The organism is Nostoc sp., from assembly GCF_036917135.1.
Taxonomy (GTDB): Bacteria; Cyanobacteriota; Cyanobacteriia; order Cyanobacteriales; family Nostocaceae; genus Nostoc.
On record NZ_JBALEA010000057.1, the window covers coordinates 115,344 to 173,014 of the forward strand.

The following is a 57,671-nucleotide window of genomic DNA, read 5'->3' on the forward strand; positions in this document are numbered from 1 at the left end:
ACGCCACAGTATGATTTGTCAAGGGTGTTTGCTCCCTTTGTATCCGCAAAAGAGTTGTACGCCGTTTTGCAAATTCTCAAGGGTATTGGTCAGTTGATTTCTGTTGCGTCTTAGAGGATGTTTGAAAAGTATCAACTTGTATAAAGATCCCCCCTAACCCCCCTTAAAAAAGGGGGGAACCGGAATCAAAGTCCCCCTTTTTAAGGGGGATTTAGGGGGATCTCCTGGGCAAAATATCACTAAGGGACTTCCAGATAAATAAATATCCCATCGCTTTTAAGGCAGGGGAGCAGGGGGCAGGGAGCAGGGGGAGAAAAAGCCGTTTTGAAGGAGTGAAATTGGATAATTTATTTCTTGGAGTTCCCTAACCGAAACGTATTGGGGATATTTCGAGTTCAGAGGTTCAACTGTGGAGTTAAAAGCCTCAACTGTGGAGTTAAAAGCCTCAACTGCCGAGTTACAGCAGTTTTCATGTATTTAGACCACAATTATAAGACCTAACCCCCAGCCCCTTCCCTACAAGGGAAGGGGAGAAAATCAAAGCCTCTCTCCTCGTAGGAGAGAGGTTTGGAGAGAGGTCTATTTGTGGTTCATTTACCTGAAAATCGCTGTAAAAGCCTCAACTGCCGAGTTAAAAGCCTCAACTGCCGAGTTCAATAGAGCAGGTGCGCTACGAATTCACTGAACCTTTCTACCTAGTTTGGGAAGTCAGAAACCTTAGTAGCGCTAAAGTTGTAATCAACTCCCCCAGCTGCACCATTTGGTAAGTTCCAAACGTTGAATTGTCCCCCTAGCCCTAAACCGTTATTTGAGATCCATCCTGAATAAAACTGAATTGGAATTCCATTAGCAAAGCGTACAAATACTAAACGGCGTGAGGAAGGAATATAGTACCCTTGCAAGGGAATTCCAAGGAAATTGCCGGAGATAGAACCGTTTGCAGATTGTGTAATGTTAAGACTGCCAGTACTGTTGTTTGCTACTGCATTCCACCGACCTGTAATGTTGTTTGGGTTAGCAGATTGTGAAAGGGCTACACCCGGCGATAACATCGTCATACCACCTAACATTATGCCTGCTGCCAAAGCTGCTCGCGTTCTAAGATTCGCTGACATCAACTTTCACTCCTGTATTTTATTTCCAGTTGCATTGGTCTTACACAATGAACCCACAAACCTATTTAGAGATTCAGATCAGTAGATATACTGTTTATCCGTATCCTACCGTTTATCTTCAACCCAACTGTTCCTGTTTAGATTTCTTTATAATATTTAATTAATGCATTCTTCCTTGCAATTGCAACAATATAGCCTCAAGGCTTTGTAACGCTGCATTGGTAGTTTGCACAGTGTCAATTTAGAGCCAGCCAGGGCGAATGGAATTCGCGGCTACACAAACGAAGTCCACCTCCGTGGACTAAGAAAAAATCAAAAGTTTTTAACCCAGGTCGGTGGGTAAAGCCTCGTGTAAACGCGGTTTATAACCGCCCTTTCACTGCATTCTATCGATTGTGCGATACTGGATCGCTTCGGCTACATGATTGGTTTTTAGCTGATCTTCTCCGGCTAAATCTGCAATAGTTCGTGCTACTTTGAGAACGCGATCGCTAGCTCTTGCCGATAAACCTAGTTTTCTAATTGCTGCTTCTAATAAATTCCGACTAGCATCATCTAATTTACACCATTTCTGAAGATGACGACTTTGCAGATGGGCATTACAACGCAGATTTGGTTCTTCTTGGAAACGGGTAATTGCGCGATCGCTTGCTTGTTGTACTCGTTCGCGTACTGATGTTGATGCTTCTCCGGTAGGTTGTTGAGTAATTTCTTCTGGTTTCAAGCGATTCACTGCAACTTGTAAATCAATTCGATCCATCAACGGCCCAGAAAGCTTTGCCCAATATTGCTCGCGTTGGCGGGGAGAACAAGTACATTGTTGGATGGTATCGCCATAGTAACCGCATGGACAGGGATTGGTACTCGCCACCAAAGTAAACTGTGCGGGAAACGTTACTGAGAGTTTAGTACGCGAAATTGTCACATAGCCATCTTCTAAAGGTTGACGCAGAAATTCTAATACATCTCGTTTAAATTCTGTCAACTCATCGAGAAAAAGTACACCGCGATGTGATAATGATATTTCTCCAGGACGAGGGAAGCTACCACCACCAACCAAAGAAGGCCCTGATGCCGAGTGGTGGGGACTACGAAAAGGGCGATCGCGTACCAATGAACCACGATTTTTCAATAAACCAGCTACCGAATGAATGCGAGTCACTTCTAAAGATTCGGCAAAGCTCAAGGGCGGTAAAATTCCCGGTAAACGCCTTGCTAACATGGTCTTGCCACTACCAGGCGGCCCGACAAAAATTAAATTATGTCCGCCAGCCGCCGCAATTTCTAAAGCACGACGCCCATGAGCCTGTCCTTTGACATCATGCAAATCTGCGCCAGGGTAGGATGGTTTTGCCGTTTCCACTGCACTATCTATCTGTACCGGTTTGTAACGCCCCGGATTATTTAAAAAATCCACTACCTCAGAGATATGTTTGCAGCCGTAAACAGCCAAACCTTCAACCACTACTGCTTCTTGGGCATTATCAGCAGGGAGAACTAAACCAGCAATTCCCATCTTTTGGGCTGCTGCGGCGATGGGTAATACACCAGCCACCGGACGCAAACTGCCATCCAAAGAGACTTCACCTAAAAATAGATAATCTCCCAACAAATCAGCGCTAACTTGCTCAGAAGCCGCCAAAATTCCCACACTAATAGGCAAATCGAAACAGGGGCCTTCTTTGCGTAAATCTGCCGGAGTTAAATTAATAACTATCTTTCGCATCGGAAAGGCAAAGCCAGCATTTTTCAAAGTTGCTTTGACTCTTTCTCTTGATTCTTGAATTGCTGAATCTGGTAGTCCCAAGACAACAATTCCCGGTAATCCCCCTGACACATCGACTTCCACGCCTACTTTGACGGCATCGATGCCCACAATTGATGCACTCCAGACTCTAGCAAGCATTTCTTATATAACAGTAAACCAATAGACATCTCTAGCAGATTAGTTGGTTTCTTGGCATTAGTGAAACCACATAGATGATTTTTCTAAATTACAGCAATTTTCAGGTATATAAAAGAACCTTGTTTCCAACCTCTGGCTGAAAATGCTCCTGATTGCGGCTTTGCTGCCAGCAAGGGAGGCAGAGCCTCCCATAATCCATTCCCAGTCTCTGACTGGGAACGAGACATGAGACAATACATCGCGCTATCGCCAATTTTGGGGTATTTTCAGGTTTTCGGGTAGGATTGTGGTGCGATCGCCAATTGCCTGTTGAATCTGCGGTAATTCTAGGTTTTCCGAGCCGCTCAAGTTCGCTCCACAGAGGTTAGCTTCTTGGAAATCAGCTTCTTGGAGATTAGCTGTACTAAGTAATACACTTTGTAGATTAGCTCCAGCAAGTTTTGCCCTTTGCAAGTTACTGCCAATCAGGTTTGCATCTTGGAGATTGCTACCCTCGAAGTTAACTTCTTCCAAGTTGGCATCACAAAGGATTGCTCCTTCTAAGTTGGCATCACAAAGGATTGCTCCTGCTAAGTTGGCATCACAAAGAACTGCTCCTTCTAAGTTAGCATCATAAAGGATTGCTTGAGAAAGATTTGCTTTTCTGAGAACTACGCCTTGGAGATTGGCTTCTGGGAGGAGGGCTTTTTGCAGGTTGGCTTCATGGAGAATTGATCCACAAAGATAAGTTACTGATAAATCTGCTTCAGAGAGGTTTGCTCGTGTAAAATTGATCCATTGCAAGTTAGCCCCGACCAGGATTGCTCTAGAGAGGTTAGCTTCCGTTAAATCTGCATTGCTAAGGTCTGTATTGCGTAAATCAAGTTTCTGATTGACTGGATCTTTAGATGAATCGCGTCGCCCAATGACAGTTAAGGCTGTTTGAATATCTGTAGGTAATTTTGATGAATCGTGTAACTCGTCCTCATATTCCCGATTTACCGGGGCATTTTCGCGGATAAAAGCAGCGAGAATTTCCATGATTGTCCAATGGTATGAAGGAGAATCTTTGGCAATTCGTTCTAAAGCATAAATTGCGGCAAATCGCGTTTCAATCTTTTCATTTCCCAGTTGTTCGATTGCTTTAGAAAAGCGTTCGGGAACAATTTCTTGTGGAGTTGGTTGTCTGTAATTTATCCCAGTTTGGGTGTTGTGATCCCAAGCTAGTGTTCCAGCTAGAAGTTGTGTTAACAGGCTCTGGTTTTCATCCAGAGAGAGTCTGGAAGTATAGTAAGCATTAATAATTAATGCCAATCCTCCAATGATTATGGCAATAGTTGTTAATGCTTGGGTGATGTATTCGATTTTTTCTTGAATTGAAAATCCTTGAATGTTTTCAAAGAACGAGAAAATTAGAGTTAATGAGAAAATAAATATAACTGAGATAAATACCAACAAAGTCGTCAGTCCATTTGTCTTTATGAAAGATATGTCATAAGTCTTCATATCTGACTCCTTATACAAATAAATTTAGGTTGATTCTAAGAGCATCCGTAAATATCTGATAGAGTACAAACACGGATAAACTTGACAGATTCTTAAATCTACTGCATAAAAATCATTTATGAAATCTCTAACAACTGATATCAGGTTCGGATAAGTAGTTATATTTAACGATGTCGGGTTTGATATTAATAATTATTACGGAGACTTTTGGTAGAAACTATGGTATTTTATGAAAACGGTAGAATACGCCCAAATAACTAATGATGCTGAGGTTACTTAACCAGACTGCCGCCAATGTGTTGGTGCTTCGATATAATCAGGTAGGCGAGTGGTGCGATCGCCAAGTGCCTCTCTAATCTGCTGCAATTCTAAGTTTTTCGCTCCTGTCAAAATTGTCCCTTCCAATTTGACATCAGTGAGGTTAGCTTCTGAAAAGTTAGCTCCCATCAGGTTTGCCTCAGTCAGGTTAGCTTGATAAAAGGTTGCCCGATATAAGTTTGCTCCAATGAGGTTAGCCTGATACAGGTCAGCTTCCGTTAAACTAGCTTCAGAGAGGTTGGCAAAATAGACTTCTGTTTGGTGGAGTTTGGCTGCATTCAAGTTAGCCCCTGAAAGGTTGGCACCATTCAAATTAGCCCCACAAAGGTTAGCACCAATCAAACCCGTTAGATGTAGGTTGGCTTTCCCTAATTTTGCTCCTTGCAAATTAGCTAAAAACAACTTTGCCCCTGAGAGATTGGCTATTTTTAACGACGCTTGTTGCAAGTTAGCTTTATAAAGGTTCGCTCCCTGTAAATTAGCTGCACGCAGACTTGCTCCAGAGAGGTTGGCTGAACGTAGGTTTGCTCCAGAGAAGTTGGTACGATTGAGGTTGGCCCAACAAAGATTAGCTCCACACAAGCTAGCTTTTAGTAATATTGTTTCGTAGAGAATAGACCTAATGAGTTTAGCGCCACTAAGGTCAGCTCGGCTCAAGTCAGCACCACGCAAGTCAGCACCACTCAAGTCAGCCCCACGCAGGTCTGCTTCTTGGAGGTTAGCTTTTAGCAGGTCTGCTTGTCTAATGTCGGTGTTACGTAAATCAAGTTTCTGATCTTTTGGGTCTTCCAGTGAATTACGCCTACCGATAACAGTTAGGGCTGCTTGAATATCGGTGCGTATTTTTGGCAATTCTTCATAGAGGTTTTGCTCCAACTGGGCTGTCGGACGCGACCCACCTCTACGCCTACTTGAGTAAACTGCTCCTTGATATTCCGGGTTTTGCTGCTCCCCTTTGACGCGTTGGATAGGTGCATTCTCTCGCACAAAGGCAGTAAGAATTTCCATGATTGTCCAATGTTCTTGAGGAAAATCCTGAGCAACTCTTTCTAAGGCATAAATTGCGCCTGTCCGAGTTTCAATTTTGTCATGACCAAGCTGGGAAATTGCCCCCATAAAGCGTTCTGCAATCAATCTGTCTTGATTGAGTTTTGCATTTTGAAGGCCAATTTCGAGGTTTTTCTCAGCTGCGATCGCATTCTTCTGCATCGCTTGGACACGCTTTGCTGCATAATAAGTATTAAACATTGCTGCCGATGCCAGAAAAACTATTGCAGTAGTTGTTAATGCTTGGTTTCTATACTGGATTTTTTGTGCAATTGACAATTCCTTAACACTGGATAAGGCGAAGAAAATTACAGTCAAGGAGAAGCCAAATATAACTGTTATAGTGATCAACCAATTCAACAGAGCGTCTGTCTTTTTAGAAGACATGGTAAAAATTTTCCTTACAACCTAGAATTATTACTTAGATGTGTAGGAAAAATAGTATAGCATTTAACAGAAAATTATAATATAGGACTCATATTTGATTTTTTATACGTAGGGGAGCGAGGTACGAGCATTGGAAACCTCCGCAACGCACTGGCTCTACTCTCCTTGACGAATAGATTGCTGCTTGAGACGTTTGTGAGCGTACATTAACTCATCAGACCTGGCGATTAGTTGTTCTAGTGACATATTGCTTTCTGGTGAGCAACGCTCTATGCCCATACTCATGGAAAGTTCATAGCTACGGTTTTGTTGTTGATTAAAGTTGGTAATATTTGCTTGTAGATGCCCTTGGATGCTATCAGCATCTTTAAAGTAGCTGGAGACGAAAACAATAAACTCATCTCCACCCAAACGAGCAACAATATCCGAGTTACGAAAACTTTGCTTGAGTAATCGAGCCGCATCAACAATCAAGGCATCTCCCATGTCATGACCGAGGGTGTCGTTAATCTGTTTTAGCCCATCTAAATCAATGAAGATAACCCATGACAATGTTTTCATACGGTGAGCAATTTTTAACTGTTGTTCAGCCATTAGGAAGAAACCACGTCGGTTATGCAAACCTGTTAGTTCATCGGTAAGCGATGCTTGTTTGCGGTTGCGAACTTCCTGAATGAGTTCCATCTGAGCGATGGCTTGACGACTTAGGCGGCGCAGTGCATCTAACTGCTGGTAACTTAAACAACGAGGAGTGGTATCGAATACGCACAATGTCCCGATCGCAAAACCATTGGGCGTAACTAGTGGGACTCCAGCATAAAAACGGATTTTGGGATTACCTTTGACTAGGGGATTGTTAATAAAGCGATCGTCCTTGATGGCGTTGGGAACCACTAAGATATCCTCTGGTTGAAGAATGGCATGGGCGCAAAAAGACCAATCTCTAGGCGTTTCCCTGGCTTTTAGTCCAATCTTAGATTTAAACCATTGGCGATCGTTATCAACTAAGCTAATTATTGCAATTGGAGCCTCACAAATGTAGGCAGCAAGAGCAGTTAAGTCATCAAATGCTTCTTCAGGTAGGGTATCCAAAATATTGTAGTCTGCCAATGCTTTCAGCCTCTCTGCTTCATTGTCAGGTAGAGGAGCAGCTGGCATTTTCACAGATGAGTCTCTGTACATGAGGCTGGAAAGTCTCGGACGCTGGAAATTTTGCAACAATCCCAGGATTACCTCTCCAACAGCAAGGCTCCGTAAACTAAACATCTCTGCAACGAAAATCAACATTCGGTCGAATATACAGAAATATTGTATTGCATGATGTTCTTCATGCCTTTGGTTTGCTCTGTTGTTCATATCACCCTAACTTTCACTGTGCAAATTCCCTGAGTATATAGATGCTTACAAAGTCTTTTGCCCACAGCCAGGTTGAAAATTATCAATATCAGCTAAAAATTATCAAAACTTATTATACTATCAGAGTGCTTCGCCAAATTAGAGATTTTTGATACAATTTAATTATGTATATACACATAAATTCTGAGGGTTGAAAGCCGACCCTCAGAACTTCCCCTTATGTGATGACATACAGGCAAGCCCTATTGCTAGCTTGACTTTCAGGAATAATAAGTGTTGAGTAGAAAGTTGATAAGTACTACTTCTGACATCAGGGTTAAATTACTCTTTATACGACTCCAAAATACCACTACGAATCATTAGTTGCGGCCAAAACAGCACAAAAAATCCCATCCACGCCACTACAGGAACGGAGACGATAACTGTTAGCCAGATAGTTTTAAATAGTAACCAGCTACAACCAATCAGTGTTACACCAGTGAGAACTATAGACCAGGGCTGACACCACCAAGGTTTGTAGTTCCAAGGACTTATGGGCTTTTGTTCAGACATTTATGAATTATTTTCATGGTTAAGTTTTGTCGTACTCTATTTTGCCATAGTCAAGTTTGATAATTCGGTCTGCTAAATGAAAATAGCGATCGTCATGGCTAATCACCAGGACTGTTTTACCCCGCGATCGCAGTTCTGGTAGAAGTTGAGTGTAAAATATTTCCTTGAACACCGGATCTTGATCGGCTGCCCACTCATCAAATAGATAAATTGGTCGATCTTCCAAGTAGGCTGTGAGTAAAGCTAATCGTTTCCGTTGTCCTTGAGAAAGAGCAGTGGTAGAAAGTTGTCCATTTTCAACTTTCACTTTATGATCTAGTTGCAGCAGTTGTAAATATTTTGTGGCTTGAGCATCCAAGTAAGAATTTTTTAATCCTAAAAGTTCTTCAAATAAATAAAAGTCGGAAAATACTACGGAAAAATGCTGGCGATACCATTCTCGGTTCTGTTGACTAATTACCTCGTCATCAAGGCAAATTTCGCCATTCTCAGGAATGTAAAGTCCGGTAATTAATTTTGCTAGGGTAGATTTGCCGCTACCATTACCGCCGACAATGAAGACTAATTCTTGAGGATAGAGCGTTAAGTTAACAGGGCCAAAAATAAAGCTATTGTCTTCTTGAACTGTATAGTAAGTGTGGGTAACATTTTCAAATTTTAAGCTGTGCCAGTCAGATTTAAGTGCAGGTGGAACAGTGGATATTTCAGTTCGACTAGCTAGAGATAAACCCAATGACTCGATTTTTTGCAAGGCAATAGTGGCTTGACTTAATAAGGGAAGTTTGCTGATGATGTTATCCATTGGTAACACTAAGTAAGTGAAGGTCAAAATGTAGCCAGAGAGAGTTTCGGCATTGATGGTAAGGAGATTAGGCAGCACGAACATGACAAAACCGAGGGCAAAAAAGAATACGAGTTGACCCCAGCTAGAAGTCGTGGCAAAAAGAGTTAGACCTTTAACGTTGTGATGACGAAACTTATTAGCAGTTGATTGCAGTTTTGCTTCTAAAAAGTCTTCACGCCGCCTGTAATTTAGTTTTAGTTCCTTAACTCCTTCGGTAATGGTGTGAAAATGTTTAAATAGATGATCTTCATCTTCACGAGCTAGAGCCAACAATTTACTGCCTCTGTTAAGTAGCCACTGACAACTAGCGATCGCTACGACTGAAATCCCACAAAGCAGCACCAGCACTAACCAAGAAAGCCAGGTAATATATGCTATGCAACCCAGGACGATGGCTAAATTAATAAAGATGAAAGGCATCTGATAAACAGCATTGGCAACCGCTTGAATATCCTCTGTGAGAGTTGCCAATAATCGAGGATTCCCTAAACTTTCCAGATGAGTCAACTCAGAAGCGAGAATTTGCCGACTCAAACCCATCCGTAATTGCAAGACTGCATTTTGAGAAAGGCGAATCAGCATCACTTGAGAAACAATACTGGTAACTAATACAACTATTGCCAACCCCCCAAAACCCCAAATTATGGATGTGATTCGGGAAGCACTACTGCTACTTGCAGCATGGCTAATTAAGGCAATCAACCCCGCACTACTACCGCCACTCAAAAATCCTGTAGCGATCGCGATCGCTACCATCCCCCACGAAGAACGCAAAAGAAAGTAAATCAAATTCATGATAGATGCTTATGCCCCATGCCCCATTTTCAAGATAGTTATTTGCAGATAAATTTAGGTTGGTTGCGCTTCTAGGGTAAGTTTTCTATCTTACAGTAGACCTGCAAAAGTCTCCTAACACCCCATCCACAGACACATCTCTGTACACAAGTAAGATCCCCCTAAATCTCCCTTAAAAAGGGGGACTTTAAGAAATTGTTGCCCCCCTTTTTAAGGGGGGTTGGGGGGATCAAAAGGCTGTGGGGCAACTTTCCAAGACTTGTGTATACAGCGCAGGATTGCCCAGAGACGAGACTTTGCCGTAAGCTACAGGCTCTTTAGGGTTCTTTTTTTGATTTAGGGACTGACAAAAAAATAGTCAACTACTTATTGTGGGGTGGGCGTCTCGCCCGCCCATATACTAGAGCGGGCGAGACGCCCACCCCACAAGATTGGGTAATTTATTTCTTGGAAGTCCTTTATCGAAGAACTCTAGTTAAAAACTTCGGAAATATCACGGTAAGCTAATTAGAATTACCCTGATAACCTATTCGCGCAGCATCTAGTAGACTGTGCGTAAAATTATATATTGAGGAAATATACCTATGAAAAAAACTTTGTTTCTCAGTCCTCCTTCCTTCGATGGGTTTGATGGGGGAGCAGGTTCACGATACCAAGCCAAGCGCGAAATTACTTCCTTCTGGTATCCTACATGGCTGGCGCAACCGGCAGCCCTTGTACCTGGTAGTAAGCTGATTGATGCACCACCACACAATCAAACAGTAGAAGATGTAATCGAAATTGCTAAAGATTACGAGCTAATTATCATGCACACCAGCACGCCTTCGCTGCCTAATGATGTGAAGTGCGCCGAGACAATCAAGGCTCAAAACCCTAATATCCAGATTGGCTTGATTGGAGCGCATGTAGCAGTATTACCAGAGCAGACGCTCGCTGAAAACCCAATCATTGACTTTGTGTGTCGCCACGAATTCGACTATACCTGCAAAGAACTGGCAGAAGGTAAATCTTGGGGAGAAATCACAGGTTTAAGCTACCGCGATCGCCAGGGTAATATACGTCATAATGAAGACCGCCCCTTGATTCACGATTGGGATTCTCTGCCCAGTGTATTGCCAATTTATCATCGTGATTTGGATATTACCAAATACTTTATTGGCTACTTGCTGCATCCATACATTTCCTTTTACACTGGGCGGGGCTGTCCAGCAAAATGTACCTTCTGCCTTTGGCCCCAAACGATTGGTGGCCATTTATACCGCACGAAAAGCCCGGAAGCTGTGGGGCGTGAGATGGAAGAAGCCAAAGCTCTCTTCGGCGACAAGGTGCGAGAATATATGTTTGATGACGACACCTTTACTATAGACAAACATCGGGCGATCGCTATTAGCGAACATCTGCGGCGACTCAAACTCACTTGGAGTTGCAACGCCCGCGCCAATCTCGACTATGACACCCTGAAAAAACTACGCGATAATGGCTTACGTCTACTCTTAGTAGGATTTGAATCTGGCAATCAGCAAATTCTAGATGGCATTAAGAAAGGAATCAGGCTGGAAGTAGCGCGGAAGTTTATGGAAAATTGTCATAAACTTGGCATTACCGTACACGGCACATTTATCATTGGTTTACCCGACGAAAGCCAAGAAACAATTGAAGAAACAGTCCGCTTTGCTTGCGATATTAGTCCTCATACAATTCAGGTTTCCATCGCCGCTCCCTATCCCGGAACAGAACTTTATCGTCAAGCACAAGAAAATAATTGGTTTAGCAATAATTCCTTAGTTGCTAGTTCAGGAATTCAAATGTCCACACTGCAATATCCAAATCTCTCCAGTGCTGAGATTGAGGATGCAGTTGAAAAGATGTATCGTAAATTCTACTTCCGTCCTAGAGCGATTATTCCAATTGTCGCTGAAATGCTCACCGATCCCCAAATGTTAGTACGTCGCCTGCGTGAAGGGCGGGAATTTTTCTCTTACTTAAAAGATCGTCGCACCCAAGGAACTGCTAAAGCACAATCAGTAGTTGTTGGTTAGCCAAATAGGGACTTCCAATTAAATTAATGAGTAATGAGTAATGAGTAATGAGTAATGAGTAATGAGTAATACCCATTACTTATTACTTGTTACTCATTACTTCAAAATTAAAGACAGTTGGGGTCTTAAACCCTTGAATTTACGATAAAAAACTCTCTCCTCCTTATTCCTCATTCCTCTGTGTTCTCCCGAAGTTTGCTCAACGCGGGGAACCCGCGCACGCAACTTCTCTCTGTGTCTCTGTAGTTCGTTTATTTGGATAATTTATTTCTTGTCAGTCCCATTGCAAATATACCTAGCGAATTCCATTCGCTAAGGGTTTTACTGTCAGTCTCACTCAATAGCTCAACTATCAGAAAAAATACAAACCTTATGCAAGCACATCGATTCGCCATCATCAATGGTGATGACTTTGGTTTCTCTGAAGGAGTTAATCAAGCAATTATCAAAGCACACAAAGAAGGAGTGCTAACTAGCACCAGCCTGATGGTGAGCGCTGATGCTGCAAAAGAGGCTGTCACCTTGGCAAATTCCCACCCCAACCTGGCTGTTGGACTACATCTTGTGTTGATATGTGGACGTTCTGTGCTACCGCCAGAGCAAATTCCCCATTTAGTTGACAAAGAAGGTAACTTTTCCAACAGTCCATTTTTGGCAGGGTTGCGCTATCAATTTGTCAAAGAAACCCATCAAGAACTGCGGCAAGAAATTCGCGCCCAGTTAGAAAAATACCGTTCGACTGGTTTACCTCTCTCTCATGTAGATGGACATTTGCATTTGCATATCCATCCAGTGGTGTTGCGTATTTTAGTTGAACTGGCACCAGAATTTGATATTAAAGTAATTCGGTTACCAAGTGAAGAACTGGGGTTAACCCTGAGAGTTAATCGCAGTAATTTACTGACAAAGCTAGTTTGGTGGGGAGTATTTGGCAGACTACGCCGCTATGGTGAGACAATACTAAAATCCCAGGGTATTAGCTTTACTCAAAGAGTTTACGGTTTATTGCAAACTGGTGGCATTACAGAGGAATACTTACTTGGTTTGATACCCCAAATCCACGCAGACTTGGTAGAGATTTACTCTCATCCAGCGTTCGCTATTCATGGCGATTCTTTGAATAAAGATGTCGGGGCAGGTGAAGCAGAACTTGCTGCCTTATTAAGCGATGAGGTGCGCGAAGCCCTCCTTAGTAACGGCTTTGAAATTACCAACCACCATTTTCTATCCCAACGTACCAGCTAAAGAAGAATTCAAAAGTCATAACTTTGTCATCACAATTTCATCTGAGGTACATAAAAAAAACCTAAACTCCTCGGCAACGAATCTAGAAAATGCTAATATTATTTGCCGACTAATCAATATCCATGTTTGTATCTACTTTTTTAACAAATTTTCACCTGATTATCATTGATTTATTACTATTTTTGTGCATATCATCTGTGTGGTTTTATTGTTATGCAATTTATGCAGCAATAACTTTTTTTGCTGCTCCCCAGCCAATTGATCTAGAGTTTCATCCACCTGTTAGTATTCTCAAACCGATTTGTGGGCTTGATAGCGATGCTTATGAAAATCTCGCCTCATTTTGTCAGCAGAACTATCCAAAATATCAAATCATCTTTGCGGTACGAAACTCTAAAGATCCCTGCATAGAGGTTGTAGAGAAAATCATCCATAATTTTTCCGACTTGGATATTGTGTTGATCGTAAGCGATCGCATCATCGGTACAAACCTGAAAGTTAGCAATTTGGCCAACGCCGCAGCCAAAGCTAAATATGACATTCTACTCCTTGCTGATAGTGATATCCGAGTTGGAACAGACTATTTGCAAAGAGTTATCCAACCGTTGCAAGACAAAAGCGTGGGTGTAGTTACCTGTATGTATCGATCCTTAACTCAAGGATGGATATCGACATTAGAGGCTATTGGCACTACTACCGAGTTTCATGCTGGGGTTTTAGTCAGCAACATCCAGGAAAATGGCATAAAATACGCCTTTGGTTCCACCATTGCCATCCCGAAAAAAGTCCTAGAAGCGATCGGTGGGTTTGAAGCGATCGCTGATTACTTAGCAGATGATTTCCAACTTGGCTATTTACCTGTCCAAGCAGGTTACAAAGTTGTGCTTTCCGACTATGTAGTTGAACACGTACAAACAAGCAACAACTTATTTGATACTACCAAGCGCCAGATTCGTTGGGCGCGTTGTAAACGAGTTTCTCGTCCTTGGGGTTATCTAGGACTAATTTTTACCTATGGTATCGTCACCAGCTTGCTGCTGCTGATTGCCACAAATGGTTCAATACTAGGATGGCTAGGACTATGTATTTGTTGGGTAACAAGATTGGTAATGGCTTGGATTGTTGGTAATATCAGTCTGAAAGATCCAATTGTCAAAAAGTTTCTGTGGCTCGTTCCTGGGTGGGACTTGTTAAGCTTTGGTATTTGGTGTTTTGGCTTTATTGGCAACACTATAGAGTGGCGGGGACAACAAATGAAGCTAACTAAAGATGGAAAGTTACTAGTACAAGAAGATAAAAGTTATCAATTATCAATTAAGGTTTTGACTAGGACATTGTGGCGGAAGTTTACCTATCTTTAAGTCAATACGGTTCAGTTAAGGCTTTACTCTTTGTCAAAGTGATTTTTTTTAACGAACCGCATTCGCGTTAGCGTCTCCCCTTCTCCCAAAGGGAGAGGCTAGCGCCAAGGGAGAAGGACGCAAAGAAAGAGAAGGAAGACAAGCTTAACTGAACTCTATTGATCTTTAAGTAAGGGACTGACAAATAAAAAAATAGTCAACTACTTATTGTGGGGTGGGCGTCTCGCCCGCCCATATACAAGGGCGGGCGAGACGCCCACCCCACAAGATTGGGTAATTTATTTCTTGGAAGTCCCTAAATCCGCAACTAATTAAATTACGAATTACTAACTTGTATTGAGCGTAGCCGTTGGCGCAGCCTCTCGTAGAGAAGTATTACTAATTACGAATTATTTTATCAAGACATCAAAGCATTTAATCTCCCCAATACTGCCATATCTTCTGCATCTAACTCCGTCGGAATGCCACTGCGAATCAATTCCGAAAAGTCTTCATTGGGAACCATAACAGTCAACGTGTACAAGCGAGTAGAACCAGTGTTTTTAATCAAATGAGTCCCAGTGGGAGGTACTAACAAACTATCTCCCGTTTTGATCTTTACACTCTTGCCGTCACATATAGCGATCGCTTCCCCTTTGAGGACGAAAAACATCTCCACCGCCCACTGATGGCGATTTGGCGGTGTTTGTCCACCAACATCAAAAATTTCTATACAGCAAGTCAAGGAAGTATTAGCATTTATCGAATCGAAGATAATTGCTAATCGATTAGAATCATTAGGACTGATGCGATATACCTGGTAATCTCTGGGAGATTTGATCACCGGAATTACACAACGAGTAGCGTACATTTACTTATCCCCTCTGAAGTTATCGATGGGTGTGAAAAATACTAAAATCTAAATCATCTAATTTTAGATTTTAGATTTTGGATTTTGGATTGAATAATTCAAAAGCTTTCGATTGAGCTATCACGCCGAAGTCCAAAATTTAAAAAGGTCTGAGTTCAAGCGAATTTAAAGGCGAGAACAAATCTAAAATCTAAAATTATTGATCGCGGGTGTGCATTTATGCATGGGATCAATCTAAAATCTAAAATCCAAAATTGATTCACTCCTAACTGTTTTTCAGCGCTGTGAAAATTCCTTGGGAGTCAGTGACAAAACCAAAGCATTGTTTGACGTTGTACAATGTCGCCAGCCAACAATATTCAGGAGAAGTGGTAGCGGTACAATCTTTAACTAACACACAATCATATCCTAAGAAGTTGGCATCACATAACGTACTCAGCACACATTGATCGGCATTAACACCAGCAAAAAATAATGTTGTCCTTCCCAGATTCCGCAAGATGCTATCTAAAGACGTATCCCAAAACCCACTCATGCGGTATTTGTCCACACAAATATCTTCGGGAAGCTGTTCTAGTTCGTCTACTACTGCTGCGGCCCAACTACCTGCCATCAGTACTCTAGCACCATTGCTTGGCAGTGGATCGCCCAATCCCACACCCTCCCCTGTGGGATTATAGACGTGACGCAAACTAGCACTAATATTGAGCAAGTCGGGACGATTCCCCCAGTTTACCCAAATTACCGGAACACCAGCCTCACGCAGTTCTGGAAGTAAGTTGTTCAAAGGTTCAATAGGCTGACGCGCCGGAGTTACATCCACGCCGATATGCGCTAACCAGCCATCAGGGTGACAGAAGTCGTTTTGCATATCAATGACGAGGATAGCAGTTTTTGCCAAGTCTAGGCGCAGGGTTTTAGTTTCTGTTGATAAAATAACGGTTTGTGGGATCTTTTGAAGACGAGTGATGTCTGCGATCGCATCATTCACTGTCCATGTATTTGGTGATACTCCCAATGTCCGAAAAGGCAGATTCATAAAATTGCAATACCCAACGCCATTTTCTATTTTGTAACTTGAAATTCAGTTAAAAATACAATTACTTAATCAAGGTTAAACATGGTAAATTTCACCATTCAGAATGTTTTGATTGCCGTCAGTGATGATTATGCAACGGTAGATGTACAGATTGTAGATGGGGCAATAGCTGCGATTGCCCCTAATCTACAGGTAATCGGTACTCCCATAGATGGCAAAAATAAGCTGCTGCTACCTGGTTTTTTTAACGCCCACACCCACTCATCGGAGATGTGGCAACGAGGAATCATGTCAGCTTTTCCTTTAGAATTATGGTTGGCGGAACTGTATGATTTTGCGCCTCTCGATCCCGAACAGGTTTATCTTAGCGCCTTGGGTACTGCTGTGGAAACCTTACTTTCCGGCGGTACGAGTGTAGTAGATCACCTAGTGTTAATTCCCGGACTTGAGTTAGAAACCATCGCTATTGCAACTCGCGCCTACAGAGAAGTGGGAATTCGCGCCTTTATCGCGCCCTTAATTCAAGATGAATCCCTCACCGCAGGTATGCCATCTGGGGAATCAACCCAGAATCATCAACCTTATTTTCGCACAAGAGCGGCAACATTGGAAATCATCGAAGAGGCGGTGAGACAATTTCATCGTCCAGATGAGGGTGTGAGTATTTTAGTTGCACCAACAGGGATACAATTATGTACTGATGCTTTATTTGAGGGATGTATCGAGTTAAGCGATCGCTATCATCTTTGTCGTCACTCCCATTTGCTAGAAACCAGGGCACAGGAAAAACTCGCCCAAGAAAAGTACGGTTGTACTGCTGTGGAACATTTGAAAAGAATCGGATTTTTGAGCGATGCCACAACTCTAGCTCATTGCGTCTGGTTAAATGATACTGATATCGCCATCCTCGCCGAAACTCAATCTACAGTTGTTCATAATCCCTTAAGTAATTTACGTTTAGGTAGTGGCATTGCTCCGATTTTAAAATATCGCCAAGGGGGAGTCAATGTAACTTTTGGTTGTGATGGTGCCTCTAGTAATGACTCCCAAGACTTGTTAGAAGCGATCAAAATTGGTTCTATATTGCACAACGTTACAGACTTCGATTATCAGCATTGGATTACACCCCGACAAGCAGTAGAAATGGCATCCTTGGGAGGTGCAAAAGGCTTTAATTGTGCAGATAAACTTGGTTCTTTAACCGTGGGTAAACAAGCCGATTTGGTACTTTATGATCTGACAAATTTATCATTACTTCCGCGTACAGATCCCATTGGTTTGCTAGTCTTAGGTCGTCCTAGTAATGTTGTCGATAGTGCTTGGGTGAATGGCAAGCAAATTGTTGCTGATGGTAAAGTGACAACAATTAATGTTGATGAATTGCGGCAAGAATTATTTAATCGGAGTCAGTGGGAGACAAAGCGTAAGTCGGAAACTGTCGCCCAAATTGAAGCACATTATCGCACAGTCATGGGGTTGTGAAACGAATAATTACTAAGATAGAAAAACTGGTTATATAGGATTCATATTTGATTTTTGAACGAATACGTAGGGTGTGTTGTCGCCAAGCGCCGCACCAAAGCCCAGAATACGGTGCGTTACACTTCGTGGTAACACAACGCCAGTCCGCTCAAGTCGGGAAACCCGCCCATGCGGCTGGCTCTCCTACATATACTTGGATTTTTTCAGAAATCAAATCGGATTCCTATATCATGTCCACATAATTAGTTATGCTAACCCCAGTCATTACACCCCAACCCCTCCCCAAGAGCGGGGAGGGGAGACAAAGCGTAGCTTTGGCGGGGTGGGGTTCTTCGGGTTTAATAAGTAATCAAGCGGACATGATATTAGAGGTTGTTTAAAAAGTGGTTGGCTGTGATTTTAAGTACTTAGAGATCCCCCTAAATCCCCCTTAAAAAGGGGGACTTTGAATCTGGTTCCCCCCTTTTTAAGGGGGATTAGGGGGGATCTAATGTAGGGAAACTCTAAAAGACTTGTGTGTACGCCGTAGCCTTTATAAGGGGAGGGTTAGGGTGGGCTAAAACCTTAGTTAATATCAGTATTCTCAGTTGAGCTTGGGCTTTTTGAAGAAAAAGCGGTAAAACTTAGGCTGACCAAGATTTTTCCGCAATCCCTCCATGTAAATGTAAAATACTGGAGTCAGATAGAGAGTCAATATCTGAGAAAACAGCAATCCCCCAACGATCGCAATTCCCAAAGGACGACGCGCTTCTGAACCAACTCCCGTCCCCAAAGCAATGGGGAGTGTTCCAATTAAAGCTGCCATCGTCGTCATCATAATTGGGCGGAAGCGAGTTAAACAAGCGGCATAGATGGCATCAAAGGAATTTTTACCTTCCTTTCGCTGGGCTTCAATGGCAAAGTCCACCAGCATAATCCCGTTTTTCTTGACGATACCCACTAGTAGAATGATGCCGATGAAAGAGTAAAGATTTAAATCAACCTGGAAAATCAGCAGCGTCAATAATGCCCCAAAACCCGCCGAAGGTAAACCGGAAAGAATGGTAATTGGGTGAATAAAATCCTCATAAAGGATACCGAGAATCAGATAGATCACTACAATAGACACCAACAACAGCGCCCCTAAATCGTTGAAGGACTGTTGGAAAGTTTGGGCTGAACCCTGAAAGCTGGGGGTAATTGTTGAGGGTAACAACTCACTGGCTGCTTGCTTGATGGCATCAGTAGCTTGACTGAGAGAGGTTCCTGGGAGGGTGTCAAAAGAGATAGTCGAAGAGGGGAGTTGAGCAACGTGAGCAACGGTGAGAGGTCCGACATTTTGGGTAATATTAGCGATCGCACTCAAAGGAACCTGTTTGCCAGTACTCGATTGCACATATAGTAATGATAGGGCACTGGGATCTCGCTGAAACTCCGGTTTCACTTCTAAGATTACATAAAATTGGTCATTTGGGGTATAGATAGTAGAAACCTGGCTGGAACCATAGGCGGCGCTGAGGGTTTGTTCAACTTGTTGGGCGGTAATCCCCAGAGTTGCAGCTTTGTTGTGGTCAATTTGAACTTCAATTTGGGGTGTGCTGAGTTGTAAATCGCTGTCAACGTCCCGGAGTCCTGGTAGAGTTTTGACTTTATCCACAAGTTTTGGAACGTATTGGCGCAAGTCTTGTAAATTCAAGCTCTGCAACGTGAACTGATAAGTAGAATTAGTTTGTTGTCCACCGATGGGAATGGCTGGCGGAGAGCGGAGGAAGGTTTTAATCCCTGTTGTGCGTCTTAACTTGGGGGTTAGTTCTTGAATGATTTGGTCAGCACTAAGTTGACGTTGATCGCGTGGCTTGAGCCGAATGGTAATTCGTCCACCGTTGACTGAACCGTTCGGTCCACTTGCACCCACAATAGAGTCAACTGCTTCAATATTGGGGTCTTTACGAATGATATCAACAACCGTTTGCTGGTGACGCAGCATATCATCAAAAGAAATATCTTGGGCGGCTTTCGTGTTCGCCATCAATTGTCCGGTGTCTTCTGTAGGGATAAATCCTTTGGGAACGATGACGAACAAATAGACGGTCATTACCAGCAAAATGCCAGACCCAATCAGTGTCATCAAGCGGTATTTTAAAACAGGTTTGAGCGTCCAATCATATCCCCGCAGGAGTAAATCAAATCCCCCTTCTAAGACTCGATAGAGCCGATTTGGTCTTTGCTGATGGGATGAACCCAAAAAGCGACTGCACAACATGGGGGTGAGACTGAGGGAAACAAAACCCGAAACCAAAATTGCCACTGCGATGGTAACAGCAAATTCATGAAATAATTTACCGATGATTCCACTCATAAACATGATGGGGATGAACACCGCCACCAAGGAGAGGGTCATTGACAAAATGGTGAAACTGATTTCCTTTGATCCCTTCAATGCTGCATTTAGGGGAGATTCGCCCATTTCCCGATAACGGACGACATTTTCCAACACCACGATCGCATCATCCACCACAAAGCCCACGGAAAGGGTCAACGCCATGAGTGAGATGTTGTCTAGGGAGAAGCCCGACAGATACATTACCGCAAAAGTACCAATAATCGCTACAGGTAGCGCCAAACTAGGAATCAGCGTCGCCGTGATGTCACGCAAGAATAAGAAAATAACTAAGACAACTAGACAAATTGAGAGAACTAAGGTAAACTTCACATCGTTGACAGAGGCTCGGATCGTTTGCGAGCGATCGTACATAATCCCCATCTCAATGGATTTGGGAACTTGCTCGCGGAGTGTAGGTAAAAGTTTCTGGATGGAATCAACAATATTTACAGTGTTTGCACCGGGTTGTGGCTGTACAGCGAGAACAACAGAATGGCGGTTTGTCACCTTGTTATCGCTATACAAATTTGACACTTTGACGTTTTGTTCACTGTCAATCACGTCCCCCAAATCCTGGAGGCGCACGGGCGCACCATTTTTGTAAGTTACAATTAGCTGGCGATAGCCGGCAGCATCGGTGAGTTGACCATTCGCCTGAATCGTATAATTTTTGTAAGTATCAGAGAGACTGCCGGTTGGTAAATCAACATTTCCCTGTTGAATTGCAGTTTTCACCTGAGTTAGACCAATTCCCCTTGATGCCAACTCTCGCGGGTCAAGCTGGACGCGGACTGCATATTGCTGTTGACCAAAGACCTGTACCTGAGCAACACCATCAATCATCGAGATGGGCTGACCAACTGTTACCTCTGCGTATTCATCTACTGTTGAGATTGGCTGTGTCTCAGAATACATATAGAGGAAGAGAACTGGTGAGACAGAGGGGTTAACTTTCCGGTAGGTGGGCGGGTGAGGCATTCCGGCGGGTAGTTGTCCGGCTGCGGCTGAGATGGCTGCCTGGACATCTTTGGCGGCATCCTCGACTCTGCGGCTAAAGTCAAATTGTAAGGAGATGCTGGTGCTGCCTGTGGAACTGGTGGAATTAAATGAATTGAGTCCGGCAATTTCGGTAAACTGTCTTTCTAGGGGTGCGGCGACCGAAGATGCCATTGTTTCGGGGGTGGCACCAGGGAGACTAGCGGAGACAGATATAAAAGGATATTCAACGTTAGGCAACGCACTAATGGGTAAGAGTAGATAACTCATCAAACCGAAGATGAGGATACCCATCATTACCAAAGTGGTCATGACTGGACGACGGATGAAGAGTTCTGAAAGGTTCATGGGTTCTGTTCTCCCAGAAATGTGGTGGCGATCGCTAAAAATAATGCAATACGCTTGGGTTAAGTCTTAACTCTTTGTCAAAGTCAATTTTTTAAACGAACCGCAAAGGACGCAAAGAACGCAAAGGAAGAGAAGGAAGAGAAGGAAGAAATGCTTAACTGAACTGTGTTGAAATATAATTTCAATGTGAGTTTGATAAATGTGTCATAGGTGCAACGACTTTATCTCTAATTTGTAAACATCTCTAATGCCTCCTGAACTGCTTCTTAAACTTTCCTATCTCTTCCTTTGCGTCCTTTGCGGTTCGTTTAAAAAAGTTAAATATCACGATCGCTCGCCTGAAAATGAAAATACCCGCCGGAATTTAACTTGACTGAGCTTTTTCCGCCAAGATTCCATATATATATAGAACACGGGTGTTAAATACAAGGTCAATATCTGAGAAAACACCAGTCCGCCCACAACTGCAATCCCTAGAGGACGGCGGGATTCGGAGCCAGCCCCAAATCCGATCGCAATCGGTAAGGTTCCCATTAATGCTGCCATTGTCGTCATCATAATCGGGCGGAAGCGCACCAAACAGGCTTGATAAATCGCCTCAGACGGTTTTTTTCCTTGTTCTCGCTGGGCTTCAATGGCAAAGTCCACCATCATGATCCCGTTTTTCTTGACGATGCCCACTAAGAGAATTATCCCAATGAAGGAGTAAACATTCAGTTCCACATGGAATATTATCAGCGTTAACAATGCGCCAAAACCTGCTGACGGCAAACCAGAAAGAATCGTAATTGGGTGAATGAAATCCTCATAGAGAACGCCAAGAATCAGATAAATTACTAGGATGGCGATCGCTAACAATAAACCCAAACTCGGCAGTGAACTTTGAAATACCTGACTTGCACCCTGAAAGCTGGTGCTAATACTGGCAGGAATTACCTGATTAATCACTTTTTCAATCTCTTCGTTGGCATTTCCCAAGGCCACACCGGGAGCGAGGTTAAAGGAAATGGTGGCGGCGTTCATCCGACCGTTATGATTAACCATTAAGGGGCTGACTCCCTGAGACAGTTTGGCGAATGTCTTCAGAGGTACTGCAACTCCTGTGCTGGAGTTAATGTATAATGCCAACAAAGCATTGATATCCTGCTGATATTGCGGTGCTAATTCCAAAATCACCTGATACTCATTGGTCGCTGCATAGATGGTTGACACTTGGTAGGAACCGTAGGCACTTCTCAGGGTATTTTCAATTTGCTGGGCGGTTATACCATAAGTTGAAGCTTTATCGCGGTCAATGTCAATTTTAATCTCAGAAGCAAACTGTAAATCGCTGTTCACATCCTGGAGTTCTGTCATCTCCTTCATTTTGGTAACAAGTTGGGGAACATATTCCTGCAAGGGTTTGACATCAGAACTCTGGAGTGCTACTTGATAAAGTCCTGTGCTTTGTTGGGCGCCAATGGGAATCGCTGGGGGATTTTGTAAGAATACTTGGATACCTGGAACAGTGGCAAGTTTGGCTCGTAAGTTTTGCACGATTTCGTCAGCCCCAAGTTGGCGTTGCGATCGCGGTTTTAACCGAATAAACAAACTACCCGAATTGGCTGCAACTGCTGCCCCACCGCCACTAGCACTCGCTCCCGCCCCAATATTGGAGTTGACTGCATCTACATTTGGATCTTGGCGGATCATGTTAGCAACTGTCTGCTGATGCTTGACAAGATTATCAAAGGATGCATCCTGGGCTGCTTGGGTAACGCCTGTAATTTGTCCGGTATCTTGGCTTGGAATAAAGCCTTTGGGAACTATCATCAACAGCCCAACTGTCACCGCCAAGAGAAAGACTGATAAAATCATCGTGGTGCGGTGATATTTTAAAACTTTTTTGAGACTCCAATCGTACAAACCGAGGAAGCGATCGAAGACATATTCGGAAGCTTGATATAACCGACTTTGATTAGCATGATTTACAGGACGCAGAAAACGGCTGCACAACATCGGAGTCAGAGTCAAAGACACAAAACCAGAGACGATAATTGCCACTGCGATCGTCACAGCAAATTCATGAAATAATCGTCCCAGCACTTCACTCATGAACAACATGGGGATGAAGACTGCAACCAAAGAAAGGGTCATGGACAAGATGGTAAAACCAATTTCTCTCGATCCATTCAACGCCGCTTCTAGGGGACGTTCCCCCATTTCGATATGACGGACGATATTTTCTAGCATAACGATCGCATCATCCACGACGAAGCCCACCGAAAGGGTCAACGCCATCAGTGATAGGTTATCTAGGGAGTAGTGCAGCATATACATCACCGCAAAGGTGCCAATCAGCGAAACGGGTAACGCCAAACTGGGAATCACCGTGGCTGAGAGGTTCCGTAAAAAGATGAAAATTACTAAGATAACTAGAGCGATCGTCAGAATCAAGGTAAATCTGACATCATCTACCGAATCTCGAATTGACTGAGACGCATCATAAAGAACCCCAATTTCCACGGATGCCGGAATCTGATCTCGCAATTTCGGGAGCAATTTCGTAATCGTATCAACAACTTCTACCGTATTGGTTCCGGGCTGTCTTTGAATGGTGAGAATAATGGCGCGGGTATTGTTGTACCAACTTGCTACCTTGTCATTTTCTACACTGTCAATGATCCGCCCCAGTTGATTGAGATAGATGGGCATTCCATCTTTATAAGACACAATCAACTGACGATAAGCAGCCGCATCCTGGAGTTGCCCGTTAGTTTGGACTGTAAAATTCTTGTGATTTCCTGAAAGACTGCCGGTGGGCAAATTGACGTTACCTTGTTGAATCGCCGTCGCCACCTGATCTAACCCAATTTGCCGCGTTGCCAATTGCTGCGGATCAAGTTGAATTCGAGCCGCATACTTTTGGGAACCGTAGACAGCTACCTGTGCCACGCCATTGATTGTAGATAGCTTTTGGGCCAAATAAGTCTCGGCATAATTATCTACTTGGGAAAGGGGCAGTGTGGGAGAGTCTAGGTAAAGGTAGAGAATCGGTTGATCGGCGGGGTTAACTTTACTGTAGGTGGGAGGATTAGGTAAATCCGTCGCAATTTGCCCCGATGCTCCCGATATCGCTGCTTGGACATCCTGTGCCGCGTCATCAATGTTCCGACTCAGGTTAAATTGCAGGGTAATTTGAGTCTGTCCCAGAGTGCTAGTTGAGTTGAGCGAATCGAGTCCCGCAATGCTGGAAAATTGCTTCTCTAGGGGACGGGCAACCGATGCTGCCATAGTTTCCGGGCTGGCTCCCGGTCGAGAAGCGCTTACCTGAATTGTGGGATAATCCACACTTGGTAAATCGCTGATTGGCAGCAAGCGATAACTCATGAAACCGAAAATCAAAATTGCCGCCATCACCAGAGTCGTCATGATTGGGCGACGGATAAATGGTTCTGAGAGGTTCATGAATCACCTCCGCCAGACTTCGGGGATTCTCCCCCCTGCCCCCTGCCCCCTGCTCCCCTGCCTCTTCTTGAGGAATTTCCATCGGCATTTGAGTTATTGCCGGCTGTTTTAATGCGGATTTTGTTACCGGAGACGAGATTCGCTTGCCCATCGGTAACAATTTTATCGCCGGGTTGCGGCCCTTTCTGAATCACATCTAGCCCATCAATGCTGCTGCTAACTGTAACTGGAACATTTTCCACGGTCATATCTGGCTTAACTACAAACACAAACTGGCCATCGGGGCCATTCTGCACGGCTTGAGAAGGAACAACTGTTGCATTCGGTTGTTCAGTCAGCGTTAATGTTGCGTTCACAAATTGACCGGGAAACAAATATCCTTGACTGTTGTCAAAGTCGCCAATCAGTTGAATTGTTCCCGTGGTGTTATCCACCGTATTATTGACAAATGTCAAAGTACCCGGTACTGAATGAGCTTGATCGTTGGGAAACGTCACATCTACCTTCAGCCTCCCATTCTGCATATACTTTTGTACCTGGGGTAGATTTGTTTCAGGAATGGAAAAAGCAACTTGAATCGGGCGAACTTGGGTGAGGGTAACAAGTGGAGTTGTGCTGTTGGCTTGTACCACATTGCCCTGAGTCACCAGAATATTGCCAGCGCGACCATCAATTGGGGCATAAATTTTGGAGTAAGACAATTGCACTTTGGTATTATCTAATGCTCCTTGGTCGGAACGGACAACAGCCTGAGCATTAGCGATCGCAGCTTGATCGCCCTTGACAACAGCTTGAGCATTAGCCAGCGCCACTTGATCGCTTTTCAAAACAGCCTGAACATTAGCGATCGCTTCTCGATCTGCTTGTAGGGTTGCTTGAGCTGTGCGGATGTTGGCAACGTATTGCTGTGCTGTATCCAAACTGATCGCGCCCTTCTTATACAATGCACCATAGCGATCGCTCTGTCCCTGGGCAAAATCTACTTGTGCTTGATCCTTACCCACAGTCGCCTGGGCTTGTCGCACAGAGGCTTGGTCTTTGATTAAAGTGGCTCTCGCTTGGTCTACTTGACCCAAGTCTCTAGTTAATCCATCTCTAGCTTGTTGTACAGAGGCTTGGTCTTTGGCGACAATTCCCTCAGCTTGCTGGATTGCAGCAGTTTGCGATCGGTCATCCAGGGTAAACAAAAGTTGTCCCTTTTTCACATCTTGACCTTTCTTGAAATAAACTCCAATAATCCGGCCAGTGGCTTCGGGCGTAATCGATACCGTAGACCCCGATTGCACGTTGCCGATGGCCTGTAATTGTATGGGAACCGTTTTTTGTGTCACCATTGCTACAGTTACAGGTGTGACTTGCTGCTTATTACGGGCAGATTTGCCACCTTTCTCTGTCTTGGCTGCACCCGCATGGATACCTAAAAAAACTAGCCCACCCAGCAACAGCACGCCCAAAATTACCCAAGTAATCTTGTTTGGCGATCGCTTTTTTGGCGATCGCGGTAGCTCCGGTTCTATAATATTTTCAGTCAAACTCTCGTTAGAAATTTCATGGTTCATCAGAACCTCCAGTGGATTTTAGTGTAAGTAATTAGGCGTAAATAAATTAAAGTTTGTTGACCTCTCGTTACAGGGCTGCTGCCTTGTAATGCTCTTGTGGGAGGCTGCTGCCTCCCGTCAAACAAGCAGGCAGCAGCCCACCTTGATCGCATTTCCTGGCAGCAGCCCAGGAACGAGGTACCTAATTATTAGAAACAGCCAAATTCTTTTCCCCTTTCAACTCGTGTTTATACAAATTTGATTTGAAATAGTACAAAAACATTACACCTCAAACTTTGACAAAACAATGATCTTTAGACAGAAAATTCCATAAATTAAAGAGGAACTCAGAGCATAATTACAACAGCGACTACTACCAGAAATAATCCGATATGAATAATTGGTTTTTTCTGGTTTGCCTGATGCGCCTTGTAATTTAAATTAAACCCATAATATTGCTCAATATCACTTAGGGAATCGTAGTCTAAAGGCTTCATCATTTTAAATCCTTAGATATGGACTGGGATTTTTGCTGATTTATGACTTACTTAGCTGTCGATGTAGAAGTTTTAGAGCTTGTTTTTCTATTTGCCGGACTCGTTCACGACTAATACCCATACGCTGACCAATCTGTTCTAGAGAAAGTTCATTTCCGTCTGTCAAACCAAAGTGCAAATTTAATATTTCTTGTTGTTGGCGAGACAGATTTGACAATAAAATTTCCACATCTTCATTGAGAGATTCCTCGGTGCTATAGGCATTACTAGAACTACAATCTTCTATTAAATCTTGTAATTTTATATCTTTGTCTGCTCCAATCCGAATATCTAGAGAGATAGTTTGACGAGCCAAAAGTAGAAATTCTCGAATCTGACTAGGCTTTAAAGAAAGTGCATCAGCAATTTCAGTACTGGTGGGAATGCGACCAAGTTTTTGAGACAATTCTCGCTGAACGCGCTTAATTTTGTTTAACTTCTCGTTGATGTGAATGGGTAATCGAATCGCCCTTCCTTGCTGGGCGATCGCTCTGGTAATTGCTTGACGAATCCACCAGTAAACGTAGGTTGAAAATCTGTATCCTAGAGCCGGATTGAATTTCTCAACCCCTCTTTCCAAACCCAAGTTACCCTCTTGAATTAAGTCCATAAGCTCTAAGTTGCGTCTTTGATATTGCTTGGCAATTGATACCACAAGCCGGAGATTAGACGACATCATTTTCTGCTTGGCTTTTTTCCCTTGATTTAGCTGCTGAAGTAGTTCCTGTTCACTTAACTGCATCTGGTTAGCCGATTCTGATAGCGTGGGTGTACGCTTTAATTCAACAGCCAGTTTTTCTGATTCAGCAAGTATTTTCATCATCTGCTGAACTTGTTGGGCAAAAAGAATTTCTTCCTCGTGGGTTAACAGAGGTATCCGGCCAATTTCTTGAAGATAAGCACGTACTGTATCAGTTGGAGATTGAGATGCTTTGCTTATGTTACTAGCTTTGGTATCTGGGAATGTTAAGTTACTCATACTGACTTAGCCTCCGCCTATTAATTAGGGTATTTTGTATTCAAGAAGAACCGCAGATAGTGACTTGATGAACCATAAAAGTTTTTATAAAAAAACCAAGTATCAAGTACTAATTCTAAAAGAGCAATCAACACCCAAATTGCTAGAGAAACAATTACAGGTAGGCTGAGATCGGGAAATTCCCTTTGCAAATCGATAATGCCAAATAACAGTAGAAACAGGAGCGAAACTCCCAGAAGAAAGGACAACTTGACGATGGCGAGAATGAAGCGGCTAATCTCCAAGATGCGATTGTAAAGCCGGGAAAATCTCTCCAATATTTCTTCCATGTTATTGATCACAAGTGCAATTCGCTGTCGGTGCAGATGGGTAGCTAAGGAGGATTGTTCCTGTACTTGCATCCATTCATGTTCATTCTTGAAATTATCTAAAAGCTTGTCCAAAGGTAGCCCCTGGGAGCTAGTTGTCCAGATGGGGAAATCCTTTAAATGCAAGGGGACTAAATAGTTAATCAGCGCTATCAAAGTTTCATTAAAACCACTGAGTTCGGGGGGAAGAGACTGAGTTAGACGAATCAGTTGGTCAATCTGAATCTGAAGTGTATGGTAGTCCTCATGCCGCCTTTGAGCGATCAACTGACTAGTAAAGGTGAGGAAAACAATTAACACCCCCAATAAAGCAGCTAGAGACTGGGATACAGCAGAAAAGAATTCAATGGCCACCTGTTTAGGTACTGTCAGCCAGGGGGCATTTTCCCGCATCGAAAAAACCAAGGTGACAACAAATACAATCCCGATGATCGCTAGCTGATGGCGGGTAACAGTAATGATGATTATCCGCACCAAAGGAGTGTTACTGAGTTGAACCAGGATTTGCAAACCTGGGACTGGTTCACAATTTTGAAGTCGTTGGGTTTTGCGGGTTGACATGATTCCAAGTGACGATGGTAGATATTGTCAAAAGTATCTGTATACTTATTTGTCACCCTGCAAACTCAGATGATTGTCTCCAGACTGAATCAATTTGCTCAAGTCAGCAACGGCGCTAGCATACTGAGGATCAGCTAATGTCGCCACAGTTCGGTTTTGCAATAATGCTTTCTGTTGTGCCTCGCTTAACTCCACGGTAATATCTGGGGCAATGCCGACATGATTGATATCTCGACCTTTGGGTGTGTAGTATTTTGCGATCGTTAGTTTCAGCGCCGAACCATCATCCAGTGGCTCTACAGCTTGAACTAAACCTTTACCGAAGGTGCGAGTCCCGACTAATCTGGCGCGATGATCATCTTGCAGCGCTCCCGAAAGAATTTCGCTGGCGCTGGCAGATCCCTTATCGACTAGTATCACTAAGGGTTTGTTGGTGAGAGGATGTCCCGACGCATTGTAGTTTTCCTTAACTTTGTCTCGATTTACCAAAGACACGATCGCACCTTCCTTCAACCACATACTGGCAATTTGTAAACTCGCATCCAGCAGTCCGCCTGGATCGGAACGCAGATCCAAAACGTAACCTTGCACTTGCTGTTTTTCTAATGCTTGAATTGCCTGACGCATCTCTGCGGGGGCTGTTTCAGTAAACTCTGGCAAACGAATGTAACCAATCTTCCCTGCGTCCGTTGTTTGCGTGTTGTAAGTTACAGGATGGATAGCAATATTTGCGCGGGTCAGGTTGAAATTTTGGGATTGGCTACCCCGTTGAATCGTGAGTACTACCTTGCTTCCCACCGGGCCAAGAATCCGCTTCACGGCATCCTCAATTTTCATCCCTCGAGTCATTTGACCATTAATTTGGACAATTACATCGTTCGGCAAAATACCTGCTTTAAAAGCAGGGGTTCCTTCAATGGGGGCGATAACGGTTAAGGCTTTAGTTTTTTCATTTTCTGCCAGTTCCAGACCTACACCACTGAGGTTGCCAGAAAGGTCACTATTTAAGGCTTTAAATTCCTGGGGGTCAAAAAATTCGGTGTAGCGATCGCCTAATTTCCCCACCATTTCTTGAATCGCCCCATAAGCCTCTTTCTTGGAACTATAGGAACGGCTAAGATATTGCTGTCGAATCGCTTGCCAATCTTGATGGTTAAAGCTGACATCAACATAATTTTTATCTAAAATTTGCCACACCTCATCCACCAGCTTTTGGGGGCTAGGTTGGGTTATACCTAGAGCTTTGGAAGCGTAGATACTAGTTACTGCAAGGATTGCTGCCATAGCAGCGATTTCTATCTTGACGATGAATTTTTGCTTGAACATACTTTAACCATTAAAGAAAAATACAGAATTCAGAATCCAGAATGCAATCAGTGGGGGAATAAATACCCGCAGTCAGACATAATTTATGGCTTTATTCTGACGACTCACTCGTGGATTCTGTTTTGATAAAACTACTAGTACCGTTTCTCTACAAGACGCTACACTAAGGTTTAATTCCTAATTCTTAATTCCCATCGCGTCAGGGTTTTAGACATTTAAAATGGGTGGCTTATTTACGCTGAACTGTACTAGGAATTATCTTGAGATTGCCCTTTACGGTGGGAATAGGCAGTCTTAAAAATCTCCTGAATTTTAGTCTTTTGTTCAGGAGTGAGATTCAGGCTCAACACTGCTTTACGCATTTTTTCACCTTGTTGCAATTTCGCTGACAATTCTTTTACCTGATCTGGGGTCAAAACTGCCTCAATTTGCTTGCGAACTGCTTCGCGTTTTTGAGCGCGTTCCGGCGTATTCGATGAAGGAGAATTTGTCGTAGAAGTGTCAGATACCTTTGTCCCAGAGTCGCCTCCTTGAGACACATCTGGAGACTTAGAATTGCTGCAACCTGTCATTCCTCCGATGAAGATAGTTGCAAATAGAAGCGTTGGTAAAATTAGCTGTTTTTTAATCATTTACTTCTCTTGTTTTTCTTGTTCCGACTATCAAGACTTACACAAACAATAGCCTAAAATCTGATTTTCAGTAGGGGCAATTCATGAATTAACCCTACTATTCAGTTACATCAGCTAATCTTAGAAGTTGGAATAGGTTTGTGCATGAGCTAGAATTCCTAACCTGGCCAGTAAAAAAGTACTAAAGTTCTTGTGACTTTTTTCCTAACTTAGAAATCGTTAATCAGTCGGAAAGACTCTATCAATAGTAGAGACAGATTCGCTATATAGGAAGAAGAGTTTCAGGGAGCATCTCAATGAGTGCAAACATACCTGGCGATTAGAATAAAGCCTCCGGCACGCTGACGCGCGAAGCGAAGCTATGCCGTTGGCGAAGCCTCTCGAAGAGAAGGCTTTACGCGGCTATACAAACTTTCGTCCGCACAGGTGGACTCAAGGAATTGGAAACCGACTTTCGTGGGTTTTGTCTGTATAGCCAAGCCACTCTGACTTTTCACGGGATCTGGAAAACCCCACTTCCATTCCTCTCTCCTGCAAGGCTACGGTGTACACACAAGTTAAATTACCCCCCTTAATCCCCCCTCTATAAGGGGAGATTAAGAAATCTAGTTCCCTCCCCTTATAAAGGGGAGGGTTAGGGACTTCCAACAAATAAATTACCCAATCTTGTGGGGTGGGCAACATGAGCGCCCATATACAAGGGCAGGCGAGACGCCCACCCCACAATAAGTAGTTGAGTGTTTTTTTATTTGTCAGTCCCTTAGGGTGGGGTAAAACCTTGGTTAATCAGCTTATATTTTCAAAAGGACTGATGTGTTGTTTAACTATTTCCCTCTAAAATTGTGAAAATACCTATGGTTCTGTTAGAAAGGCCATTGAGTTGGAACAGTTCTATGGTTCGCTTGACCTACCCATCCTTTCGTCTGTTGCTTTACCTAGAGTGGCTGTTATTAGCCACGGCAATGTTCATGGAAGTTGTGTTGCCCTTTGAGTTGTCCTGGTCGTTGCTGCTACGAGTTGTCGTGATTGCAACCTTCAGCTTGATGGGCTTGAGACTACCAATGGTTAAGCTGGAAACCAAATTATTTTATACAGCCCTGGAATTCATTTTAATTTTGCTGCCAGCGACTCAACATGGCTTATCTAGTCGCTCGGTTTTTCTACTGTGCTTAGTACTGGTGATGCGGAGTTGTCTCGTCTTTAAGCAATCGGGACAGTTGGTTGTCTTGGGTTTATCTCTGCTTACTTATGGAACACTGCTTTTATCAAGACCGATTGTACCTGAGAATTTTAGGCGAGATATAATTGCCATGTCCTGGGATTGGCGATTAAGTAATATATTATTGTTTAGCTTAACGTTAGTATTCGCTTTATTATTAATTAACGCCCTGCTTGCAGAGCGGCAAAGTCGAGAGCAGTTAGAAATTGCCCATCAGCAATTAGAGATGATCAATCAACAACTGTGTCAGTATGCGCTACGGATTGAAGATCAGGCAACTTTGCAGGAACGGAACCGAATTGCCCGCGAAATTCATGACGGGTTAGGACACACTCTCGCCGCCCAAACTATTCAGATTAATAATACTCTGTTGTTCTGGCAATCAAATAATGACAAAGCATTGACATTTCTCAAACAGGCAAAAGAACAGGGGGCTGAGGCGCTGCTGGAAATTCGGCGATCGCTTTCTGTTTTGCGTTCAAATCCTTTGCAAGGGCAATCTCTCAAATCAGCTATTGAAAAACTGCTGACAGATTTTCAGCAAACCACAGGTATTGAACCGTCGTGTAAAATTGATGTCCCGTACACTTTACCAACAGAAGTAAACACTGCCCTTTACCGCATTGTGCAAGAATCGCTGACAAATATTTGCAAACACGCCCAAGCGACTAGTGTCACTGTTGAAATAGTGGCTCACTCTGGGATGATTCATCTGTCAGTGGAAGATAATGGAAAAGGGTTTAACCCCACTCAAAATACAACTGGGTTTGGGTTACAAGGGATGCGAGAACGGTCGGTTGCACTAGGCGCTCAGTTGAATCTTCATAGTCAACTAGGAACAGGTTGCTGTATTTCTGTTTCTTTGCCACTCTCAAAGCTGTTGGTGTTTTAGCTTATGATTCAGATTTTATTAGTTGACGATCAGCATCTCATTCGCCAGGGACTTAAGAGTATGCTGGAGTCGAATGCAGAGATGCAGGTAATCGGTGAGGCGGAGAATGGGCAACGGGCACTCGAACAAATTGCCGCACTACAACCCGATATTGTGCTAATGGATATTCGGATGCCTGTAATGGATGGAGTGGCCACAACAAAAGCGATCGCTCAACAATATCCTGACATTAAGGTTCTCGTCCTCACCACCTTCGATGATGATGAGTATGTTTTCCAGGCGATGCGGCTGGGTGCAAAGGGCTATTTGCTCAAGGATACCGAACCAGATGAACTAATGTTGGCAATTCGATCTGTCTACAAGGGACAAACCCTACTCGGGCCAGGATTGTTTGAGAAAGCACTCACGCCTATTGCCGCACCTGTCGCGTCTGTGAAAACTCCTCCAGAATTGGCGCAACTCACACCCAGAGAATTAGATGTATTACGGTTAATTGCTTGTGGAGCCAATAACCGTGAAATTGCTGAATCGCTGTTTCTTTCAGAAAATACTGTTAAAAATTATGTGACAAATATTCTGAGTCGCTTGAGTTTACGCGATCGCACTCAAGCCGCTTTGTTTGCCCATTCGTTGTTTGGTGGACTTAAATAAATAAACTAGCTAAAACCCTTTTACCTCCAGCCTGATCTCGAAGACAAATGGCATTCATGTGCTGACGGATATATTGGCGGATTTCGTGTGAGTGTGAGTATGCCTATGAATATAGGCAGATAGGAATATGCTTTACCGCTCTCATCTCAGCAATTAGATAGTTGAAAAGAGATTTGCTTAAATGTTTTAATGTGATTACGGTTGTTTTCGGGTAAGTAGACTACGCTGTAGAGGCAATTCATGAATTGCCCTAACGACAGATATGGTTTAAATACATGAAAGAATTTGCAATTAAATCTCAGCCTATTCTCAATAGGCCGACGCGGCAACTTTTGTAAGTTAATAATTTTTAGCTAAGTGGCAATTTCAAATGATGGAAAATACATTAGTTGATAAGACCTTCCGTGACGGCAATGGCAAAATTGTTATAGCTCAGATGCCAAACCTACCACTTATTGTTTGGATAGTAGCTAGTTTACTATCTCTAATTTTTACAAGTGGTAAAACCAATACGGTTTTAGACTTACTGGCAAATGGCTCCTTGTTTACTTGGGCGTGGCTAGAATTATTTCAAGGTGTTAATTATTTTCGGAGAGCGCTAGGTCTTGCCGTATTGATTGGTATTATCGCCTCAAAAATTCTGTAGTTTTAACAATAAATATGTTCCCGATCGCATCATTGTTTATGCTAAGTTCAAAATATGACTAAAGTCATACTGTAATTATGACTTTCTTACACTGTGTCTTTTGATCTAATATTTTAAACTGAGAACAATACAGCAAATCAATTAAGTAGGGGCAATACATGAATTGCTCCTCCAGTAAATAAGGGTTTCGGCTATTGTTTGCCTAAGTCCTTAATATATCTTCACAAATGATTTAGAGATGCTGTAGAAAACTTAAGCAAATTAATTGATGGAGATTTGAACATGAAACGGATCATCTTAGGTGCATTACTTGCTCTCCCATTTGCAATTTCTTCCTTACCATCACAGGCATCAGCAGCAGAGATAATTGTCAAACCGAGCGGACATACCTTTGTTGCCGCCCGATATCAACGGAGGTTAATTCCTGCACATTGGGAAACAGTACGGCGTGGTCACAGGTGGGTTAAAGTTCGTGTTCCGGCTCGTTATGTAAATGTAAGAGTTTAATATCTCGAATAGAGACTAACAACTATATTTGAGTTGTTAGTCTCTACTAGGTAAAATTTTGCTTAGAGGTTGTTTGAAAAGTAGTTAGCTGTGATTTTAGACACTTAGAGATCCCCCCTAACCCCCCTTAAAAAGGGGGAAGAATCAAAGTCCCCCTTTTTAAGGGGAGCCACTGCGGTCTTGGGGGTTTCCCCCATGAGCAAGTGGCATGGATTTAGGGGGATCTCCAAGGGTTAGGCGTATACAAAAAAATTTTCAAACAACCTCTTAAGAACAAGACTTATAAAGTGAATAAAAGTATCTTGATTGAGTCAATTTAATTAACATGAACATATATAAAAATTCTCGAATTCTTAAAAAACTTATTATATTTCTACTTACAGCAACTTTAGCGACAGCCTGCAATTCTATCCAGGCTGAAGAAACAAGTATTACTAAAGAAAAAATCGTCAGTGGTGATAATTATGGAGAACTACAGAATCAAGGAAAGTTGCGTACTTACTATTTTTATACTCCAAAATCTTATAATCCAGACCGCGCGATGCCCTTAGTTTTAGTGTTTCATGGAGATGATGGTAGTGGTCGGTCTATAAGTAATGTAACTCAGTTCAATGAATTAGCAGATAAGAAAGGATTTATTGTTGTTTATCCAGATGGAATTAACCAAAAATGGAGCCTTAGAGGTAACGGTCAAGGAAGGGTAGATGATGTTTTGTTTGTCAGTGCTTTGATCGATCATCTGAAGCAGCAAATGAATATTGATGATCATAAAGTTTATGCCACCGGCTTTTCTAGAGGTGGAATACTTACCCAAGCACTGGCTTGTAAGTTACCTGATAAAATTGCTGGTTTTGCATCAGTAGCAGGTTCGCTCCCAGTTAGACTCAAACCTAATTGCCAACCTCCAACTCCCATATCGATGTTAATGATTAACGGTACAAACGATCGCGATGTACTTTATGAAGGTGATGACCACACTCAACGAGGAGCGCTGGTTTCGATCTCAGATATGGTAGACTTTTGGCGATCGCACGATCAATGTACCTCATCAAGTGGATCTTTGCAGTTTTCTGAAGATAAAGTGAAAACCTCTCTCTACAAAGCTTGTAGTGGTAACTCAGAAGTCTGGGAGCTAGCGGTAGTAAACGGTGGACATTTCTGGCCTGGTGGTTTTTCAACTGACAAGAGCCTAAATAAATTCAATGCTAAACTGGGGCTGAATGCCAGTGAAACAATTTGGAACTTTTTTCAAGTAACAGTTACTAAACCGAAAAGTTTGGCAAACAGCTAACGGGGAAGCAAGCTAGAAAAACAAATAAGGACTAAAGTCCTTACTACAAACCTTTAATTATTGTAGCCTCGTTCCCAGGCTGGAGGCTGGTAAGCAGTTAGGGCAAAATCAAATAGGAGTCCTATAGCAATCCTATTTGATTTTTCAAAATTCGCGGTGTTCAGATCCCCGACTTCGTAAAAGTTGTCGGGGATCTAATTTTTCACGAATGATTTAGGATTGCTATATATAAACTATTTTACTTAAGAGCTTCTAAAGTCCGGTGTCCAATTATTCCGTCTGCTCTTAATCCTTTAGATTTCTGAAATTTGATTACTGCTGCACGAGTCCTGTTATCAAATACACCATTCACACTTGCTGTATAGAATCCTTGCTGCTTTAAAGAGTTCTGAGCAGTTTTCACTGTCTCTCCCCTGCTACCTACTGTAAGTACATTCCCGGTACTACGCCTTGCCACTGTATTGGTCTTGTGCTTGGCATTAGGCTTCTGTATAGCATTTGGCTTTTTCATCATGCTGCTTTGCGGAGTACTTTGGGCGATCTGGGTAGCAGTAGCCGGATTTTGGCTTTTATTATTAGTTAAAGAGTAAGCAGGCAGAGCAGCAGCTAGAGTCAAAGCAGGGAGCAAAGCAAGTACTTTCCAATTCATCTTTCTATTCCTTCCAACTATATGAAATTTTGCAATTTGGATTTGAAGAGTCATCTTTATAAGGGCTTGTACCTTATAGTGATTCTCGTCAGTAGACTCTGGTGTGTGGGTTTATAGCAACGGACAAGGAGGTTAGGACATTAACTGATGATAAAACCTATATATAAAAAGACTTTCAACCCAGTCCCCAGCGATGCACTGAGCTTGTCGTTGGCGCAGCCTCTCGTAGAGAAGTGTCCCCAGTCCCCTGCTATAGTATGAGACTATTTTCTAACCCATAGCTATAGCGTCACATATCATATTGACAAAGCTATTGCAAAATTGTGACAAAAGTATGACTAAATTGATTAAGCATCAATCAAAGCTCCTTCTTATCCTCCGAACCTAACATTTTCAATAACTTTCTCGCAACTAAAACACCTACAACTCCTGCGCCAACCACTTCCACTGCTTGGACAACTTTTTTACCCACATCTTTAGGATCAAGGTGCTGGTGAAAAATCTCTTCATCTAGCCATTCGCTAGCAGCTTTGAAATCATGAATTGGAGTTGGTAATAGAGTTAAATAAGCGGCTTGACGGATTAAATGCCCGGTTTCGCCCGCAACTTCAAAAACATCCAAAAAGTTAGCAGCAGCATCATTTAAGCCCAATTTTAAGAGAGTTCCGCGTATATTTACCTTTACCGGTTTGAGGTCTTGACCCAACGCTAATGCTTTCAAGTTTCGGGCAATATTAGCTCCTTGCTGATAAGCAACTTGAGCTGTAGGCGGTTGCAAATTCTGCTGAACTGCTGCACAATCCCCGCCTGCAAAGACTTCTGGAAAGTCGAGTAGTTGCATTGTGGGAGTAACTAAAAGGCGATCGCTATGATCTCGATGTTCTGGGGAAATTGGTAAACCTTTAATCAGTGGATTAATAGAAGTACCAGCTGTCCAGATTGTGGTACGTGTTGGCAATGTCTCAATTTGCTCATTACGCTTATATTCAATGGCGTTGGGGTGAATAGTAGTGGCTTCTGCACCCGTAATAATTTCAATGGGTATTGTGCGTTTTTGTAATTCTTTCTCAGCAATTAGACGCAGAGGAGCGTTAACATCACCGTTGAGGATTTCTTTACCGTGATTGAGCAACACCACACGGATTTCATCAGATTTTCCTCCCAAAGCGGTATACCAATGTGGGAGTAAATCAGCTAGTGTACCTGCCATTTCTACACCACTTGCACCGCCACCAACTATGACTACTGTTAGCAGTTGACGACGTTGTTCTGGATCTTGAGTTTGTACCGCTTGTTGTAAGCAGTCGCGCAAATGACGATCAATAGCGATCGCATCTTCTTGTGTCCAAAAAGGTAAAGCGTATTCTTTAGCACCTTCAAGATGATGATAACCAGTAACGCTACCCAAAGCTAAGACTAAGTTACTGTAGTTGTAAGAGTTTCCTGAAGCTAATTTGACTTGTTGTTGATGCAAGTCTATTGATTGCACTGCATCTTGAACAAAGATGACACCACTACCTTTAAGCAATTCTGAAAAACGCGGTACTACTTGAAAAGCATCCATCTCGCCACTGAAATATTCGTAGAGTAAGGGCTTAAAGCAAAAGCGTTCATTTTGATCAATCAAAATTACAGAGCGAGGATAATTTTCATGAGCTAAGTTTAAGGCTGTAAATAAGCCTGTGAAGCCACCACCGACAATGACAGTTTGATAAACTGGGCTGTTCATAAAATATTCTCCAAAGTGTCAGAAATTTTCTCGGATGTTACGCACTTAGATTCAGAATTTTTGTCTCATATAGAGGCGCAGAAGTGCAAAGAAAGAGTCTAAGGTGAATTCTAGTAATAAATTTACCATAGCCGTTGGTTTCGACTTCGCTCAACCAACTGAGCAGTCGAGAGTTGAGCGAAGTCGAAACTCGTCAACAGAGGTATTTTTTTAATCAGAAATCACCTAAAAAGACAAATGACCAATGACAAATTCGCTATATGAATAAAAACAAACCAATTAAAAAGATGCTGAGGATAACAGCAAAGCCAATAGCATATTCGACTCGGCGACTAAAAAATCCTACGGCAGCAATTAGAGCGATCGCTAGCCCAATAATGCCAATATATTGCTCTTTTTGTAACCCACGCGCAATTAGTGGATCTTTACCTGGTGCTGGTGTTTCTTGAATTGCTTTTGGGGCGAGTTCTGATGCTGGTAGTTCTTGGATGAATAAATTCATAATGTTACTCCTGAAAATAGTTGACTAACTGAATAATTTATGCTTTCCAAAGGTAGAGAAGCGAGAAAAGGAAGACCCAAATGACATCAACAAAGTGCCAAAATAAAGTGGTCGCACTTGTACCGAAGTGAGTCTTATTATAATTGCCTGGAATGAATGAGCGAATCAGCATAATTATCTGAAGCACAACACCAGCTAGAACGTGTAAACCGTGGAAACCTGTCAATAAGTAGAATGTAGAACCAACTAATCCGGTAGTGAGCTTGAAATCAAGATTTTTCCACTCAATTAATAGACCAATTAAGAAGTAGGTTCCCATTGCGATCGTTATCAGCCATAGCCAGCGAAATTTCTTCAGTTTATTACGCTTGAGGGCATTTTCTGCTAGTTGAATAACAAAGCTGCTAGAAAGTAATACTACCGTATTAATCATCACGAGTTTAGATAATTCTGGCCCAGAAATACCGGGCGGGAGCCAGTTAGTAGTATTCAGTCGCAGAGCAACATAAGTAAAGATGAAACTCAAAAAAATGATGCTTTCTGACAACAGGAATACAGTAAACCCAAACATTCCTTTGCCATGCTGATCTTCATGACTCCCGCCACCAGTTGGGAGAAAGCGCTGTAACCAATTCGGTAAGCGTTGCCGCCACTGATCAAAACGGATCGGACTTTCATCTACATGGGTGTTGCGATGTTGCATGATGGGAATTGGGATTGAACAATTTATAACTATGACCTCACTTCCATTCCTCTCTCCTAAAAGGAGAGAGGCTTTGAAATCTTACTCCCCTTCCCTTGTAGGGAAGGGGCTGGGGGTTAGGTCTGTATTGGACTAAACTGAGAACCGCTATATATCTCTCTCCTTGCCAATCCCCAATTCCCAATCCCTAATCAGACTCACCATTATCAGAATTTTCCACGAATGAATATTTTGGATCGCCGTAGTCGTAAGGAGGTCTGTTGACAACAGGAATCTCTGCAAAATTATCTCGCGGTGGTGGTGAAGAAGTTGTCCATTCCAATCCTGTAGCGTGCCAGGGATTATCAACTGCCTTCGCTCCATATAGCCAGGAACCGACAATGTTAGCAATAAATGGCAGCGTCGATGCTCCCAGTAAGAATGACCCAAGGCTAGCGATGACGTTCCAACCCTGATACTGGGGATCGTAGGAGGAAACTCGCCGCAGCATCCCTTGCAAACCTAATGGGTGCATGGAAAAGAAGGTGATATTCGCAGGAATAAAGGTCAACCAAAAATGCAGCTTTCCCCAACCTTCAGCGTACATCCTTCCAGTTATTTTGGGAAACCAGAAGTAAATGGCTGCAAAAATTGCCATCGTAATGGTATTAAAAACGATGTAGTGGAAGTGACCCACGACAAAGTAAGTATTATTGACGTGGATATCAAATGGTGTGGCGGCAAGCATTACACCTGTGACACCACCAAAAATAAACATCGCTGCACCTCCCATTGCAAATAACATTGGTGTCTCTAGGTGCAATTTGCTCCTCCAAATTGTGGCAGTCCAAGCAAATGCCTTAACACCAGTGGGTATGGCTACTAACATTGAGGTGGCCATGAAGGTCATCCGCATCCAGCCGGGGGTGGCACTGGTGAACATGTGATGCACCCAAACAAAGATGCTAATCACAGCAATACCTAAAGTTGCGATCGCCACTGACCGATAACCAAATAGAGGATTGCGAGAAAAGGCTGGCAGAACTTCCGCAATAATACCGAAGGCTGGTAGCGCCATGATATAAACTGCTGGGTGTGAATAAAACCAGAATAAATGCTGGTAAATGATCGGATCGCCACTTCCTTCAGGTTTAAAAAATTGTGTCCCGAAGGAGAGATCAAGCAACAGCAGTATCAATGCCGCCGTCAAGGAAGGCAAATTAATTAACTGCAACAACTGGGCACTAAGAACCGACCAGACAAAGACGGGCATCCGAAAAAAGGTCATCCCTGGCGATCGCATCCAAAAGATAGTGGTGACAAAGTTGACAGCCCCCATAATTGAAGAGATGCCGATTAGTACTAGGCTAACTATCCAAATAGATTGACCGTTAATCAACTGACCGGCTGGAACTTGCAGACTAACTGGTGGATAAGACCACCAACCAGCTTGTGCAGTGCCGTTAGGTAGCAAGAAGCTAGACAGTAGCAGAAGACCGGCTGGTGGTAAAATCCAAAAAGAGATGGCGTTGAGCAGGGGAAAAGACATATCCCGCGCTCCAATCATCAATGGCACTAGGTAGTTAGAAAGACCTGCGTTGAAGGGAATAATCCACAGGAAAATCATGATTGTCCCGTGCATGGTGAATAGACCATTGTAGAGGGGGCGGTCAACTAAATTTGATTCCGGGGTGAGCAATTCCGCCCGGATAATCATCGCCAACAGCCCGCCGAGAAGAAAGAAAATGAAGGTCATCACCATGTACTGAACACCGATCACTTTATGATCAGTGCTGAAGCTGAAATATTCCCGCCAGTTATTCTCAGGTTCTCTATTGTTGGGTATAGCTTCACTTATATCATGTGTCATTATTTATCTTCCTTTCATTGGCTACGGCAGGTTGTGCAGGTGTGACGGTGTACCAACCGCTTTTAAATAATGTCTTTGGTGGTTGAATATTTTCGGCAACTGCCTGATTTTTTACGTTCCCAGTTTCGCCGCTAGATACTGTTTGCGCGAGCCACTGATTATACTTATCAAGGGATTCAACATATACATCTGCTTCCATCAAGGCAAAATAAGCACCACTGAATTGAGAATCTTTCAGCCGATATTTACCTTGACGAATGGGTGTGATTACAATGTCAATTTTCCGCCCTGGAACAATATCTTGCTTTAAGCGAAACTCAGGAACGTAGAAGCCGTGGATTACTTTCTCTGCTTGCATCTTTAAGCGAATGCTACGATTGATCGGCAAGTGCAATTCCTTACTGGTAAGATTATTGGGATAGCGAAAAGACCAATCCCATTGCCTAACGAAAACATCAATTGTTTCAGATGCAGGTTTGGGGACATCGCTAACGGTTGCGGCGTAGGCGGGTGCAGATTCTAGGGGTGTGTGCAAATGCACAATTTGGTTTAAACCCAAAATATTTAATTGCTGATAAATATTGAAGCTTTGAAAGGCAATCCATATTACTAACAAAGTTGGAATCCCTGTCCACAATATTTCTAGCCTCCCATCACCTCTAGAAGGGTGTCCCTCGGTGTAGTCTTCGGGGGGGGCGCGATGGAAAGCGATCGCATACACAATAACACCAATCAGCCCAAGCAAAATGAATGCTCCAATTGAGACTAAAAAGCTAAATAAATCATCTACCCGTTGGGCTTCTGCTGTCGCCTGGGGAGGCATCCAAGAAAACGCTTGCTGGCCAATCCACCGACTGACAATCATCAGCACTGCTACATAAATCGCTATTAGTACATATTCAAAAATGCTAAACATAATAATCTCATGTAATAGTGCTTGCGGCTTGATTATTTGAGTAGTAAATTTGGGTTTTTACCTCCTTGGAGTAACTTTGCAGCAGTAACGTGAATTCCAAACTCTTCTCCCAATTGCGCCCCCAAAGTTCCGTGGACAAACAAGATGACCAATATTGCCATACCTGCTAACAAGTAACTCCACTGTACCTGCCTAGAAGCATCCTTGCGCCAGCGATAGCGTTGCAAACCTCTCCATACAGTCATGGCAACGATGATCCCCAAGAGCAAAACGCCACCCAACCCATGCAAAAGCATCGTCCAACCTGTAGTTAACCCCCAAACGCTCTTTTGATCAACTGGTGGATTTGCTAGCAGTAGCTCGAAAAAACCAGCTGCAACGGTGAAAAAGCTGATAAAAGCTGCTCCGATGAGGTTATACCAGCCGACATCAAAAAAACCAGAACGGAGGGCAGGTAGACCTAAAAATCGGAAGATTGGTTTTTCTAAAGTAAAAAACACTCCAGCAATATCAAAAATAATAGCAATAATAAACAAACCCAATGTTAGATGCACCAATTGCGGATGTATGGGAATCTCATAAGGTAATCCGTTAGCATTCAGCCTTAATCTCAACTGTTCAATGAGTTGCCAGTTCATGGCGAAACTCCCTGTTTCATGCCTTGCACAACTGGCTCGATGTGTAACCCATACACCCAAATTAGTTTACTGCCGAGATAGACTTGCAAGCATACTAAGCAGACTAAAAAGCTTGCAGCACCCAGGTAAGCAGGTGGTACTTTCCGTGGGGTGCTGTTGCGAATCACGAAACGCCAACCTGTAATGCCAACGACAATAGCCGCCAGCGACCAACCCAGCACTGTATGAAAATTTAGTGTTGGTTGGACTGCTGGGTAAATGTTCGCTAAACCTGCTTCAAACTGACCAAAAATCACCGCTAAAAAGATGGCTGCTGAGGCAACAAACATATTCCAGAAGCTCACCTCAAACAAACGCACGTTGCGGCTGAAATAGCCGATTACATCGCACACAAAAGAAAAAAGTACCATCGCAATTACGAAGTGGACGATAATGGGATGTAGAGGGTCAGGGTATGGTAAATTTTGGTTATTTAAAGACAGAGCATAAACAAGTTTTTCCATATTTACTACTGCTTTTTAGTAATTATTTTTATCAAATTTAAAACCTCACTAACTGAATGAACCCTGATTTTAGTTTGGATAATATTATCCAAACTGGCATTTACTCAGAACTTATGCAAACATACCCTACATCGTGATTATCAGGTAAGTAAAGTTCATGAATTGTCCTAAAAAGAAAATACCTTAATATCTTAGATAGTTCTCTCATTTAGATTAATTAACTAAAATTTTTACCTTAATTCATAACCGACATTGCTCTGAATATACCATAAATCTTTCTTGGGATTGATCTGATTTTTTAAATTACAATCTTACAAAGAAAGACATCCTATTGTCACAGAAATGACAAACAATTGAAATATTAGTTAAAAAATATATAGCGGTTCTCGTTTACGTGAGGTACACCCGTAGGGGCACGGCAGTGCCGTGCCCTTACACCTTGCGATATAATCTTGTACCGCATCTGAATGGGAACCGCTATACTGCTTCTCTTTCTTCAGATAGATGATAAAAACACTAAGTATTTCTTATCATAATCAATAAAATGTGCTTTTTTAATCGGTAATTTGCCGATTTGACAATCTAAATCGCCAAGAGTAATGCCGCGCCCAGAAAGCAAAAATATCATGCAAGTCTTGAGTTATTCACAACACTGTTTGTTGACGGTGCTATGATCTTGTATCCAGGCTTTACAGAGAATGGTTAATTGAGCGGATACCAGAAAAGGATACAGAGCAACTAAATTTATTTTTGAATTTTGAATTCGGAGCGACGCGGCAATGCCTACAAAAGTTAGTGTTAATCCTGGTTTGATAAGTATCAATGATGGTTCTTCTTTTTTAGTAACAGCTAGTGATGGTTCCATTGACGAAAATTTACCTCAAGGTTTTTTTGTTTGGGACACACGCTTAATTTCTTACTACGAAATTTCTCTCAATCGCTACCGGCTTTCGCTACTAGCTTCTAGCAATATTAGCCATCATCATGCACTTTACCAATTCACTAACCCGCAGCTTCCTATTATCAATGGCACTTTACCTCCTGGTAGTTTGCTTGTAACCGTTCGGCGCGACATTGTGGAAGGGATGCATGAAGATATTGATATAACTAACTATCACAGTGAAGCTGTTGAGTTTCAATTAATGCTAGCTATACGCTCTGATTTTGCGGACATTTTTGATGTCAAATCACAGCAAATATTAACGCGGGGTGACATAGAAACCAGATGGGAAAATGGTGTACTCAAGACTGAGTATCAGAACGGCTCTTTCTTGCGAGGTATTGTGATTGAGCCAGTTTGTGGTAGTTCTGAGCCACGTTATGCCAATGGTCGTTTAATGTTTGATGTTACCATCGCTCCTGGCAAGACATGGCATACTTGTGTCAATTTTACAGCCTTAGCAGATGGTAATGTCTTCAAACCTCAAAATACCTGCGATGTGCCTCACAGTACAAAAGCCGGAAAGATTAGGGATGAGTTTCTGACTAATGCCACAAAGTTGCGATCGTCGAATGCTGAGATTACTGAATATTATCAGCAAGCGATCGCGGATATGGGAGCGCTACGAATTGAGGTAGATGACAATGGGCATAAATTTTGGATGCCTGCTGCTGGGATTCCTTGGTTTGTCGCCGTTTTTGGCCGCGACTCAATAATTGGTAGCTTACAAGCGATCGCAGTTTATCATGAATTTGCCCGTGGCACTTTACTGAGACTGGCTCAACTCCAAGCAACTGAGTTGGATGATTGGCACGATGCCCAACCGGGTAAAATGCTGCACGAACTGCGGCGCGATGAGTTAACTACACTCAACCTACTTCCATATCATCCCTACTACGGAACAGTAGATACTACCATCCTGTGGATTGTTACTTTAGCTGAAGCCTATAACTGGAATGCCGATCAGAGTATGCTTGATGAGTGTCGAGCGCCACTGGAAAATGCCCTAAATTGGATTGATAAATACGGCGACTTTGACGGCGATGGCTTTGTTGAGTATTTAACTCGTTCATCAAAAGGATTACGCAATCAAGGTTGGAAAGATTCGGGTGACGCAATAGTTTACCCAAATGGTGAGTTAGTTGAGCCGCCAATTGCTTTGTGTGAAGTCCAAGGCTACGTTTATGATGCGTGGCTAAGGGCAGCTTTAATTTATGAAGTGTGGGGCGAAAAAGAACAGGCGCAAAAGCTGCGTCAAAAAGCCGAAGAACTTTATCAACGATTTAACGATCGCTTTTGGATGGAATCTGAAGGTTTTTACTGTTTAGGATTAGACGACAAAAAGCAGCAAATTCAATCAATTTCCTCAAATCCTGGTCATCTCCTCTGGTCGGGTATTGTACCACCAGAACGAGCAAAAAAACTTGTTAACCGACTTTTCCAACCAGATATGTGGTGTGGTTGGGGTGTGCGGACTCTTTCATCGGAAAATCTCGCATATAACCCGATTAGTTATCAACGGGGTAGTGTTTGGCCTCATGATAACTCGATCATCGCGGCGGGATTAAAAAAGTATGGTTATCACCAAGAAGCTAACCGCATTGCTGAGGGTATCTTTGCTGCTGCTAGTTATTTTCAAGCTGGGCGAATGCCAGAATTGTTTGCGGGAATTGAACGCCAAGATGATAACTTTCCCGTCCCCTACCCAGATGCGAATATACCTCAGGCTTGGGCTGCTGGTTCAATTTTCTTACTCATTCGTACCATTTTAGGACTCAAAGCTGATGCTTCCAAACAACAGTTAAAAGTACAGCCGAATCTACCAGATTGCTTACCCGATTTAGAACTCACGAATTTGTCTGTAGGAGACGCTAGGGTGGGATTGCGCTTTTGGCGCGAAGGCGAAAAAACCCAATGGGAAGTTACCCATCTTGATGGTGAATTAGAAGTTTCTACATAATTATTATTTCCTCTTATGGGGTAGGCGACACGAGAGTCATATCAACTAGGCGGGCAGGATGCCCACCCCACAATATTGGAGAATTTATTTCTTGGAGTTCCCTAAGTAAAGGGTGGTGCGTTACGTCAGCCGTAACACACCCTACAAATACTTAGATTTTTTCACGCAATCAAATAGGATTGCTATATTTAATTCAATTATGCAAATTATATGATGTCCGCATAATTAGTTATGCAAACCACAGTCATTACACCCCTTCCCGCAAGCAGGAGGGGAGACAAAGCGTAGCTTTGGCGGGGGTGGGGTTCTTCGGATTTAATAAGCAATCAAGGGGACATGATAAGCTAAAACACATCTAATTTGCAGATTAAGATTTTCTCAACATCTTGTGGGGTGGGCAACATGAGCGCCTTGATTATGCAACTTAAATGCTGATTAGCTGATCAGATAGCTTGCTGGTTTAGCGGAATTACAATTACAAATTCTGTCCCTTGTCCAGGAGTAGAAATACATTGTAATTTTCCCCCATGTTTTTGGGTGATAATCTGATAACTAATAGATAAACCTAACCCAGTACCTTTACCAATTGGTTTAGTAGTAAAGAATGGTTCAAATAAGTGTTTTTGTACCTTTTCTGGAATGCCTGTACCATTGTCGCTAATGCCAATAACTACCTGATTTTCGCTAGTAAGTTTAGTCTGAATGCGTATTTGGGGAGTAGGCACTAGGGAATTGGGAATAGGGAGCGCTTTTTGTTCTATTCCCCACTCACCGTTCTCCACTGCTTCTTCTAAAGCATCAATGGCATTTGCCAGAAGATTCATAAATACTTGATTGAGTTGTCCAGCATAACATTCTACTAATGGCAGTTCGCCGTACTCTTTAATGACCTCAATTGCTAGATAGTTCGATTTAGCTTTGAAGCGATGTTCCAGAATCGTCAACGTATTATCTATCCCCTCATGGATATTCACAGCTTTCATCTCTGCTTCATCTAACCGGGAAAAGTTTCGCAGAGATAGGACAATTTCTGTGATTCTTTCGGCTCCAACCGTCATCGAAGTTAGCAAGCTTGGCAAGTCTCCAATCAGAAAATTTAAGTCGATGGCTTCTGTTTCTTTTTGAATTTCCGTTACTGGATTAGGATAGTTTTGCTGGTATAATTGCAGCAGTCCCAGTAAATCTTGGATATATTGATTTGCAAAATTGATATTGCCATAGATAAAGTTAACTGGGTTGTTGATTTCGTGGGCTACACCTGCTACTAACTGCCCCAAACTGGACATTTTTTCACTCTGCACTAGTTGAGATGCTAGCTGTTTTGCCTCTTGGCGCAATTGTGCTTCTGAGTATCGCAATATCTGCTCTGCTTGTTTGCGCTGGGTAATGTCGTGGAGAATGACGACATACTCTTGAAAATCCTGATGTGGTCGGTCTGAGATGGAAACTTCTAGGGTTCTGTTTTTCCCATTGCTGAGTAGAGTTTGTTCACTACGCTTTGCCCACTGGTCTGGATAGTAGACTAATGCAGGTAGCCATAAGTTGAGGTGATTTCCCTGCATATCAGATGGGTTGACACCAAAGAACGATTTAGTGGCTGGGTTAGCTTGGCGGATAATGCCTTGATCATCTACCACTAAAATACCATCTTGGGCAACAGTAAATAGGTGTTCGGCAGCTTCTCGGGCTTCTGCGATCGCTACCACTTGCGGTAAAGTTGTCCAACAGGCGATCGCTACTCCCACAAATGCTACACTCATCAGCAGCACCACAAATAGATTTTCACCCCCCGCACTTGCCACTTGATTAAGTTTGCCACCAAATAACCAGCCAACTCCCACGGCGCTGCACAGTAAAAATATGAGGATGCTCACCTGAAGAACTACTGAGTCTTTGATGATTACTACAGGGCGCGTGCGATATCGCCGTATCCACCAACTGGGATGGAATGGAGCGAAATTCACACGGCGAATCACCGCATCAATTCCCAGGACACCAATGGGAAATAATAAGCCAATTACGAAGTTGAGCCAACCCCAAGCAAGTCCACCCACCAACAGCACCACAACTTCTAATAGCAAAATGCCCAGAGATAGGCGAGGGAACAAAACTTCCGGGCGATCGCGCCGCAGCCAAAGCCCCAGATGCAGTAACATAAAGGAGACGAACCAACCGACGTTACCAACAGCCACGATTTGCGCGACATCTCCCCAAATCAGATAGATTAAGCACAACACCAGTGTTAATGTCAAAGCTGGCACAAACACACCCCGACGGGAGACAACGGAAAATACTGGTGAGATGTGGTTATCTAAAGCCAACTGATACAAAATTCGTGGGCAATTAGAAACCACAGTTGCCGAACCTAATAGACAAGCAGCTACGAGCAAAAAACAAACACTTAAACCAGCGAATTTTCCCCAAAAGGGCTGAGAAGCCGCTACAAGATTTAGAAAAGCATTGTCTTGAAGGTTGGGATTTGTTGCTAACCGCATCACTACCCAAGACCCTCCCAAAAAGATAGGTGGCATCATCCAAGCCGCAACGTCTAGAAAGCGTAACGTCTGGGTAGGATTGCGGCTATCGGCGACAAAGGAAGAAGCCGTTTCACAGCTATAGGTTGCATAAGTGACGAAAAAGAACCACTTTGCCCAATCCCCAAAGCTCAAAGATGACCAATGATTAGGAAAAAACCCCGGACTAACGGGAGAAAATGCTAACCAACCAAGACCTTGTATACAGAAGGTGATTAGCAGTCCGAAGGCGGGAATTACAAAAAACAAATGTAAAATACTCAGGGCGCGAGTCCCACTAAAAGCGACGATAAAAGGCAACAGTGTAAAGCTCATATCCAGAAATATGTCTGGACAGCTAATACCCAGCGCCTCCAAATTCACTTTAATTAAATCTCTGAGTACGATTGTATTAACTGACAAGTAGGAAACCCAATTGAGGAGGTATCCAATTGCTGCATAGCGAGCTAGTCCTGGGTAGTTTTGCAGCAGCTTGGTAGCATAGTTGGGTGTTCCTCCAGCCACATTTATGAAATGCATACCCAAGCGTTTTACCTGATAGTTGAGCAGCATTCCGAAAATCACCGCAGGTATCCAGACAAAAATAGCTTGGGGACCCAGAGCTGCATGAATTGCAGGAACCAATGCTGTCCAAGAAATATGAGCCGTCAAACCAAAGCCCCAACTTTCAACAGCACTCAGGCTTCTAGTCAAGCGAGGGTAAGAACATTCGCCCAAAGTGGGATGAGCAGGATGGGACATGATTGGCAGTGTTGAGTGGGATAAGCTTATTAGTTAGAGTTCCCATCTACTACCGACTATTTATCATGCAAGAGGTTTTGCTCTAGTTAAATAGGAAATTAGAAATATGAAAACTAAAAAAATTAAAGTTAAGACGAGACCTGGAATTACTGATGAGCTTATCCATGATTATCTGACGACGCATATCGGTTTAATAGAAAATTATTATATTTGGGGTACGCCTAAATTGAACAATGGGCTAATGTATGTTGTGGATAAAAATGCCATTTCTATATTTTTAGTTGAAGATGATCAATGGAATGCAATATACATAAGGTATCTTGAAAAAATGGGAGTTCCTGTTTTTGAGGATTCTTCAGAAGCTGATGAATATGGAAAATCCCTCTTAGAGAAGGCTAACAAAAAATGACTATAATAAATTGATTATCAATTTTTTTAGTTAGAGACTATTGATAAAGTAAATCTTACAGCTATTTTCAGGTAAATAGACCACGGGGTAGGGGCACAGCATGTTCCCTACGACATCTGTGGTTCAAATACATGAAAACTGCTGTAAGTAGGGTGTGTTACGGCTTTAGCCTAACGCACCGTGTTATATAGCGGTTCTCGTTTGAGTGAGGTACAAGAACCCCACCCCCAACCCCCTTCACAAGGGTTAGATCCCCGACTTCTTAGAGAAGTCGGGGATCTTTTTGTTCACGGCAATATTTGGCTGATGAAATCTATAAGTGCAGTTAACTAACGTTTTGTTCTTTTGCCAGAAGTGGTATATTGGCACTTGACCTGACCGAGTACAAACTATGCATAAGCCCACAGGACAGCAAACTCAAGGTGTTGTACTCAGTACTACAGGACAGCACGGGGAAGCAGGGAGAGTGGGCAGATGAACAAAAATACTGGGACAGGTGGTGTTTTTTTCCTGTTTAAAGCCGTACCTCTAAGTTGCATCCTGGTAGCGTTGTTCCTGCTGCAAATCTTCCTAGCTGTGGGATTGACTGCATACTTATCAATTCACAATGGGCAAAAAGCAGTTAATGAGGTAGCTACCGAATTGCGCCATGAAGTAGCCAATCGAGTCGAGCAGAATTTACAGAGTTATCTTTCAACTCCGCGTCAGGTACTACGCAGTAATCAAAATATCATTAATATGGGGTTGCTGAAGATAGAGAATCTGGCAACCTGGGAGTCATATTTAATAGAGCAATTAAAGATTTTTCCAGATGCGTTGGCCTTAACGGCAAGCAATGAACAGCAAGAATATCTAGCGGTGGAGAAGCTCAACGATCGCCAATTTTTACTCAGAAAAGCCGATAAGTCAACTGGTTACGACCTTTACACCTACAAAATTGACTCTCAAGGTCAACGTACCCAACTACCAGAGGTGATTAAAAACTATGATGCGCGATCGCGTCCTGATTATCAAACAGCTGTTACCGCCAAAAAATTCAGCTTTAGTCAGATTTTTACACCTCGCACTGAACCAACGCTCCTCATCAGTGCTTCTCTTCCCATCTATAACTCCCAAGGTGAGTTACTCGGAGTCAACAGCACTCTCACTCATTTATCACAAATTGGGGATTTGCTGCAAAATATCAAAGTTGGCAAGTCTGGACAAATTTTTATTATGGAGCGATCGGGGCTATTAGTCGCAAGTTCCACAACGGAAGAATCATTCCGCTTACAAAATGGTAAACCCATTCGGTTGGCAGCTTCCCAGAGTGGGAATTATTTGACCCAAGCAACCGCTAAATATTTAACAACTAAGTTTAGTAACTTTGACCAGATTCAAAGTTTACAGCAACTAGATTTCTTTTTTGATGGCAAACGACAATTTTTAGAAGTTAGACCGTTAAAAGGTGAACCAAACATCAATTGGTTGCCAAATGTCAATTGGTTGATAGTAGTGGCTGTCCCCGAAGCAGACTTTATGGGACAAATTAATCGCAACACTCAAACTACAATTTTTCTCTGTCTGGGAGCATTGGGATTAGCTATTTTACTGGGTATTGTTACTGCCCGTTGGATAACTCAGCCAATTTTGGACTTCAGCACGGCGACAAAAGATTTAGCCGATTTTAGCAATGGCGGAGACTCAGTGGTGAAAGTACAGGGCATTAAGGAACTAGAGGTGCTGAGTGAATCTTTCAACGAGATGGCGCAGCATTTACGCAAAACCTTTACTGCACTGACTACCAAAAATGAAGAGTTAGAATTGCAAGTTAAGCAGCGAACTCAAGAACACATCAACAGTGAACAAAAACTAAGCCAGCATCATCAAGTACTGGTAGAACTAGCAAATCACAAAGCAATTTTTGAAGGAAATCTGGAAACAGCATTCAAAGTCATCACAGAAAAAGCCGCTAACGCTTTGGAAGTAGAGCGAGTGGGCGTGTGGTTATTCAATGGGGATGCCGTACCACTTCGTGGAAGCAAGCTACGCGGAGCGTCTCGTAGAGAAGGCGGGCTGCGCCAACGCACCAAACTACAATGTATAAGTCTCTATGAACGTAGCAAGCAAAGACATTCGGCAGGTTTAGAACGCAACCTTGCAGATTATCCCATCTACTTTAAAGCCTTGGCATCTAGCTATACCATCGTCGTCAGTGACACTCGCACCGATCCACGGGTACGGGAACTATCGGACGAACTATTAGAACCAAATAACATTGTATCGCTAATTGATACCTCTATTTGGGTTGGGGGCGAAGTCATGGGAACAGTATTGTACGAGCAGGTTGGTATTCCTCGGATATGGGAAGTGAGTGAACAAAACTTTATTAGCTCAATTGCGGAATTTGTGATCTTGAGTATGGAAGTGTGCGATCGCAAACGGGCAGAATCCGAACTGCGTGAGGCTAAAGAAACTGCCGAAATCGCAAATCGTGCCAAAAGCACCTTTTTAACAAACATTAGCCATGAACTAAAGACTCCCTTAAACTCCATTCTAGGAATCACAGAATCACTCCAAGATGAAGTATACAGCCTTGTGAGTGAAGAACAGCGCCAGTCCTTAAATATCCTCGAATCTAGCGGTAAGAACCTACTAGAATTAATTAACCAGATCCTTGAACTTACCGACATCGAATCCAGCAAGATAGAACTGCAACTAGCTGATACTTCGATTCAAGGAATATGTGACTCCAGTCTGAGTTTTGTGAAACATCAGGCGTTCCAGAAAAATATCCGACTGAGGGCACAAATCCCTGAAGAACTCGAACCCATTCAAGTCGATGAACGCCGCATTCGTCAAGTATTTATCAACTTATTAACTAACGCGATCAAGTTTACGAAAGAAGGAGGCGAAGTTTGGATTGAAGTCCAGCCAAATTCCACAAAGGAATATATCTTTTTCAGTGTGGTAGATACGGGTATTGGTATGCTTTCCGATGACCTGTTTAAATTATTTCAACCTTTTGTGCAGGTTGAAAACGCCTCTACCCGTCGTTCCCCAGGCACCGGTTTAGGATTAGTAATGGTGCAAAAAATTGTCGAGTTGCACGGCGGCACTGTTCATGCTGAAAGTCAGCTAGGGAAAGGTAGTCGATTTACAGTCAAACTTCCTTGGAAGAAGCCGGGAGAGATCAATTAAAAATTAAAATAACTCCTGCCTCCAGCCCTCTGCCTTTCTTCGGCGATCAGGAGAAATTAAAGATAAGTAAAAGGCAGATAATCCCACCTGATGCAAATGAATAAACATATTCACACTTACAATTTCACATTTGTTTGACGAAGTTATGACAAACTTATGACGCAGATATTACGAAATTTATTAGGCTGCTTAAAAGTAATAACTCCTTGACTTGTTGTATATAAAATTAATAATATTCTGGATGGTTTTATCTTAATATCGGAAAATACTGACATTGAAAGGACACAATTGTTTGCTACTGATGTAACAAAAATTACTGCATCCTTCACGTTTTCCCCAATATCAGGATTTTCGATATTAAAAAACTGTGGTCAACTTCTTGTCGAAAAGCGTCGTTGATGTTGATGTCACAGCAACTATTTTAATGTGATGGACTGTCGGTTTTGAGACAATCACCCTCAAGTGTATTTGACATAAATACTTTCAAATTTTTCCTGACAATTGAGTTGGGGTTATTTAACAATACTTACCTTCATGGAGGTTTTACGTAGTGGGTAACAAGAAAAGCAAACTAAAAACTATCTTATTTAAGGCTTGTAGTTCTTTGGGAAAAAAGAGCCTAAATTGCCTCAACATATTTGGCTATTTGGTAACAAGCTTTTGGAGCTTTTTTGTCAAGGCGGTATCTACTCCCGTCAAAAAAGGCTTTTTCCGGGTTAAGTCTCAGCAATTCTCCACAATCAAGAAAATGCCGACGACTGTTGAGCAAAGTCAGCAAGTTAACAAGTTGGCGCGATTGGGACAGCGTTTGCGTGAAAAAGAGTGGAGGCGCTACGCTTACTTACTACTGCTGGGGAAGGGAATGGCTATCATGATCCTGTTCATGGTATTTGTGATCATTCTGAATTTAATGGGAACAGCAGCTCTAGCAGCCGATCCAGTACTCAAAGGCAATGACATTGTTAACCCGATTAATACACTCTGGACACTGCTAGCGGCCTTCCTAGTATTTGCAATGCAGGTAGGTTTTACGATGCTGGAAGCAGGTTTTTGCCGCTCTCGTGAAACCGTCAACGTCTTGATGGAGTGCATCGTTGACACCTGTCTTTGCGGTTTATTGTTTTATGCCTGGGGTTTTGCTTTCATGTTCAGTCATGGTAACGGCTTGATTGGACTAAATTGGTTTTTCTTACAAGGTGCGCCCGCAACTTATGAAAGTACAGGCGTAGCATTTCTGGCATTCTGGCTGTTTCAGTTTGCCTTTGCAGACACCTGCTCCACCATTACCTCTGGGGCGATGATTGGGCGGACAGGGTTTATTGGCGATCTTCTCTACAGCATTGGCGTTTCTGGATTCATCTACCCAATTATTGGACACTGGGCTTGGGGACCAGATGGTTTTCTCGCAACGATGGGTAGCAAAGACACTTTCTTGCCTTTCTTAGGAATTGGCTTCCATGACTTTGCAGGCTCTACAGTTGTTCACACCATTGGGGGATTCATTGCTCTGGCGGGTGCGATCGTTCTTGGGCCACGTTTGGGTCGGAGATTCAAGCGCGACGGTGGCGGACCGATGTTACCCCATGACCTTGTAATTGCTGCTTCCGGCGGTTTAATTCTGTGGTTTGGCTGGTACGGTTTCAACCCCGGCTCGACACTCTCGGCAATGGACTTTGTGGGGACTGGACGGGTTGCCGCTAATACTACCTTGGCAGCGTGTGCAGGTGGTTTATCGGCACTGTTTTTCGGATATCCGAAAACCAAAAAGTGGGATTTGAGCTTTACAGTCAACGGTTTCTTGGCGGGCTTAGTTGCGATCACTTGCCCTTGCTATTGGGTTAATCCAACAGGTTCTATCATTATTGGGGCGGTAGCTGGCGTAGTTGTAATTCTAGGCATAGACCTCTTGGAATGGCTTCGCATTGACGATCCGATTGGTGCAGTTCCAGTACATGGTTTTTGCGGGATCTGGGGAACGTGGTCGCTGGGCTTGTTTGCTACTGGTGAATTCGGCGCGACTGGCCCCATCTCACCTGATGTTTCTGCACCGTTAAAAGGTCTGCTTTATGGTGGGGGGATACAGGTGTTGAGCGCACAAGTTATCGGCAACCTAATTATTACTGTGTCTACATTCGCTGTGGCAATGGGGTTGATGTATTTGGTAAATTTGACCGGGACACTGCGTGTGTCCACAGAAGGCGAATTGGAAGGTTTGGATTTACACGAGCATGGGATACCAGCATACCCTGAATATGTCATTAGCTCATCAGCTAACCCTGACAGTTATCCATTAGAACCCAAAAAATAGCAGATATTTTCCTGAGCAGGGATATTGTTTGCACACTGTCCGTCCCCAAAATCCATCTTTGGATCAATTGCCTTTAGCCCCATCTTCCCGACTCCCCACTCATGTCACTAGCTTCCTTCCTAGCGCGTCGTTCGTTCCACTATGGCTGGCTCGTCGCAGGTTTAACATTCCTAGCCTTGCTGGTGGGAGCCGGAATTCGCTCTGCTCCTGGAGTTTTTATCGTGCCTCTCGAACAGGAGTTCGGTTGGAGTAGAGCAACTATATCTTTGGCAATCTCCATTAACTTAGTACTTTACGGATTAATTGGCCCTTTTGCTGCCACAGTTATGGAGCGGATCGGCATTCGCCGGATGATGGTGTTCTCCCTTGCTGTCATTGCTCTCGGTGTCGGTTTAACCACTTTGATGACAGCTTCCTGGCAGCTAGTCTTGCTATGGGGTGTAATTGTGGGTTCTGGTAGCGGAGTTATCGCCCTGGTTTTGGGTGCTATTGTCGTCAATCGCTGGTTTTTGTCAAAGCGGGGTCTAGTTCTGGGCATCTTAACCGCCAGTACAGCCACGGGGCAACTAGTGTTTCTGCCCATGCTGGCCTCAGTCGCCGATCGCTTTGGGTGGCGAACTGCGGCTCTGGCTCTTAGTGGTGTAGCACTTCTAATTATTCCAGCGATCGCAGTCTTGATGCGCGATCGCCCGGCGGATGTCGGTTTGCGACCCTTTGGCGACAACAGCGAAACTGTGGAAGTGTTAAAGCCAAAAGTCAATTCCATCGCCTCCACCCTCAACGCCCTCTGGCTGGGAATGCGTAACCGCGACTTCTGGCTGTTATTTGGTAGCTTTTTTATCTGTGGTGCTAGCACAAATGGGTTAATTGGTACTCACCTGATTCCTGCTTGTATTGACCACGGTATCCCGGAAGTCAAGGCTGCGGGGCTTTTGGCAATTATGGGACTATTCGATTTTTTTGGAACTACTATGTCCGGTTGGCTATCTGACCGATGGAACAATCGCTACTTATTGTGCTGGTATTACGGACTGCGGGGTTTGTCTTTAATTTTCTTACCCTTCAGTTTCAACTTTTCCTTCTATGGACTTTCCATTTTCGCCGTCTTCTATGGACTTGATTGGATTGCCACCGTACCACCAACAGTCCGTCTGGTTGCTAACATCTTCGGTAAGGAAAATGTCGGCGTGATGTTCGGTTGGATTGTCGCAGGACACCAGCTCGGTGCAGCCACCGCAGCATTTGGAGCCGGAGTGTTGAGAACTTGGACGGGTAGTTATTTACAAGCGTTTATTTTATCAGGCGTTCTCTGTCTGATTGCCGCAGTTTGTGTACTGCAAATTGGTCAAAGTCCAACTAAGGGCAATTCACAATTATCTTCAGTTCCGCTCAAATCTTAATCTATAAATGTCTTAATCGAGTGGCACAAAAAAAAGCTCTAAGCTAGACAGAATAAGCACTATAGGTTTAATTATGGCAACAACAGCTTTAATTGTCGGTGCAGGTAATGGACTGAGCGCCTCTTTAGCTCGTCTATTTGCCAAAGAAGGATTCACCGTAGCTTTAGCGGCTCGCCAAATTGAAAAACTTGCTCAATTGAGTAGTGAAATCGGCGCAGTTAGTTTCGCTGCTGATGTTTCAAAGCCAGATCAAGTAGAACAGTTATTTATTGATATTGATCATAAAATCGGTTCCCCGAATATTGTCATTTACAATCCCAGTTTCCGGGTGCGGGGGTCTCTTGTTGATCTAGACCCTAGTGAGGTGGCAAAAACCCTAGATATCACTGCTTATGGTGGCTTTCTTGTAGCCCAAGCTGCTACCAAAAGGTTTTTGCAACTTGGCGGCGGTGCTATATTTTTTACTGGAGCCTCAGCCAGTGTCAAGGGTTATCCTCTGTCTGCTCCCTTTGCAATGGGTAAATTTGCACTACGTGGTTTGGCTCAGAGTATTGCTAGGGAATTAGCACCAAAAAATATCCATGTGGCGC

The 57,671-nt window shown here is 43.1% G+C and carries 43 protein-coding genes (2 of these 43 cut by a window edge); 16 read left to right on the forward strand and 27 right to left on the reverse strand.

All coding sequences use genetic code 11. From position 1 onward, the window contains the following. Nucleotides 1-114: the 3' portion of a type I restriction endonuclease gene (locus V7K50_RS16540; protein ID WP_334961791.1), read on the forward strand. The gene continues 528 nt to the left of window position 1, outside the view; 114 of the gene's 642 nt are visible here — the last part of the coding sequence; its start codon lies off the left edge, out of view; it ends in the stop codon at nt 112-114. Nucleotides 115-695: 581 nt separating this feature from the next. Here the strand turns inward: V7K50_RS16540 and V7K50_RS16545 are convergent. The 8 genes from V7K50_RS16545 to V7K50_RS16580 all read right to left on the reverse strand — a co-directional run bounded on the left by V7K50_RS16545 (nt 696) and on the right by V7K50_RS16580 (nt 9,805). After that, complete coding sequence (locus tag V7K50_RS16545; RefSeq protein ID WP_334961793.1) at nt 696-1,115, reverse strand: hypothetical protein; 420 nt, start codon at nt 1,113-1,115, stop codon at nt 696-698. Nucleotides 1,116-1,491: 376 nt separating this feature from the next. Beyond that, nucleotides 1,492-3,021 (reverse strand): YifB family Mg chelatase-like AAA ATPase, encoded by a 1,530-nt coding sequence (locus tag V7K50_RS16550; RefSeq protein ID WP_334961795.1) that lies wholly within the window; start codon nt 3,019-3,021, stop codon nt 1,492-1,494. An 83-nt stretch (nt 3,022-3,104) separates the two neighbouring features. After that, entirely contained in the window at nt 3,105-3,248 is a 144-nt protein-coding gene (locus tag V7K50_RS16555; RefSeq protein ID WP_334961797.1) for a hypothetical protein, read from the reverse strand. Nucleotides 3,249-3,264: 16 nt separating this feature from the next. Beyond that, nucleotides 3,265-4,506 (reverse strand): pentapeptide repeat-containing protein, encoded by a 1,242-nt coding sequence (locus V7K50_RS16560; RefSeq protein WP_334961799.1) that lies wholly within the window; start codon nt 4,504-4,506, stop codon nt 3,265-3,267. Between the two features lie 276 nt (nt 4,507-4,782). Then, the gene (locus tag V7K50_RS16565; RefSeq protein WP_334961801.1) at nt 4,783-6,258 is read right to left on the reverse strand and encodes a pentapeptide repeat-containing protein; all 1,476 of its coding nucleotides are present in this window, start codon (nt 6,256-6,258) and stop codon (nt 4,783-4,785) included. A 156-nt stretch (nt 6,259-6,414) separates the two neighbouring features. After that, entirely contained in the window at nt 6,415-7,614 is a 1,200-nt protein-coding gene (locus V7K50_RS16570; protein WP_334961803.1) for a sensor domain-containing diguanylate cyclase, read from the reverse strand. 321 nt (nt 7,615-7,935) lie between these two features. Next, nucleotides 7,936-8,166, reverse strand: coding sequence for a DUF6737 family protein (locus V7K50_RS16575; RefSeq protein WP_334961804.1), 231 nt, complete (start codon nt 8,164-8,166; stop codon nt 7,936-7,938). Nucleotides 8,167-8,185: 19 nt separating this feature from the next. Beyond that, nucleotides 8,186-9,805 carry a cyclic peptide export ABC transporter gene (locus V7K50_RS16580; RefSeq protein WP_334961806.1) on the reverse strand — a complete coding sequence of 540 codons (1,620 nt, stop codon included), beginning with the start codon at nt 9,803-9,805 and terminating at the stop codon, nt 8,186-8,188. A gap of 584 nt (nt 9,806-10,389) precedes the next feature. Between V7K50_RS16580 and hpnJ the strand changes: the two genes are divergently transcribed. The 3 genes from hpnJ (at nt 10,390) to hpnI (ending at nt 14,450) form a co-directional block, all read left to right on the forward strand. After that, nucleotides 10,390-11,844 (forward strand): hopanoid biosynthesis associated radical SAM protein HpnJ, encoded by a 1,455-nt coding sequence (hpnJ, locus tag V7K50_RS16585; protein ID WP_334961808.1) that lies wholly within the window; start codon nt 10,390-10,392, stop codon nt 11,842-11,844. A 372-nt stretch (nt 11,845-12,216) separates the two neighbouring features. After that, entirely contained in the window at nt 12,217-13,089 is an 873-nt protein-coding gene (gene hpnK, locus V7K50_RS16590; RefSeq protein ID WP_334961810.1) for a hopanoid biosynthesis-associated protein HpnK, read from the forward strand. Nucleotides 13,090-13,211: 122 nt separating this feature from the next. Beyond that, a complete protein-coding gene (hpnI, locus tag V7K50_RS16595; protein ID WP_334961812.1) occupies nt 13,212-14,450 on the forward strand; it encodes a bacteriohopanetetrol glucosamine biosynthesis glycosyltransferase HpnI in 1,239 nt (412 codons plus the stop codon). A gap of 397 nt (nt 14,451-14,847) precedes the next feature. Here hpnI and V7K50_RS16600 read toward each other — a convergent pair whose 3' ends face one another. Beyond that, nucleotides 14,848-15,300, reverse strand: coding sequence for a cupin domain-containing protein (locus V7K50_RS16600; protein ID WP_334961814.1), 453 nt, complete (start codon nt 15,298-15,300; stop codon nt 14,848-14,850). 265 nt (nt 15,301-15,565) lie between these two features. Continuing rightward, nucleotides 15,566-16,339 carry a cysteine hydrolase family protein gene (locus tag V7K50_RS16605; protein ID WP_334961816.1) on the reverse strand — a complete coding sequence of 258 codons (774 nt, stop codon included), beginning with the start codon at nt 16,337-16,339 and terminating at the stop codon, nt 15,566-15,568. Nucleotides 16,340-16,420: 81 nt separating this feature from the next. Here V7K50_RS16605 and V7K50_RS16610 point away from each other — a divergent pair, with 81 nt between their 5' ends. Further along, nucleotides 16,421-17,821: an amidohydrolase gene (locus V7K50_RS16610; protein WP_334961818.1), complete on the forward strand. Its 1,401-nt coding sequence runs from the start codon at nt 16,421-16,423 to the stop codon at nt 17,819-17,821. Nucleotides 17,822-18,404: 583 nt separating this feature from the next. On the opposite strand, the gene V7K50_RS16615 is transcribed toward V7K50_RS16610, so the two are convergent. From V7K50_RS16615 to V7K50_RS16650, 8 genes are all read right to left on the reverse strand, one after another. Beyond that, nucleotides 18,405-21,527, reverse strand: coding sequence for an efflux RND transporter permease subunit (locus tag V7K50_RS16615; protein ID WP_334961820.1), 3,123 nt, complete (start codon nt 21,525-21,527; stop codon nt 18,405-18,407). 324 nt (nt 21,528-21,851) lie between these two features. Then, a complete protein-coding gene (locus V7K50_RS16620; RefSeq protein WP_334961822.1) occupies nt 21,852-24,974 on the reverse strand; it encodes an efflux RND transporter permease subunit in 3,123 nt (1,040 codons plus the stop codon). Continuing rightward, nucleotides 24,971-26,533 carry an efflux RND transporter periplasmic adaptor subunit gene (locus tag V7K50_RS16625; protein WP_334961824.1) on the reverse strand — a complete coding sequence of 521 codons (1,563 nt, stop codon included), beginning with the start codon at nt 26,531-26,533 and terminating at the stop codon, nt 24,971-24,973. The genes V7K50_RS16620 and V7K50_RS16625 overlap by 4 nt, the downstream gene beginning before the upstream one ends. 326 nt (nt 26,534-26,859) lie before the next feature. Continuing rightward, a complete protein-coding gene (locus tag V7K50_RS16630; protein WP_334961826.1) occupies nt 26,860-27,012 on the reverse strand; it encodes a hypothetical protein in 153 nt (50 codons plus the stop codon). A 37-nt stretch (nt 27,013-27,049) separates the two neighbouring features. Then, a complete protein-coding gene (locus V7K50_RS16635) occupies nt 27,050-28,027 on the reverse strand; it encodes an RNA polymerase sigma factor, RpoD/SigA family (protein ID WP_334961828.1) in 978 nt (325 codons plus the stop codon). 20 nt (nt 28,028-28,047) lie between these two features. Continuing rightward, nucleotides 28,048-28,956 (reverse strand): hypothetical protein, encoded by a 909-nt coding sequence (locus tag V7K50_RS16640; protein ID WP_334961830.1) that lies wholly within the window; start codon nt 28,954-28,956, stop codon nt 28,048-28,050. A gap of 45 nt (nt 28,957-29,001) precedes the next feature. Further along, nucleotides 29,002-30,282 carry a S41 family peptidase gene (locus V7K50_RS16645; RefSeq protein ID WP_334961832.1) on the reverse strand — a complete coding sequence of 427 codons (1,281 nt, stop codon included), beginning with the start codon at nt 30,280-30,282 and terminating at the stop codon, nt 29,002-29,004. A gap of 248 nt (nt 30,283-30,530) precedes the next feature. After that, nucleotides 30,531-30,914 carry a hypothetical protein gene (locus V7K50_RS16650; RefSeq protein ID WP_334961834.1) on the reverse strand — a complete coding sequence of 128 codons (384 nt, stop codon included), beginning with the start codon at nt 30,912-30,914 and terminating at the stop codon, nt 30,531-30,533. Between the two features lie 893 nt (nt 30,915-31,807). Here V7K50_RS16650 and V7K50_RS16655 point away from each other — a divergent pair. From V7K50_RS16655 to V7K50_RS16675, 5 genes are all read left to right on the forward strand, one after another. Further along, nucleotides 31,808-33,025: a sensor histidine kinase gene (locus V7K50_RS16655; protein ID WP_334961836.1), complete on the forward strand. Its 1,218-nt coding sequence runs from the start codon at nt 31,808-31,810 to the stop codon at nt 33,023-33,025. A 3-nt stretch (nt 33,026-33,028) separates the two neighbouring features. Continuing rightward, nucleotides 33,029-33,676 carry a response regulator transcription factor gene (locus V7K50_RS16660; RefSeq protein ID WP_334961838.1) on the forward strand — a complete coding sequence of 216 codons (648 nt, stop codon included), beginning with the start codon at nt 33,029-33,031 and terminating at the stop codon, nt 33,674-33,676. 373 nt (nt 33,677-34,049) lie between these two features. After that, nucleotides 34,050-34,322, forward strand: a complete 273-nt coding sequence (locus V7K50_RS16665; protein ID WP_334962021.1) for a hypothetical protein — start codon at nt 34,050-34,052, stop codon at nt 34,320-34,322. 282 nt (nt 34,323-34,604) lie between these two features. Then, nucleotides 34,605-34,829 (forward strand): hypothetical protein, encoded by a 225-nt coding sequence (locus tag V7K50_RS16670; RefSeq protein ID WP_334961840.1) that lies wholly within the window; start codon nt 34,605-34,607, stop codon nt 34,827-34,829. Between the two features lie 325 nt (nt 34,830-35,154). Next, entirely contained in the window at nt 35,155-36,120 is a 966-nt protein-coding gene (locus tag V7K50_RS16675; RefSeq protein WP_334961842.1) for an extracellular catalytic domain type 1 short-chain-length polyhydroxyalkanoate depolymerase, read from the forward strand. Between the two features lie 238 nt (nt 36,121-36,358). On the opposite strand, the gene V7K50_RS16680 is transcribed toward V7K50_RS16675, so the two are convergent. From V7K50_RS16680 to V7K50_RS16715, 8 genes are all read right to left on the reverse strand, one after another. Next, nucleotides 36,359-36,769 carry a peptidoglycan-binding domain-containing protein gene (locus V7K50_RS16680; RefSeq protein ID WP_334961843.1) on the reverse strand — a complete coding sequence of 137 codons (411 nt, stop codon included), beginning with the start codon at nt 36,767-36,769 and terminating at the stop codon, nt 36,359-36,361. Between the two features lie 358 nt (nt 36,770-37,127). Continuing rightward, a complete protein-coding gene (locus tag V7K50_RS16685; RefSeq protein WP_334961845.1) occupies nt 37,128-38,498 on the reverse strand; it encodes an NAD(P)/FAD-dependent oxidoreductase in 1,371 nt (456 codons plus the stop codon). Between the two features lie 256 nt (nt 38,499-38,754). Continuing rightward, the gene (locus V7K50_RS16690; RefSeq protein ID WP_334961847.1) at nt 38,755-39,000 is read right to left on the reverse strand and encodes a hypothetical protein; all 246 of its coding nucleotides are present in this window, start codon (nt 38,998-39,000) and stop codon (nt 38,755-38,757) included. A 37-nt stretch (nt 39,001-39,037) separates the two neighbouring features. Next, nucleotides 39,038-39,703, reverse strand: coding sequence for a cytochrome c oxidase subunit 3 (locus V7K50_RS16695; protein ID WP_334961849.1), 666 nt, complete (start codon nt 39,701-39,703; stop codon nt 39,038-39,040). 187 nt (nt 39,704-39,890) lie between these two features. Beyond that, entirely contained in the window at nt 39,891-41,552 is a 1,662-nt protein-coding gene (locus V7K50_RS16700) for a cytochrome c oxidase subunit I (RefSeq protein ID WP_334961851.1), read from the reverse strand. Continuing rightward, the gene (locus V7K50_RS16705) at nt 41,542-42,468 is read right to left on the reverse strand and encodes a cytochrome c oxidase subunit II (RefSeq protein WP_334961853.1); all 927 of its coding nucleotides are present in this window, start codon (nt 42,466-42,468) and stop codon (nt 41,542-41,544) included. Before V7K50_RS16705 ends, V7K50_RS16700 begins: the two co-directional genes overlap by 11 nt. Nucleotides 42,469-42,500: 32 nt before the next feature. Beyond that, on the reverse strand, nt 42,501-43,106 hold the full coding sequence (locus V7K50_RS16710; RefSeq protein ID WP_334961855.1) for a DUF2231 domain-containing protein: 606 nt from the start codon (nt 43,104-43,106) through the stop codon (nt 42,501-42,503). Next, on the reverse strand, nt 43,103-43,609 hold the full coding sequence (locus V7K50_RS16715; RefSeq protein WP_334961857.1) for a DUF2231 domain-containing protein: 507 nt from the start codon (nt 43,607-43,609) through the stop codon (nt 43,103-43,105). Before V7K50_RS16715 ends, V7K50_RS16710 begins: the two co-directional genes overlap by 4 nt. A 779-nt stretch (nt 43,610-44,388) precedes the next feature. On the opposite strand from V7K50_RS16715, the gene V7K50_RS16720 reads away from it, so the two are divergent. Further along, complete coding sequence (locus tag V7K50_RS16720; RefSeq protein WP_334961859.1) at nt 44,389-46,509, forward strand: amylo-alpha-1,6-glucosidase; 2,121 nt, start codon at nt 44,389-44,391, stop codon at nt 46,507-46,509. A gap of 443 nt (nt 46,510-46,952) precedes the next feature. Here V7K50_RS16720 and V7K50_RS16725 read toward each other — a convergent pair whose 3' ends face one another. Further along, a complete protein-coding gene (locus V7K50_RS16725; protein ID WP_334961861.1) occupies nt 46,953-49,784 on the reverse strand; it encodes an ATP-binding protein in 2,832 nt (943 codons plus the stop codon). A 106-nt stretch (nt 49,785-49,890) separates the two neighbouring features. Between V7K50_RS16725 and V7K50_RS16730 the strand changes: the two genes are divergently transcribed. The 5 genes from V7K50_RS16730 to V7K50_RS16750 form a co-directional block, all read left to right on the forward strand. After that, nucleotides 49,891-50,193: a hypothetical protein gene (locus tag V7K50_RS16730; RefSeq protein WP_334961863.1), complete on the forward strand. Its 303-nt coding sequence runs from the start codon at nt 49,891-49,893 to the stop codon at nt 50,191-50,193. A 474-nt stretch (nt 50,194-50,667) separates the two neighbouring features. Continuing rightward, a complete protein-coding gene (locus V7K50_RS16735) occupies nt 50,668-53,373 on the forward strand; it encodes an ATP-binding protein (protein ID WP_334961865.1) in 2,706 nt (901 codons plus the stop codon). 748 nt (nt 53,374-54,121) lie between these two features. Continuing rightward, complete coding sequence (locus V7K50_RS16740) at nt 54,122-55,681, forward strand: ammonium transporter (RefSeq protein WP_334961867.1); 1,560 nt, start codon at nt 54,122-54,124, stop codon at nt 55,679-55,681. A gap of 101 nt (nt 55,682-55,782) precedes the next feature. After that, nucleotides 55,783-57,081 (forward strand): MFS transporter, encoded by a 1,299-nt coding sequence (locus V7K50_RS16745; RefSeq protein WP_334961869.1) that lies wholly within the window; start codon nt 55,783-55,785, stop codon nt 57,079-57,081. 73 nt (nt 57,082-57,154) lie between these two features. Next, nucleotides 57,155-57,671, forward strand: partial view of an SDR family NAD(P)-dependent oxidoreductase gene (locus V7K50_RS16750; RefSeq protein ID WP_334961871.1) — the 5' portion only. 173 nt of this gene lie beyond the right edge of the window; the window shows 517 of its 690 coding nt (coding positions 1-517); the start codon lies at nt 57,155-57,157; its stop codon lies off the right edge, out of view.

What these genes read in the sequence shown, in the direction of transcription:
- V7K50_RS16545 (WP_334961793.1), bottom strand. Translation starts at nt 1,115, where the DNA reads ATGTCAGCGAATCTTAGAACGCGAGCAGCTTTGGCAGCAGGCATAATG.
- V7K50_RS16550 (WP_334961795.1), bottom strand. Translation starts at nt 3,021, where the DNA reads ATGCTTGCTAGAGTCTGGAGTGCATCAATTGTGGGCATCGATGCCGTC.
- V7K50_RS16555 (WP_334961797.1), bottom strand. Translation starts at nt 3,248, where the DNA reads ATGTCTCGTTCCCAGTCAGAGACTGGGAATGGATTATGGGAGGCTCTG.
- V7K50_RS16560 (WP_334961799.1), bottom strand. Translation starts at nt 4,506, where the DNA reads ATGAAGACTTATGACATATCTTTCATAAAGACAAATGGACTGACGACT.
- V7K50_RS16565 (WP_334961801.1), bottom strand. Translation starts at nt 6,258, where the DNA reads ATGTCTTCTAAAAAGACAGACGCTCTGTTGAATTGGTTGATCACTATA.
- V7K50_RS16570 (WP_334961803.1), bottom strand. Translation starts at nt 7,614, where the DNA reads ATGAACAACAGAGCAAACCAAAGGCATGAAGAACATCATGCAATACAA.
- V7K50_RS16575 (WP_334961804.1), bottom strand. Translation starts at nt 8,166, where the DNA reads ATGTCTGAACAAAAGCCCATAAGTCCTTGGAACTACAAACCTTGGTGG.
- V7K50_RS16580 (WP_334961806.1), bottom strand. Translation starts at nt 9,805, where the DNA reads ATGAATTTGATTTACTTTCTTTTGCGTTCTTCGTGGGGGATGGTAGCG.
- hpnJ (WP_334961808.1), top strand. Translation starts at nt 10,390, where the DNA reads ATGAAAAAAACTTTGTTTCTCAGTCCTCCTTCCTTCGATGGGTTTGAT.
- hpnK (WP_334961810.1), top strand. Translation starts at nt 12,217, where the DNA reads ATGCAAGCACATCGATTCGCCATCATCAATGGTGATGACTTTGGTTTC.
- hpnI (WP_334961812.1), top strand. Translation starts at nt 13,212, where the DNA reads ATGTTTGTATCTACTTTTTTAACAAATTTTCACCTGATTATCATTGAT.
- V7K50_RS16600 (WP_334961814.1), bottom strand. Translation starts at nt 15,300, where the DNA reads ATGTACGCTACTCGTTGTGTAATTCCGGTGATCAAATCTCCCAGAGAT.
- V7K50_RS16605 (WP_334961816.1), bottom strand. Translation starts at nt 16,339, where the DNA reads ATGAATCTGCCTTTTCGGACATTGGGAGTATCACCAAATACATGGACA.
- V7K50_RS16610 (WP_334961818.1), top strand. Translation starts at nt 16,421, where the DNA reads ATGGTAAATTTCACCATTCAGAATGTTTTGATTGCCGTCAGTGATGAT.
- V7K50_RS16615 (WP_334961820.1), bottom strand. Translation starts at nt 21,527, where the DNA reads ATGAACCTTTCAGAACTCTTCATCCGTCGTCCAGTCATGACCACTTTG.
- V7K50_RS16620 (WP_334961822.1), bottom strand. Translation starts at nt 24,974, where the DNA reads ATGAACCTCTCAGAACCATTTATCCGTCGCCCAATCATGACGACTCTG.
- V7K50_RS16625 (WP_334961824.1), bottom strand. Translation starts at nt 26,533, where the DNA reads ATGAACCATGAAATTTCTAACGAGAGTTTGACTGAAAATATTATAGAA.
- V7K50_RS16630 (WP_334961826.1), bottom strand. Translation starts at nt 27,012, where the DNA reads ATGATGAAGCCTTTAGACTACGATTCCCTAAGTGATATTGAGCAATAT.
- V7K50_RS16635 (WP_334961828.1), bottom strand. Translation starts at nt 28,027, where the DNA reads ATGAGTAACTTAACATTCCCAGATACCAAAGCTAGTAACATAAGCAAA.
- V7K50_RS16640 (WP_334961830.1), bottom strand. Translation starts at nt 28,956, where the DNA reads ATGTCAACCCGCAAAACCCAACGACTTCAAAATTGTGAACCAGTCCCA.
- V7K50_RS16645 (WP_334961832.1), bottom strand. Translation starts at nt 30,282, where the DNA reads ATGTTCAAGCAAAAATTCATCGTCAAGATAGAAATCGCTGCTATGGCA.
- V7K50_RS16650 (WP_334961834.1), bottom strand. Translation starts at nt 30,914, where the DNA reads ATGATTAAAAAACAGCTAATTTTACCAACGCTTCTATTTGCAACTATC.
- V7K50_RS16655 (WP_334961836.1), top strand. Translation starts at nt 31,808, where the DNA reads ATGGTTCGCTTGACCTACCCATCCTTTCGTCTGTTGCTTTACCTAGAG.
- V7K50_RS16660 (WP_334961838.1), top strand. Translation starts at nt 33,029, where the DNA reads ATGATTCAGATTTTATTAGTTGACGATCAGCATCTCATTCGCCAGGGA.
- V7K50_RS16665 (WP_334962021.1), top strand. Translation starts at nt 34,050, where the DNA reads ATGGAAAATACATTAGTTGATAAGACCTTCCGTGACGGCAATGGCAAA.
- V7K50_RS16670 (WP_334961840.1), top strand. Translation starts at nt 34,605, where the DNA reads ATGAAACGGATCATCTTAGGTGCATTACTTGCTCTCCCATTTGCAATT.
- V7K50_RS16675 (WP_334961842.1), top strand. Translation starts at nt 35,155, where the DNA reads ATGAACATATATAAAAATTCTCGAATTCTTAAAAAACTTATTATATTT.
- V7K50_RS16680 (WP_334961843.1), bottom strand. Translation starts at nt 36,769, where the DNA reads ATGAATTGGAAAGTACTTGCTTTGCTCCCTGCTTTGACTCTAGCTGCT.
- V7K50_RS16685 (WP_334961845.1), bottom strand. Translation starts at nt 38,498, where the DNA reads ATGAACAGCCCAGTTTATCAAACTGTCATTGTCGGTGGTGGCTTCACA.
- V7K50_RS16690 (WP_334961847.1), bottom strand. Translation starts at nt 39,000, where the DNA reads ATGAATTTATTCATCCAAGAACTACCAGCATCAGAACTCGCCCCAAAA.
- V7K50_RS16695 (WP_334961849.1), bottom strand. Translation starts at nt 39,703, where the DNA reads ATGCAACATCGCAACACCCATGTAGATGAAAGTCCGATCCGTTTTGAT.
- V7K50_RS16700 (WP_334961851.1), bottom strand. Translation starts at nt 41,552, where the DNA reads ATGACACATGATATAAGTGAAGCTATACCCAACAATAGAGAACCTGAG.
- V7K50_RS16705 (WP_334961853.1), bottom strand. Translation starts at nt 42,468, where the DNA reads ATGTTTAGCATTTTTGAATATGTACTAATAGCGATTTATGTAGCAGTG.
- V7K50_RS16710 (WP_334961855.1), bottom strand. Translation starts at nt 43,106, where the DNA reads ATGAACTGGCAACTCATTGAACAGTTGAGATTAAGGCTGAATGCTAAC.
- V7K50_RS16715 (WP_334961857.1), bottom strand. Translation starts at nt 43,609, where the DNA reads ATGGAAAAACTTGTTTATGCTCTGTCTTTAAATAACCAAAATTTACCA.
- V7K50_RS16720 (WP_334961859.1), top strand. Translation starts at nt 44,389, where the DNA reads ATGCCTACAAAAGTTAGTGTTAATCCTGGTTTGATAAGTATCAATGAT.
- V7K50_RS16725 (WP_334961861.1), bottom strand. Translation starts at nt 49,784, where the DNA reads ATGTCCCATCCTGCTCATCCCACTTTGGGCGAATGTTCTTACCCTCGC.
- V7K50_RS16730 (WP_334961863.1), top strand. Translation starts at nt 49,891, where the DNA reads ATGAAAACTAAAAAAATTAAAGTTAAGACGAGACCTGGAATTACTGAT.
- V7K50_RS16735 (WP_334961865.1), top strand. Translation starts at nt 50,668, where the DNA reads ATGAACAAAAATACTGGGACAGGTGGTGTTTTTTTCCTGTTTAAAGCC.
- V7K50_RS16740 (WP_334961867.1), top strand. Translation starts at nt 54,122, where the DNA reads ATGCCGACGACTGTTGAGCAAAGTCAGCAAGTTAACAAGTTGGCGCGA.
- V7K50_RS16745 (WP_334961869.1), top strand. Translation starts at nt 55,783, where the DNA reads ATGTCACTAGCTTCCTTCCTAGCGCGTCGTTCGTTCCACTATGGCTGG.